45 protein-coding genes are annotated in these 57,547 nt (G+C 48.4%); 20 read left to right on the top strand and 25 right to left on the bottom strand.

What is annotated here, in order from left to right; genetic code table 11:
• Positions 1-184: 184 nt before the first annotated feature.
• The 4 genes from cspE to BZG80_RS08465 all read right to left on the bottom strand — a co-directional run bounded on the left by cspE (position 185) and on the right by BZG80_RS08465 (position 4,916).
• Entirely contained in the window at positions 185-397 is a 213-nt protein-coding gene (gene cspE, locus BZG80_RS08480; RefSeq protein WP_077460844.1) for a transcription antiterminator/RNA stability regulator CspE, read from the bottom strand.
• A 278-nt stretch (positions 398-675) separates the two neighbouring features.
• Positions 676-2,670 (bottom strand): transketolase, encoded by a 1,995-nt coding sequence (gene tkt / locus BZG80_RS08475; RefSeq protein ID WP_077660598.1) that lies wholly within the window; start codon positions 2,668-2,670, stop codon positions 676-678.
• A gap of 98 nt (positions 2,671-2,768) precedes the next feature.
• Entirely contained in the window at positions 2,769-3,719 is a 951-nt protein-coding gene (tal, locus tag BZG80_RS08470) for a transaldolase (RefSeq protein ID WP_021023784.1), read from the bottom strand.
• 180 nt (positions 3,720-3,899) lie between these two features.
• The gene (locus tag BZG80_RS08465; protein WP_077460847.1) at positions 3,900-4,916 is read right to left on the bottom strand and encodes a sugar-binding transcriptional regulator; all 1,017 of its coding nucleotides are present in this window, start codon (positions 4,914-4,916) and stop codon (positions 3,900-3,902) included.
• A 346-nt stretch (positions 4,917-5,262) separates the two neighbouring features.
• Here BZG80_RS08465 and BZG80_RS08460 point away from each other — a divergent pair, with 346 nt between their 5' ends.
• Entirely contained in the window at positions 5,263-7,836 is a 2,574-nt protein-coding gene (locus tag BZG80_RS08460; RefSeq protein WP_077679126.1) for an EAL domain-containing protein, read from the top strand.
• A 226-nt stretch (positions 7,837-8,062) separates the two neighbouring features.
• Here the strand turns inward: BZG80_RS08460 and murQ are convergent, their stop codons facing one another.
• Positions 8,063-8,986 (bottom strand): N-acetylmuramic acid 6-phosphate etherase, encoded by a 924-nt coding sequence (gene murQ / locus BZG80_RS08455; RefSeq protein ID WP_077677356.1) that lies wholly within the window; start codon positions 8,984-8,986, stop codon positions 8,063-8,065.
• A 9-nt stretch (positions 8,987-8,995) separates the two neighbouring features.
• On the bottom strand, positions 8,996-10,108 hold the full coding sequence (locus BZG80_RS08450; RefSeq protein ID WP_077679125.1) for an anhydro-N-acetylmuramic acid kinase: 1,113 nt from the start codon (positions 10,106-10,108) through the stop codon (positions 8,996-8,998).
• A 143-nt stretch (positions 10,109-10,251) separates the two neighbouring features.
• Between BZG80_RS08450 and nagZ the strand changes: the two genes are divergently transcribed.
• Positions 10,252-11,256, top strand: coding sequence for a beta-N-acetylhexosaminidase (gene nagZ / locus BZG80_RS08445; protein ID WP_021023779.1), 1,005 nt, complete (start codon positions 10,252-10,254; stop codon positions 11,254-11,256).
• An 84-nt stretch (positions 11,257-11,340) separates the two neighbouring features.
• Here the strand turns inward: nagZ and BZG80_RS15885 are convergent, their stop codons facing one another.
• The 5 genes from BZG80_RS15885 to BZG80_RS08425 form a co-directional block, all read right to left on the bottom strand.
• Positions 11,341-11,517, bottom strand: a complete 177-nt coding sequence (locus tag BZG80_RS15885; RefSeq protein ID WP_158011535.1) for a hypothetical protein — start codon at positions 11,515-11,517, stop codon at positions 11,341-11,343.
• 140 nt (positions 11,518-11,657) lie between these two features.
• Positions 11,658-12,512: an HTH-type transcriptional regulator HdfR gene (gene hdfR, locus BZG80_RS08440; protein WP_077679124.1), complete on the bottom strand. Its 855-nt coding sequence runs from the start codon at positions 12,510-12,512 to the stop codon at positions 11,658-11,660.
• Between the two features lie 121 nt (positions 12,513-12,633).
• Complete coding sequence (locus BZG80_RS08435) at positions 12,634-14,100, bottom strand: lactate dehydrogenase (RefSeq protein WP_028569712.1); 1,467 nt, start codon at positions 14,098-14,100, stop codon at positions 12,634-12,636.
• 18 nt (positions 14,101-14,118) lie between these two features.
• The gene (deoD, locus tag BZG80_RS08430) at positions 14,119-14,829 is read right to left on the bottom strand and encodes a purine-nucleoside phosphorylase (protein ID WP_077460852.1); all 711 of its coding nucleotides are present in this window, start codon (positions 14,827-14,829) and stop codon (positions 14,119-14,121) included.
• Between the two features lie 22 nt (positions 14,830-14,851).
• Complete coding sequence (locus BZG80_RS08425) at positions 14,852-15,022, bottom strand: XapX domain-containing protein (RefSeq protein ID WP_021023774.1); 171 nt, start codon at positions 15,020-15,022, stop codon at positions 14,852-14,854.
• Positions 15,023-15,503: 481 nt separating this feature from the next.
• On the opposite strand from BZG80_RS08425, the gene BZG80_RS08420 reads away from it, so the two are divergent.
• From BZG80_RS08420 to BZG80_RS08405, 4 genes are all read left to right on the top strand, one after another.
• Complete coding sequence (locus BZG80_RS08420; protein WP_021023773.1) at positions 15,504-16,418, top strand: siderophore ABC transporter substrate-binding protein; 915 nt, start codon at positions 15,504-15,506, stop codon at positions 16,416-16,418.
• 136 nt (positions 16,419-16,554) lie between these two features.
• Complete coding sequence (locus tag BZG80_RS08415) at positions 16,555-17,475, top strand: ABC transporter permease (protein ID WP_025744503.1); 921 nt, start codon at positions 16,555-16,557, stop codon at positions 17,473-17,475.
• On the top strand, positions 17,468-18,415 hold the full coding sequence (locus tag BZG80_RS08410) for an iron chelate uptake ABC transporter family permease subunit (RefSeq protein WP_021023771.1): 948 nt from the start codon (positions 17,468-17,470) through the stop codon (positions 18,413-18,415). The genes BZG80_RS08415 and BZG80_RS08410 overlap by 8 nt, the downstream gene beginning before the upstream one ends.
• 5 nt (positions 18,416-18,420) lie before the next feature.
• The gene (locus BZG80_RS08405; protein ID WP_077460853.1) at positions 18,421-19,209 is read left to right on the top strand and encodes an iron ABC transporter ATP-binding protein; all 789 of its coding nucleotides are present in this window, start codon (positions 18,421-18,423) and stop codon (positions 19,207-19,209) included.
• Positions 19,210-19,247: 38 nt separating this feature from the next.
• Here BZG80_RS08405 and yddG read toward each other — a convergent pair whose 3' ends face one another.
• Together yddG and BZG80_RS08395 are read right to left on the bottom strand one after the other, a co-directional pair.
• Positions 19,248-20,162 carry an aromatic amino acid DMT transporter YddG gene (yddG, locus tag BZG80_RS08400; protein WP_077460854.1) on the bottom strand — a complete coding sequence of 305 codons (915 nt, stop codon included), beginning with the start codon at positions 20,160-20,162 and terminating at the stop codon, positions 19,248-19,250.
• Between the two features lie 56 nt (positions 20,163-20,218).
• Positions 20,219-23,962: an EAL domain-containing protein gene (locus BZG80_RS08395; RefSeq protein ID WP_077679123.1), complete on the bottom strand. Its 3,744-nt coding sequence runs from the start codon at positions 23,960-23,962 to the stop codon at positions 20,219-20,221.
• A 338-nt stretch (positions 23,963-24,300) separates the two neighbouring features.
• Here BZG80_RS08395 and BZG80_RS08390 point away from each other — a divergent pair, with 338 nt between their 5' ends.
• Positions 24,301-25,896, top strand: coding sequence for a methyl-accepting chemotaxis protein (locus BZG80_RS08390; RefSeq protein ID WP_077679122.1), 1,596 nt, complete (start codon positions 24,301-24,303; stop codon positions 25,894-25,896).
• Positions 25,897-25,912: 16 nt separating this feature from the next.
• Complete coding sequence (locus tag BZG80_RS08385) at positions 25,913-26,659, top strand: SDR family oxidoreductase (protein WP_021023766.1); 747 nt, start codon at positions 25,913-25,915, stop codon at positions 26,657-26,659.
• 92 nt (positions 26,660-26,751) lie between these two features.
• On the opposite strand, the gene BZG80_RS08380 is transcribed toward BZG80_RS08385, so the two are convergent.
• Positions 26,752-27,261 (bottom strand): outer membrane beta-barrel protein, encoded by a 510-nt coding sequence (locus BZG80_RS08380; RefSeq protein WP_021023765.1) that lies wholly within the window; start codon positions 27,259-27,261, stop codon positions 26,752-26,754.
• A 220-nt stretch (positions 27,262-27,481) separates the two neighbouring features.
• Here BZG80_RS08380 and BZG80_RS08375 point away from each other — a divergent pair, with 220 nt between their 5' ends.
• The 4 genes from BZG80_RS08375 to BZG80_RS08360 all read left to right on the top strand — a co-directional run bounded on the left by BZG80_RS08375 (position 27,482) and on the right by BZG80_RS08360 (position 31,859).
• Positions 27,482-28,069: a nucleoside triphosphate pyrophosphohydrolase family protein gene (locus BZG80_RS08375; RefSeq protein ID WP_021023764.1), complete on the top strand. Its 588-nt coding sequence runs from the start codon at positions 27,482-27,484 to the stop codon at positions 28,067-28,069.
• Positions 28,070-28,417: 348 nt separating this feature from the next.
• Positions 28,418-29,191: an enoyl-ACP reductase FabI gene (gene fabI / locus BZG80_RS08370; RefSeq protein ID WP_021023763.1), complete on the top strand. Its 774-nt coding sequence runs from the start codon at positions 28,418-28,420 to the stop codon at positions 29,189-29,191.
• Positions 29,192-29,234: 43 nt separating this feature from the next.
• Positions 29,235-30,656, top strand: coding sequence for a bifunctional enoyl-CoA hydratase/phosphate acetyltransferase (locus tag BZG80_RS08365; RefSeq protein ID WP_077669872.1), 1,422 nt, complete (start codon positions 29,235-29,237; stop codon positions 30,654-30,656).
• Between the two features lie 3 nt (positions 30,657-30,659).
• Positions 30,660-31,859, top strand: coding sequence for an acetate/propionate family kinase (locus BZG80_RS08360; protein WP_077679121.1), 1,200 nt, complete (start codon positions 30,660-30,662; stop codon positions 31,857-31,859).
• 13 nt (positions 31,860-31,872) lie between these two features.
• Here the strand turns inward: BZG80_RS08360 and BZG80_RS08355 are convergent, their stop codons facing one another.
• Positions 31,873-32,637, bottom strand: coding sequence for a substrate-binding periplasmic protein (locus tag BZG80_RS08355; protein ID WP_077679120.1), 765 nt, complete (start codon positions 32,635-32,637; stop codon positions 31,873-31,875).
• A gap of 169 nt (positions 32,638-32,806) precedes the next feature.
• Between BZG80_RS08355 and BZG80_RS08350 the strand changes: the two genes are divergently transcribed.
• On the top strand, positions 32,807-33,496 hold the full coding sequence (locus tag BZG80_RS08350; protein WP_077660611.1) for a hypothetical protein: 690 nt from the start codon (positions 32,807-32,809) through the stop codon (positions 33,494-33,496).
• A gap of 17 nt (positions 33,497-33,513) precedes the next feature.
• Here the strand turns inward: BZG80_RS08350 and BZG80_RS08345 are convergent, their stop codons facing one another.
• Positions 33,514-34,221 carry an SDR family oxidoreductase gene (locus tag BZG80_RS08345; protein ID WP_077668994.1) on the bottom strand — a complete coding sequence of 236 codons (708 nt, stop codon included), beginning with the start codon at positions 34,219-34,221 and terminating at the stop codon, positions 33,514-33,516.
• Positions 34,222-34,255: 34 nt separating this feature from the next.
• Positions 34,256-34,987, bottom strand: coding sequence for a 3-oxoacyl-ACP reductase FabG (gene fabG / locus BZG80_RS08340; protein WP_021023758.1), 732 nt, complete (start codon positions 34,985-34,987; stop codon positions 34,256-34,258).
• A gap of 207 nt (positions 34,988-35,194) precedes the next feature.
• Between fabG and BZG80_RS08335 the strand changes: the two genes are divergently transcribed.
• From BZG80_RS08335 to BZG80_RS08320, 4 genes are all read left to right on the top strand, one after another.
• Positions 35,195-35,539: a hypothetical protein gene (locus BZG80_RS08335; protein WP_021023757.1), complete on the top strand. Its 345-nt coding sequence runs from the start codon at positions 35,195-35,197 to the stop codon at positions 35,537-35,539.
• Positions 35,540-35,954: 415 nt separating this feature from the next.
• Positions 35,955-37,040 carry a 4-hydroxyphenylpyruvate dioxygenase gene (hppD, locus tag BZG80_RS08330; protein ID WP_077460864.1) on the top strand — a complete coding sequence of 362 codons (1,086 nt, stop codon included), beginning with the start codon at positions 35,955-35,957 and terminating at the stop codon, positions 37,038-37,040.
• Between the two features lie 144 nt (positions 37,041-37,184).
• Positions 37,185-39,455 (top strand): response regulator, encoded by a 2,271-nt coding sequence (locus BZG80_RS08325; protein ID WP_077576139.1) that lies wholly within the window; start codon positions 37,185-37,187, stop codon positions 39,453-39,455.
• Positions 39,456-39,616: 161 nt separating this feature from the next.
• Positions 39,617-40,624, top strand: coding sequence for a sphingomyelin phosphodiesterase (locus BZG80_RS08320; protein ID WP_025744874.1), 1,008 nt, complete (start codon positions 39,617-39,619; stop codon positions 40,622-40,624).
• 78 nt (positions 40,625-40,702) lie between these two features.
• Here the strand turns inward: BZG80_RS08320 and BZG80_RS08315 are convergent, their stop codons facing one another.
• The 4 genes from BZG80_RS08315 to BZG80_RS08300 form a co-directional block, all read right to left on the bottom strand.
• Complete coding sequence (locus tag BZG80_RS08315) at positions 40,703-41,899, bottom strand: MFS transporter (RefSeq protein WP_077679119.1); 1,197 nt, start codon at positions 41,897-41,899, stop codon at positions 40,703-40,705.
• Complete coding sequence (locus BZG80_RS08310; protein ID WP_236719499.1) at positions 41,899-43,218, bottom strand: lysine N(6)-hydroxylase/L-ornithine N(5)-oxygenase family protein; 1,320 nt, start codon at positions 43,216-43,218, stop codon at positions 41,899-41,901. Before BZG80_RS08310 ends, BZG80_RS08315 begins: the two co-directional genes overlap by 1 nt.
• Positions 43,219-43,228: 10 nt before the next feature.
• Positions 43,229-45,895 (bottom strand): GNAT family N-acetyltransferase, encoded by a 2,667-nt coding sequence (locus BZG80_RS08305; RefSeq protein ID WP_077679118.1) that lies wholly within the window; start codon positions 45,893-45,895, stop codon positions 43,229-43,231.
• Between the two features lie 111 nt (positions 45,896-46,006).
• The gene (locus tag BZG80_RS08300; RefSeq protein ID WP_077679117.1) at positions 46,007-48,169 is read right to left on the bottom strand and encodes a TonB-dependent receptor; all 2,163 of its coding nucleotides are present in this window, start codon (positions 48,167-48,169) and stop codon (positions 46,007-46,009) included.
• A gap of 203 nt (positions 48,170-48,372) precedes the next feature.
• On the opposite strand from BZG80_RS08300, the gene BZG80_RS08295 reads away from it, so the two are divergent.
• Positions 48,373-50,088 carry an IucA/IucC family protein gene (locus BZG80_RS08295; protein WP_077679116.1) on the top strand — a complete coding sequence of 572 codons (1,716 nt, stop codon included), beginning with the start codon at positions 48,373-48,375 and terminating at the stop codon, positions 50,086-50,088.
• Between the two features lie 48 nt (positions 50,089-50,136).
• Here BZG80_RS08295 and BZG80_RS08290 read toward each other — a convergent pair whose 3' ends face one another.
• Entirely contained in the window at positions 50,137-50,442 is a 306-nt protein-coding gene (locus BZG80_RS08290; protein ID WP_077460870.1) for a DUF496 family protein, read from the bottom strand.
• Positions 50,443-50,724: 282 nt separating this feature from the next.
• Complete coding sequence (locus tag BZG80_RS08285; protein ID WP_025744876.1) at positions 50,725-51,654, bottom strand: chemotaxis protein CheV; 930 nt, start codon at positions 51,652-51,654, stop codon at positions 50,725-50,727.
• A 415-nt stretch (positions 51,655-52,069) separates the two neighbouring features.
• On the opposite strand from BZG80_RS08285, the gene BZG80_RS08280 reads away from it, so the two are divergent.
• Both BZG80_RS08280 and BZG80_RS08275 read left to right on the top strand, forming a co-directional pair.
• Entirely contained in the window at positions 52,070-53,014 is a 945-nt protein-coding gene (locus BZG80_RS08280) for a chemotaxis protein CheV (RefSeq protein WP_077460871.1), read from the top strand.
• A gap of 492 nt (positions 53,015-53,506) precedes the next feature.
• On the top strand, positions 53,507-54,865 hold the full coding sequence (locus BZG80_RS08275; RefSeq protein WP_077576138.1) for a hypothetical protein: 1,359 nt from the start codon (positions 53,507-53,509) through the stop codon (positions 54,863-54,865).
• Here the strand turns inward: BZG80_RS08275 and BZG80_RS08270 are convergent, their stop codons facing one another.
• Both BZG80_RS08270 and BZG80_RS08265 read right to left on the bottom strand, forming a co-directional pair.
• Positions 54,866-56,785 (bottom strand): putative bifunctional diguanylate cyclase/phosphodiesterase, encoded by a 1,920-nt coding sequence (locus tag BZG80_RS08270; RefSeq protein WP_077679115.1) that lies wholly within the window; start codon positions 56,783-56,785, stop codon positions 54,866-54,868. It lies immediately after the preceding gene.
• Between the two features lie 89 nt (positions 56,786-56,874).
• Complete coding sequence (locus tag BZG80_RS08265; RefSeq protein WP_108744111.1) at positions 56,875-57,387, bottom strand: oxidoreductase; 513 nt, start codon at positions 57,385-57,387, stop codon at positions 56,875-56,877.
• Positions 57,388-57,547 lie beyond the last annotated feature (160 nt).

Here is a 57,547-nt window from a genome sequence, read left to right as displayed (position 1 = left end):
TTCCAGAGCTGACACCACAATACAGCAATCCACCCACATGTAAAGCCTTTATGATATTTAATTTTCAGGTGCTCTATGTTTGCGGGGAAAACAAAGCGATTTTTGCTTGTGATTCGGTAGGATAGCCAAATTGAGATGAAAAAAAAGGACGCCTAAGCGCCCCTTATCAATCAGGTCTGATTTCTTATGCGACAGAAACTTCAGAGGCCTGTGGGCCTTTTTGGCCTTGTTCAACGGTGAAGTTAACTTGTTGACCTTCAGTCAGGGTTTTAAAACCGTCACCAACGATAGCGCGGAAGTGGACAAACACGTCCTTTTCGCCATTTTCGCGGGTGATAAAACCAAACCCTTTTTCTTCGTTAAACCATTTGACGATACCAGTTGCTTGATTAGACATAATCATTCTCTCTTAAATTACAAAAATTAGGATAGCTTTGAACGGAGTCGATGACATGTCTAGAAGCGAAAGCGGGTAACGTTAGAAACTCTATAATACAGATAATAGTGCAGCTTATGTTGCCTTTTACTTGATGAATCATTGACGCTCCGTGTTCCAGAGCTGTGACCACCGTACAGCAATCTGTTCACTTGTAAAGCGATGATGTTCATTTGGACAAAAAAAGGCCAGTCATCGTTGACTGGCCTTAGCAGGGTTAACGTGCAATCAGTGTGCTGTTAAGACAGCAGCTCTTCTGCAGTGTTAACCACGTTTTCAACCGTGAAGCCGAACATTTTGAACAGCTCGTCAGCGGGCGCGGATTCACCGAAGGTGGTCATCCCGACGACGCGACCGTCTAGGCCAACGTACTTGTACCAGTAGTCAGCAATACCCGCTTCAATGGCAATACGAGCGGTGACGTCTGATGGCAATACCGACTCGCGATAAGCGGCGTCTTGCTTATCAAACAAGTCAGTGCTTGGCATAGAGACCACACGGACTTGTTTGCCTGCTTCGCTTAGCTGAGCAGCTGATTCAACAGCCAGCTCTACTTCAGAGCCAGTCGCAATAAAGATCAGGTCAGGTTTGCCTGCACAGTCTTTGAGGATATAACCGCCTTTGGCAACGTTCGCCAATTGGGTCTCGTCGCGCTCTTGCTGAGCCAGGCCTTGACGCGAGAAGATCAGCGCACTTGGGCCGTCTTTACGCTCTACCGCGGCTTTCCACGCTACTGCCGATTCGACTTGGTCACAAGGGCGCCAGGTGCTCATGTTCGGCGTTTGGCGCAGGTTAGCCATTTGCTCGACCGGCTGGTGAGTTGGGCCATCTTCACCCAAGCCAATTGAGTCGTGGGTGTAAACCTGAATGTTCTGCGTTTTCATCAGTGCCGCCATGCGCATGGCATTACGTGCATACTCCATGAAAATCAGGAAGGTCGCCCCGTAAGGAACAAACCCGCCGTGCAGGGCAATACCGTTGATGATGGCGGTCATCCCGAACTCGCGCACACCATAGTGCAGGTAGTTGCCGCTCGCGTCGTCTGCGGTGATCGCTTTCGAGCCTGACCACATGGTCAAGTTAGACGGTGCCAAGTCGGCTGAGCCACCGAGCAGTTCTGGTAGCAGTTTGCCGAACGCTTCTAAGACGTTTTGCGACGCTTTACGTGATGCGATCTTAGCTGGATTGGCTTGCAGATCCGCAATCAGTTTTTGAGTTTCGCTGTCCCAGTTGCTTGGCAGTTCACCGTTCATACGACGGGTAAACTCGGCGGCAAGCTCAGGGTATTGTGCTTGATATGCGGCAAACTGCTCGTTCCAAGCTGCTTCTTTAGCTGCGCCGGCTTCTTTGGCGTCCCACTGTGCATAGATGTCTTGTGGGATCTCGAAAGGCGCGTGTTCCCAACCTAGGAATTCACGTGCGGCTTGTACTTCGTCATCACCCAGCGGCGCGCCGTGACAATCGTGGCTGCCTGATTTATTTGGCGAGCCATAACCGATGGTGGTTTTGGTGCAGATCAGCGTCGGTTTGCCGGTTTCGGCTTTCGCAGCGCTCAATGCAGCTTGAATCGCATCCGCATCGTGGCCATCGACAGCGGGGATCACATGCCAACCGTAAGATTCAAAACGCTTAGCGGTGTCGTCAGAGAACCAACCCTCAACGTGACCGTCGATTGAGATGCCGTTGTCATCCCAGAATGCGATCAATTTACCGAGACCTAGCGTGCCCGCCAGTGAGCACGATTCGTGAGAGATGCCTTCCATCAAGCAGCCATCACCCAAGAATGCGTAGGTGTGGTGATCGACGATGTTGTGACCGTCACGGTTAAATTGTGCTGCCAGTGCTTTTTCAGCAACGGCCATACCGACGGCGTTGGTAATCCCTTGGCCGAGTGGGCCAGTGGTGGTTTCAATACCCGGTGCATAGCCATATTCAGGGTGGCCTGGGGTATTCGAGTGCAATTGACGGAATTGCTTCAGATCGTCGATAGCAAGATCGTAGCCAGTCAGGTGCAACAATGAATAGATCAGCATTGAGCCGTGGCCGTTTGAGAGCACAAAGCGATCACGGTTAGCCCAATCTGGGTTTTGCGGGTTATGATTCATGTGGTCACGCCACAATACTTCGGCGATATCGGCCATGCCCATTGGGGCGCCTGGGTGACCAGATTTGGCTTTTTGAACACCGTCCATCGCAAGGGCGCGGATGGCGTTGGCTAACATTTTGCGTTCCATGTGTTTACCTACAGGTTGAACAGGTGAAATAAGAGAAAACGATATCATAAAAGCGGCCTAAACCGCTTTTATTGTGTTAAATCACGCTTTGGGTTGGATCACAGTTGTTCGCGAATCATGTCTTCAAGTTTACCTTGATCGACCGCGAAGTTTCGGATGCCTTCAGCAAGTTTTTCGATGGCCATCGGATCTTGGTTGTGTTCCCACAAGAATTCCGCATGGGTCATTGCTGCTGGGCGTTTCTCGGTGGCGCCTGTGTCTTTTAGCTTCACAGGAATATCGCCTTCAGCATCGCTTAGCTCTTGCAACAATTGTGGGCTGATCGTGAGGCGGTCACAGCCGGCTAATTCTAGGATCTCACCGGCATTGCGGAAGCTTGCGCCCATCACAACGGTGTCGTAGCCGTGTGCTTTGTAGTAGTTATAAATGGTGGTAACGGACTTCACGCCTGGGTCTTCTGCAGGCTCAAAATCACGGCCTTCTTTGGCTTTGTACCAATCCATAATACGGCCAACAAACGGTGAAATCAGGTAAGCGCCGGCTTCTGCGCAGGCACGTGCTTGTGCGAACGAGAATAATAGCGTCAGGTTACAATTGATCCCTTCTTTTTCCAGGATTTCAGCGGCACGAATGCCTTCCCAGGTTGAAGCCAGTTTGATCAGGATACGATCGTTGCTGATCCCCGCTTCGTTGTACATGCTGATCAGCTTACGTGCTTTAGCAACGCTTGCGTCGGTGTCATAGGATAAACGGGCATCGACTTCTGTGGAGATGCGACCCGGAATGACATTAAGAATTTCTTTACCGATGTTCACTGCGAGGCGGTCACAGGTATCTGCGACTTGTTGGTCGGCATCACTGCTGTGTGATTTCGCATACGCAATCGCTTCATCAATCAATGGCGCATACTCTTTGATTTGCGCGGCTTTCAGGATCAGCGAAGGGTTGGTGGTTGCGTCTTGCGGTTGGTACTTTTTAATCGCTTCGATATCGCCTGTGTCTGCGACAACGGTGGTTAGGGCTCGGAGTTGGTCCAGTTTGTTGCTCATCTTCACTCACCTTCTTTACGTGGTAGGCCCAGACGCCGAGTTACGTGCTAACGCTTGATCTGAATATGAACAGATGCAACGCGTCTGAGCAAATGATGTGACGATCTTTGAGTTTTTTACGCCACTTGTCAATTGTATTGCGATATAAAGAGAGTTACGTCTCACTCTTTTGTCACGAATTTACTCATCCTGTTGAAATGTGAACACGCTTTCATCAGGTGCAGGCTCCGACATATTCAGCAGGGCCATTGCGCAGCTTGCACTGGTCGCGAGTACATCGATAACGCCCGTTCTCAGCGCACCGAGTATCGATAAGGCTTTGCGGCTCTCGCTCGCCATGGCAATAACACTCGGAATACGTGCCAAATCTGGCATCGCCAGTCCAACCACACGGCCACGCATCAGGTTATCCGTAGGTTGTCCGTCAAGTCGGAAGAAATCAAAACCGCCGATGTCTCCGACAATACCATGATTCACCCGTGCTTCAACAAACTCGCGTGCGGTAAAGCAACCCAATTTGACCATATGACTATTCTCATCCATATCGCCAATGCCGACCAGTGCAAACTCTGCTTTTCTGGCCTGGTTCAAGGTTTCACTGATATTCGGATGGGACACGAACACCTGTTGAATCGACTCATTATCCACATACGCTGGGGCGTATAGGGTTTCACTGCTCCCCCCAAACTTTTTGGCTAATCGTCGACAGATATGATCGGCATTAAACGCGTCACCGCTGCGGTGTGTGCCGCCTATTGCGCAAACAAACCGGGCTTGACGATGCGAGACAACCCCCGGGTGATCGGCGACCGCTGCGACATTTTGACCTTGGCCCACCGCAACCACCATGCCATCGTTAAGGTTACCGTCAAGATAAGAGGATACCAAGGTCGCGACTTGTGTACGTTGTTCTTCGGCGCTCGGTTGGTCGAGTGAAATTAAGGCGCGTTTAAGGTTAAACCTGGCCATCAATCGCTGTTCGAGCTGGGCACTGTGTACGGGATGGAATTTGACCGTGATTTCCACAATACCTTCTTCACGTGCTTTACGTAAAAGACGGCTTACTTTGGGGCGACTGATTTTATATTTGCGAGCAATTTCTTCCTGAGTCGCGCTTTGTTGATAGTACAAAATGGCGATTTCAGTTAATAAGTCGGTGTCTTCGTGATAGTGATCAGGGGGCGTTGATATGCTCATGCTCGATGGTCTCGCGACTGAACGGTACCTTAGGTTGCGTTTAAAGGCACGATGAATGCAATGCTTACCAGTATACGCCTGTTATACAAAACGAACAAATGTTCTGTCGCGATACCAATGTTCATAAGCTGTTACGGTGCTCGGTTATCGATTGGCGAGAATATCGTTGAAATCGCGAGCAAACGAGAATGCGTGGTGTGCTCTGTTTGAAAAAGTAGCCATTACTATCTAAGTTTATTAGTGCTCGTTCAAACAAAACTACTAGCGGCTGTGTAGAAGAGACTCGCGGCTACGTAGAAAAATAGCATGATGACGAGCTTGTCTTTGGCTAAGGGAGTGTGGCTTGATGCACGCACTACAATCACGACAACCCCTGATCTGGGGGGCGACATTGCTCGCATTACTCGCCTTGAGTACGTTCGGGGTGTGGATTGCTGATCTCAGTGAGGGTACGACCGAAGAGCAGCCTCTTCTTGACGTAAACTATAGTTACTTTGTTGACGAGACGAACGAGCTATCACTAGATTATGTGATGGCACATGCCCCTTTCATGTCGGTATCAGAGCCAACCCACATTCCATGGAAATTAGCTTACCAAACGTACTGGGTCAAAATCGGCTTTGACTATACGGGCCTCACTGAGCGGCCGATACATGTGATCACTGATAACCCTTCAATTGATTATCTTGACGCTTATCACGTCCTCGATGGTGAACAGATTCGCTCGCGTGTAAAAGCTGGCGATATCACACCAGAAAGACTGAACCGCTTGCCCTTGCCGTCCTCAGTGCCCGTGACCTTGCTCCCTGATCATGCTAATCAACTTTTGATCAAAGTAACGTCACGAGACATGGCAACCATGCCACTATGGGTGATGGATCATGGGCGCTATGACCATTTCGCCAAATCACTACATTTGGTATGGGGCGGATTTATGAGTTTTGCCATGCTGATGGCACTCTATAGCGCCGGTGTCTATGTATACAGTCGGCAGCGCGTGTACTTAATTTATGTGTTTGCAACTGTGTTGAGTGCGTTAGTGGTGAGTGTGAATCATGGCTTTAGTCGTTACTTTGTCCCTGATTTTGTCCAGATATTTATCAGTAATCACTTGGTGGCACTCACTGTTTGTTTATTAACGGTCGGGTTATGGTTTACCTATTTTTTCTTAGATTTTACGCGTAGTTCTATTCATCAACACGCGCGATCTCTATTTTTAATCACGACGGGTGGGCTGCTCGGTCTCGCATTACTGAGCTTTATTACGCCGGCTTATATGTCTGCCTCTTTGGTTCTCATTGCGCAAATCCCAGTCTACGGAGTGATTATTTATTACTTGTGGCAGCAATGGCAGCCGAGTAAGTACTGGTTGTTTCTATTTATTTTGTGTTGGCTACCCGCAATGGCTGGCGGACTGACATTCTACGCACTGATGCTGAATTACATTGAGTACACTCTGGTGTCAAGTTATGTCTTGATGCTCGCGCTTGCGCTAACCATGATTCTATTTTCTCTGGCGCTTGCCGAGCGGTTTCGTTTTCAAAGGATGCAGGAAATGCGAGCGCTGACTCATGATACCTTGAGTTGCCTTCCTAATAACAACGTATTGCACATGGTGATCAGCGACCTCATTAGCCGCAACAACAATTTCAATTTGTGCTGTTTATCGATTGATAACTATAACAATTTATTGCCTTACCTAGATGAAAGTGCACGCGATGAATATATCAATGCGATTGCTGCACGTATGAATGACACCTTAGCGGTTCAGCCGGTACAAGCGATCAAAACGGACAGTGATATGCCCAGCCACCGCCTGGGCTGCCTAAAAGAAGGGGTGTTTGCTTTTTTAATTGAGGATGTGGATCGCAAGACGTGTGACCAGGTGCTAACTGCTGTAGTTGATAGCTTAAATGGTGATTTATGCGTGGGATCCTTTGTTACGCAAGTCAATGTGCGTATCGGTGTTTGTCACTATCCAACCGATGGTGAGCATCCAGGATTACTTATTAGCCGAGCGTTAAATGCCATTGACCAGCACCGTCCTTTTGTTGGCAGCTATGCGCACTTTAATTCTCATGAGCAGCGACACCATCAGCTACATGTCTCGCTCGTCACGGATTTAAGAGATGCGATTGAGAATGATGGGTTGGAGCTCTATCACCAACCGCAAATTGATTTACGCACAGGCTCTATCCATGGCTCAGAGGTGCTGGCACGTTGGACGCACCCAGAGTATGGCCAGATATCGCCTGAGGTGTTTGTACGAATGGCCGAGGATGTCGGGATTATTAATAGTCTTACCCTTTGGGTGATTAAGCGTGCTTTTCAGCAGCAAGCGCAGCTTATTAACCGTGGCCACTGTCGTCGGCTTTCGGTCAACATTAGTGCGTCTGATATCTATATCCCTGATTTAGCCAATCGTGTGGTTGAACTGGCTCGAGAGTATCATATACCCACGAATTTAATTTCACTCGAACTGACCGAATCGATCATGGTGGAAGATTACAATTGGCTCAAGCAGTTGATTGCAGATCTATCGGCAAACGGTATTGAAGTCTCTATCGATGATTACGGGACAGGGTATTCGTCTTTGTACTTTCTATCTCAATTGCCTTTTACTGAGCTTAAGATTGACCGCAGCTTTGTGCGAGATCTTCCCAAAAGTAGCCGCCACCAAAGTATTGTTCGTGCAACCACCGATATGGCGCGATCGTTAGGGGTGATGGTGGTTGCCGAAGGGGTTGAGAGTGAAGAAGCCGAGAGCTTGCTTCGGCGTTATGGTGTGGACGTTTCGCAGGGCTACTACTATTCACGCCCCTTACCGTTTAGCCAATACCAAGCGTACGTGGAACGTATGGACAGTGCGCAGCCGAGTACAGTGATACGCGAACGAAATCGGCGCTCTTCATCTGGATAGGTGGATCTCAAAAAGTGTAAACCGTTCGCGAGGCTGTCGTTTACTAGCGCTGTCATTTGCAAGCGCTGTTGTTCGTAAGAGCTGTCGTTCGCAAAGCTATCGTTTGTAAGAGCTATCGTTTGTAAGCGCTATTGTTTGTAAGCGCTATTGTTTGTAAGCGCTATTGTTTGTAAGAACTATCGTTTGTATGAGCTATCGTTCGCAAGAGCGACGGATATTATGAGGATCAGCGTTGTGGCGTCATCGCGAGTGCATCGCGTAAATGTCCTTTAGCTTGCTCAATATGCTTTCTTGCTAAATGCGGATCCTGCCCGGTTAACACCATAAAAATGGCTACCTTAACCTCACCGTCGGCATGGGACAGAGCCTGAACCGCGGTCGCTTCATCACAACCTGTCGCTTCCATCACGATCAGGGTTGAGCGTGTCACCAGTTTTTGATTGGTGGCTTTTACATCGACCATTAAGTTTTGATAACACTTACCGATTTTGACCATGGCGGCAGTGGTTAATAGGTTCAGTACTAACTTTTGCGCGGTGCCAGACTTCATACGGGTTGAGCCGGTAAGCGCTTCTGGGCCGACCTCGGGCGTTATCGCGATATCAGCATGCGAATTGATCGTGGCGTTGGGGTTACATGATAAGGCGATGGTGACAGCACCTTGTTGCTTAGCAAATTCAAGCGCGCCAACCACATACGGCGTTCGGCCACTGGCGGCAATACCGACGACAACATCTTTCGAACTGAGGTGTTGGGCGTCTAGATCCGCGACACCTGCCTTTGGATCATCTTCCGCTCCCTCTTGGGCGATAAACATCGCTTTTTCGCCTCCGGCAATAAGGCCAATTACCTGTTCATGTCCGACCCCGAAAGTAGGCGGGCACTCAACGGCATCTAATACACCCAGGCGTCCACTGGTGCCCGCGCCAATATAGATAAGCCGGCCTCCCGCGTTAAACCCGGCTACGATGTGGTCGACAGCGTCAGCGATAGCGGGAAGTTGTGATTGGACTGCAAGTGCGACGCCTTGGTCTTCGGCATTAATCATGGTCACCAAGCCAAGTGTATCTTGCTGATCGAGTCCGTAAGTGTTGGGATTACGCGTTTCGGATAATAAATGCTTGAGTTGCTCGACGCTGGGGGCTGTCATTGATGTTCCTTAATAGGGTAGATAGATGGCACCTAAGCAACACGCTTGGCTGGCGCCGGTCACGGCAGGGACGTTGCCAGGCTGGTGGTTGAGTGTTTGTTTAGCAAGCCATGCAAAGGCAATGGCTTCCATATCGTCACAACGGATCCCGACTTCATCGGTTTGAGCGATTGCCCAGTTGGGCATGGCTTGTTGCAGCGCGAGCATTAACGTTTGATTATGTGCTCCCCCACCACAAACAAAGATGCGTCCGCGCTTTAGCGGTCGTATGGCCATGGCGATACTCTCAACGGTGAGTGCCAAAAGTGTTGCTTGTACCTGATCGGGGGAGAGCGAAAACGCGAGCAACTGACGGTCGAGCCAGTCGAGGTTAAAATATTCTCGACCTGTGCTTTTGGGCGCAGGGCGAGAAAAGTAAGCATCCGACAGTAGCCGGTGGAGCAGGGGCTGATAAGGCGCACAGCTTGCCGCCCATTCACCATCTCGATCATAGGCTTGATGGCGATGTCGTTGTGTCCACGCATCCATTAGCATGTTACCGGGTCCGGTGTCGTAGCCATATAACGGGCGATCAGGGCATATCATTGAGACATTGGCGATGCCGCCGATATTGACCACCGCAGTCGGTTGTTCGCTATCGGAAAAGTAATCGTTATGAAATGCGGGCACCAGTGGTGCACCTTGGCCACCATACGCCATATCTTTGCGACGAAAATCGGCAACAGTGGTAATACCGGTTCGAGCGGCAATCACATTGGCGTCGCCAAGTTGCATGGTAAACGGGTAATCCCCACTTGGCTGGTGATACACCGTTTGTCCATGACAGCCTATCGCGGCGACATGCTTAGGCAATAAGGCGGCGTGTTCGAGCAAGGTATTAATCGCCGCGGCATAACATTCGCCTAAGCGACGATCGAGCTCACCGAGGGTTGTCACTGACACAGGCTGACCTCGGCTTAACGTAATCACCGTGGCTTTGATGTCTTGCGGTATCGGATCACTGTGTCGCGCAATTGACTCGACTTGACCGGCTTGGTTAAACCTGACAGCGACGGCATCGATATTATCTAAACTGGTTCCTGACATGACACCAATATAGATATCGGCTCCAGAGTATGACATGTGGCTGTTCCTTGCATAATGACGACGGTACGATAGCAGTAATGCGCAATGGGTATACACAAACAGCGAGTATAAACAGATTGCGATATCTCGCAAAGTGCTTGATTATTCGTCTGTGATAAACGCAGGATGAAGGAGACATAATGGGACCCGTTTGGCTCGATGTGCACGCAGAGCAAATCGATAATGAAGAGAAAGAAATTCTCGCGCATCCGAGCGTCGGTGGCGTGATTTTGTTTGCCCGCAACTATTACGATTCCGCGCAGCTTCGCGCACTGACACAGTCTATTCGTGCGGCGGCAGGCCGAGATATCTTAATTGGGGTGGATCAAGAAGGTGGACGCGTTCAACGCTTTCGAGAAGCGTTTACGCCGATCCCGGCCGCACAGTCTTATCATGCACTTGGTGCAGCCACAGAGATGGCTGAGCAAGCCGGATGGTTGATGGCCGCCGAGTTAATTGCGCATGGGATTGATTTGAGCTTTGCACCTGTGCTTGATCGCGGCTTTGCGTGTGCCGCCATTAAAGATCGCGCGTTCGGTGAAGAACAACAGGTGGTGACGCAATACGCCAGCGCCTTTTCAATGGGTATGCGCCGTGCCGGCATGGCAACGACCGGGAAGCATTTTCCGGGGCATGGTGCTGTGTTAGAAGACTCTCATTTAGTCACCCCTGAAGATCCGCGTGATATTCTGCAGTCGTCTGATTTCGCTATTTTTAAAGCGTTTATTGAACAAGGCTTATTGGATGCGGTTATGCCTGCGCATGTGGTCTATCCGCAGCATGATACACAGCCTGCCAGTGGCTCACGCTATTGGCTAACTCATATTTTGCGTCAGCAACTCGGATTTAAAGGGATTATCTTCTCGGATGACTTAAGCATGGGTGGGGCGCATGTGTTTGGTGATGCCCCTTCTCGTGCTAAGGCAGCACTGGATGCAGGGTGTGATATGACGCTGATCTGCAATGATCGCGCAAGTGCGGTGTCGGTTTTAGATGCATTACCGATTCAATCCGTGCCAATGGCAGATGCACTCCGGGTACGGACGCCGATTGATTGGCAGACACTTAAGCAAAATCCATTGTGGCAAACGACGCATGCCGTATTAACGGCGTTCGATACCCATTGGCGAACGATGCAAGCCTAACACCGTCTCGGTGATAAGTGGCAACAAAAAGGCAACGCCGACGCATTGCCTTTTTTAATTTTGACGACAAACGTATCAACGCAGTTAGCGGTCATCACCGAAGTAGCTGTCCTCTTGCTGAGGTCGGTGCGCGCGTTTGCTTTGACGTTTTTTGCCTTTTTTGCCGTGTGACATATCGTCATCAAAATCGTCGTGGTGGCGAGATTTAAACTTCTCTTTTTGTTGAGAGCCGTGTGTTAACCATTGATCCCACTGTGCCATGGTGGTGCTTTCCTAACGCTTGTTGATTTTTAAGGCTACGTGTAGCCGGATGATTAGGCAGTATGTTGTTGCCTAACAATTTTAAGATAGCCGAAAAATGCCCCACCGACTAGTGAAATTCGCCGCAAACGACCGTTTTTTTAACCGGCGTAAAGCTGACCGTTTGATTCTATTAACTGACTGATTAAATTGCTTTTATCGTTGTTCGTCAGCCAGATAAGGTGAAGAGGATGGGTAAGCGCTTGTACTTTATCAACTAAATGAAGTCGTTTGCTGTCTAGGTACTGTTGAATCGCCAAGGAAGGCAGAAATGCGATGCCGCCATGTGTGAGCAAATAGTTTAACGCTAGGTGGCACGACTGGGTGTGTAACACCGGTGGGCGCTGTAACTGCGCTATTTGGCTTTGTGCACTCGCAAATTGTGTGCCCCAGTCAAGATAGATAAGCGGTAGCTCATCACTCTTATCCAGATGAAGATGAGCGACGTGGCTGACCAACTGTAATTGATAATTGCCAAGGTGATGAGACTGCAGCCCTTCAAGTTTTGGTAACTCTGACGTTAGGCCCGCGTCGATGCGCTTCTCAATTACATGGCGAGCGAGTAATTGCCTTGGCGTTGATTCAGCACGGAGTAGCCAGTCGGTATGGTCTGCACCTATCTGATTTATCCATGCGCTTACGCCATCAAGCTCCCATAACATCGGTGACGCCCCAAATGTTAATTGGCTACTGGCGGCTTGTATGGCACTGACATCGTGTTGCGCACGTTGCCAAGTTTGCAGCATAGTTTCTGCATAGGGAAATAAACGCTCACCTGCTTCTGTGAGGCGAACATTATTGCGCTGACGAATAAACAGTGCGGTACCTAACTGGGTTTCGAGTTGGCGAATACGAAAGCTGACTGCGGATTGGGTCAGATAAAGATTATCCGCCGCATGACCGAAATGGCGGGTCTTGCTGACTTCAATAAATGTACGCAGCAGTTGAATATCCAATACTTATACCCTCGTGACTGGATTTTTAGTATCGAGATAAATAACGCGAAACAGCGATATCGTCAAGGGAGACGACGCGGGCGTTAGGTTGAACTATCGATAACAATCGGGCGGTGAGACGTTAAAGCATGAGGTCCGCGAGTGTGAGCGGGCGATCGGTTAATCCAAGACGCTGAGCAGGCGTGACGTGGGCGTGATCTTGCCAACACAAATTGTGCCAGGCACGGTAAATATCAAGTAACGGCAGTAACCCTCCAGGGCGTAACCGGCGTCGTGGCTCATTAACCAACAGTGCAAATTGCTGATGGAAGTGTTGTTGATATTTCTTCATCGCATCACAGCTTGCATGGGTTAACCAATAGGCTTCTCTGCCCTTATTTTGCCCATGATCGCAAATGGCTTTGCTCCCTGCACCGCTGCGCGTAAACGCCCAGCGATCGCGCCACCAACTGAGTAACACAATATCAATTTTTTCTGGCTCTGAGCCGGGTTGCCAATAAGGATCTTGCTCGACGTAAACATGGCTTACCCGTTTGTCACGAATATCGGCTTCGAAAACGGATAAACAAGCCGAGCGCAATAAGGGCTCCTGCGGAGAAAACACCACAATGTGTTGCCAATGATCAATAAAAGGCTTGAGGTTTAAATAATGGGCATAGGTGGTGTATTGAGGACGAATCAGGGTACCACGATTAGGGTAAATAAAGTGCAACGGCTGGGTGTAAGGGTCTTCCACATTTGAGCGTGAAAACACCTCTCGGTATTTTGCGTCAACGCGACCCAGTAAGCCGTCAGGGCGTGGTGTTGGCTCCGAGCGCTGGCCTGCATTGGTGGTCGCCATAAAGCGGCAAGCGTCTTGATACGGATCATGATGCTCGGTGAGATGGTCATGATCATACGAATGATAGTTGACATCTTGAAGCAAAATATAGCCGCTATGCGCCTCTCCGGTCGCTAGCCATTGTACGCCATTTTCGCTGTTAGGTTGCAGCGGTGCATGAACACTCGCGAGGTGGCCTGTTGAGGTATCAGATAAAAAGCGTGTGTCGTACGCGGCAAGTTTTTGTCGACAACGCGCAGCTATTTGATTCAGGTGATCATAAAAGGTCTTTGGGTTGAGAGAAAGCCGACGACAGATCTCTCGCACGGTATGGCCCGTGAAAAGGAAGGCCAGCAACTTTTGTTGCAGCTCACTCTTTTTGTTAATCCCAGACCAACGGTCGACAAAGGTACTTTGACAGCCTTTACACCGATAACGTTGTCTATCGCCGCTGTAGCCAAAGGCATGGTAACAGTGACGGTAGGTTAAGACTGGCTTACCTAAGTGCTCACAGGCGGGGTTGGTACAGGCACATAGTCCATCTGCATGGAGTTGACGTTGGGCTATCAACTCGGCATGAACTTGCTGGTTGTTGAGCAGAGGAGGAAACGCCCCGCATTCTCGGCATACTAGCGTTGGGCGTGCCGGATTAGAGCGCTGAACCAAATAATCTTGCTCATCCATTGACCCAAAGTTAGGACAGGTCAAGGTTTTACAAAAATTCAGCTGCAATTGACCGGCAGCGGGTGGCAGTTTACCGCTTGGCACGTTTCCTCCAACCCACATTTACAGGTTGATCGCGGTCTCGAGCGAGACAGTCATCATTTCATTAAACGACTTTTGACGCTCATCTGAGCTCAGTGCTTCACCACGAATAATGTGGTCAGACACGGTCAGAATGGTGAGAGCACGCGCGTTTAGCTCTGCAGCGACACCGTAGATACCCGCTGCTTCCATATCAACGGCAAGAATGCCAAGTTTGTCCATTTTGTTGAACAGATCGGCTTCTGGGCTGTAAAAGAGATCCGCAGAGAATACGTTACCAACGCGCACAGAGACGTTTTGTTTACGCGCTTCACCAACGGCAGTTTCCATAAGATGGAAATCACAAATAGCGGCGAAGTCATGATCGGCAAAACGGGTGCGGTTTACCTTTGAGTCGGTGGAAGCGCCTTGTGCAACGATCACGTCCATCAGTTTGACATCATCTTTTACTGCGCCACAGCTGCCGACGCGAATGACATTTTTAACACCGTAATCTTTGATCAGCTCATGGACGTAGATGGAGCACGATGGGATACCCATACCGTGACCCATTACCGATACTTTTTTGCCTTTGTAAGTGCCGGTGTAACCGAACATATTACGGACGTCAGTGACCAGTTCCGCGTTTTCTAGAAAGTTTTCGGCAATGTACTGCGCGCGCAGTGGATCACCTGGCATCAGGACTGTTTCAGCAAATGCGCCGTCTGCAGCGTTAATATGTGGGGTAGCCATAGTGTGCTCCAATTATCTAAAGTTAAGAGAAAAAGCGTTCGATCACGGCTTGATAAGCCATGCCGCCAAGGTAGATACCAACGATGCCCATGATCCCAGAAATCACCGGGGGAGCAGGCAATGGTAACTTGATCGCGCTGAAGAAAAAGCCAACAATGGCGCCAGCGACGACCGCAAGTAAAATTTCGTTCATTATAACCCTCAAACAACTCGTTAGATGCAGTTCAGCTCAATCCGGTACCGAATTTGCGACAGTCTTAGCTGTCTTTAATTATCGTTTCAGTCATACCGCTCGAGATGAGTCTAGTGTATGTAACCAGCGCATATATCCGCGCGATCTTGATCACAACTATATCCATGTTAACCCGTAAACTGGCCAATGATTACTAAATATGTTGATAGTGTCGGTGCAATCGCTTGCGTTGTAACCAAATAGGTCCGATTCGATGGTTTATTCGCGGATAAAAACGGGAAATAGACACAACACTGGCTGATATCTGTCTTTATTTTGCGCAAGATCAAAACAGTTTTAGTAACTGACGCCCTTATCGTGATGGTGTGTTGATCCGGCTTTATCAATAGAGTTATGAATATGAATAATTCTCACTTCTATTCGTGACTTGGCGTTTTAACTGCGTTAGCATGCTGCCATCAATTTTTGCGAGGAAAGGGCTATGCAAGCTTTTCGTTCATTTTTCCAATTCATTCTTTTAACCGTTTCTTTGGTATTAAGTGGTCACGCTGCTGCAAAAACCATCCACCATGCCATGGGCACCGTTGAGATTGACGGTGTGCCGCAGCGTGTGGTTGTGCTTGGGCAAGGCAGCCTCGATGTGCTTGACCGCCTGGGGGTTGAACCTGTAGGCGTGGTGAAATCATTGATGCCAGATTACTTAGCAAAAACTTACCAAGATGATAAGTATGTGGCGGTAGGGACCGTTAAAGAGCCTGATTATGAGGCAATCTTTACGGCAAAACCGGATTTGATCATCGCAGAGGCGCGTATGGCGTCGCTGATGAGTGAATTAGAAGAAATTGCGCCAACCATTATGTTCCAAGCCGATTATGACCATTATTGGCAGAGTGTTCAGCAAAACTGGCGCATGCTGGGTAATGTCTTCGACAAACAAGAAAAAGTGGAAGCCATTATCGACCAGGTAAATACCAAAATTGCACAAACACATGAAAAAGCGGTGGCAGATAACTTCAACGCGCTTATGGTGATGAGCAACGGCAGTAAAGTGGCGATGTTTGGTGAGAAAAGCCGCTTTGGTCTGGTTTTTGACGAGCTGGGACTAAAACCTGCGAAAAGTGATGACGTAGAAGTGGCTGGCTCTCACGGCAACCTGATTTCTTTTGAATACATTGCCGATGCCAATCCAGATGTGTTGCTGGTGCTTGATCGTGAGCAAGCGATTGGTGAGGGACAGGGAAAAGCTAAAGCGCGTTTCGATAACCCATTGGTAAATAAGACACCGGCGCACCAAAATCAACGTATCAGCTACTTAGATCCAACTGCTTGGTATATCACCATGGCTGGGATGACGGCGATGGATAAAATGATCGACGATGTCAATCGCGTACTTTAATCGTTTTTGATGACGCATCGCTTTCTGTATAGATTGCTTTTTTACAGATAAAAGTTGACCCGGGCTTCTCCCGGGTCTTTGTGGTTTCAGACCCAACGGTAGTCGTGTTGTGAAGTATCTTTCTATTCCTATCCTTATGGTGCTGGCGCTATTGTCGATATCTATCGGTGTCGCCCACGTTTCTTTGGATAGTTTGTGGGCCGGTGATTCAGAAGCCTGGACCATTTTTACCACCAGTCGTATTCCGCGCCTGCTGGCTATTTGTCTTGCCGGGGCTGGGCTGAGTGTGGCCGGCCTGATTATGCAGCAGATTTGTCAAAACCGCTTTGCCTCCCCAGATACCACGGGCACCATTGATTGCGCGCTGCTTGGCTATGTGGTTACGCTCGTGGTTTTTAGTGGTGCAAACCAATGGCTTGACCTGACCGTGATTGTCGGTACGGCGATGGCAGGTACTTGGCTATTTGTCCGTTTCTTACAGCGCCTCAAATTTAAAAATACCGTGCTTGTTCCTTTGATCGGGATTATGTACGGCAACGTGGTCTCGTCTCTTACTCAGTTCCTGGCTTACAAATACGATTTGATTCAAACCTTACAAGCGTGGACGGTGGCCAATTTTTCATCGGTGTTGGCGGGGAACTATGAAATCTTGTTTGTTGCCATGCCTGTATGTGCCGTGGCCTATGCCTATGCGAGCCAATTTAGCGCCGCCAGTATTGGAGAAAGCTTCGCCAAGAATATTGGTTTGGATTACCAAAAAGTGGTGCTGTTTGGTGTCATGGTGGTTGCCTTGTTGTCGTCGGCCGTGGTGATGATCGTCGGCGTGATCCCTTTTCTTGGCCTGATTGTGCCGAATGTCGTCTCATTGTTCATGGGCGATAACATTAAGCGTAATTTGCCTTGGACCGCCTTTTGGGGGGTGGTACTGGTCTTAAGTTGCGATATTTTAGGCCGCGTAATTATCTTCCCTTATGAAGTCCCTATTGCCATGATCATTTCGATTTTGGGTGGTGTGGTCTTTATCTACTTAGTGATGAGGGATAAAGCCAATGCGTGATGGACTCAAACTTTCTCTTGTTGCGGTGGGCGTTTTACTGGTCGCCGGTTATTTCTTAGGGCATGGCCTTACCGCGGATAATTATGCTTACTTTCTTTCTAGGCGTACGCCGAAGGTGCTTTCGATTGCGCTGGCAGCGATCGCAATATCGGCCTCTTCATTAGTGTTTCAAACCATCACCAATAATCGAATATTGACGCCCTCAATTCTTGGTTTTGATAGTTTGTACGTCTTATTGCAAACCCTGTTACTGGTGATCTTTGGTTCAACCAGTCTGTTTTTGGTGAATGCCTATTTAAACTTTGCGGTGAGTGTGGCATTGATGACGGTGACGGCGAGCGTGCTATTTACGCTGTATTTTCGTCGGCATCGCGCTAACGTCTATACCTTGCTGTTAATTGGTATCGTACTCGGGAGTGTGTTTGGCAGTGTTAGCCAGTTTTTCACCTTATTAGTTGACCCCAGTGAATTTGCGGTACTTCAAGATGCCATGTTTGCCAGTTTCAATAATGCGAATCGCGATCTGGTGTATATCAGTGTGCCGGTGTTAGGGCTGTGTTTGTTGGCGCTTTACCGCTATGCCAATCAGCTGGATGTTTGCTTACTGGGTGAAGATAATGCCACCAGTTTAGGCGTCGATATGCGCGGACTCACACTGAAGGTGATGGTGATCATCGCCATCATGATTGCGGTATCGACGGCTTTGGTCGGGCCTGTATTGTTCTTTGGTTTGATTGTGGTCAGCCTTGCTCGGCAAATGTTTGTGAGCTATCAGCATCGTTTTTTGATTCTTGCGACCAGTGTATTGGCAGTTTTTTTGTTGTTAACCGGTCAGTATGTTGTTGAGCAGTGGTTCGGGTTTGAAACCACTGTCAGTGTGATTATTAACTTTGTTGGTGGAAGCTATTTCTTGTACCTGCTAACGAAAAACAAGTTTTAACCATTATGATTGAATTAATTGGATTGTCGAAAGCCTACGGGCAAACCCAGGTGGTAAATCAGGCCAGTGCGTTGTTCCCACCGGGTAAAGTGACCGCGATAATTGGTCCAAATGGTGCGGGGAAAAGTACGCTGCTCTCTATGGCGAGTCGACTCACTGACAGTGATGCAGGTGAAGTCTTGATTGGCGATAAACCGCTCAGTGAATGGAGCAATGAGGCATTAGCAAAAAGGCTGGCGGTGTTGCGGCAGGCGAATAATGTCAATATGCGCTTTCGTGTTCGTGAGCTCGTGGCATTTGGTCGTTTTCCCCACTCTAAAGGGCGACTGACTGCAGATGATGATACGGTGATTGATGAAGCGTTAGCTCAATTAGGGTTAACGGAGTTACAAGACCGCTTTATTGATCAATTAAGTGGGGGCCAACGGCAGATGGCATTCATCGCGATGGTGGTGGCACAAAACACCGATTATATCTTTCTCGATGAACCGCTTAATAATCTCGATATTCGTCACTCGGTGGCGATCATGAAGACGGTCAGAGACCTGGCACATCGATATAACAAGGCCGTGGTGGTCGTGATGCACGATATTAACTTTAGCGCTTGTTATGCGGACAATATGGTCGCGATGAAAGATGGTGAAGTGGTATCGAGCGGTCCCGTTGATGAGGTGGTGACCAAGCCAGTGATGGAGCGTATTTACGAGATTGAGTTTGAGGTTGAACAAATCAATGGTCAGCGTATTTGCCTCTATTATGGCGCGGCAACACCGGCGTTAGCCTTGGCACAGTAAACTGTATCCAGCCGCAAGAGCGGCTGGATACATCGTCACTAGTGTGATTTAGCGGTACTCGAGGTCTTGTTGCTGGTGGTCGGCGCTCGCGTCAGCCACCAGCTTGCCAATGAGCCGAGTGTCACCATCGCCACGCCTTGCCAGAAGGAGAGCGTCAGCTCGGTCGACAAGAGAATCGCTGATAAAAACGTTGATAGGATCGGGATAAAATAAGACAAGGTTGCTAAGAACACCAAATTGCCCTTAAGAATACCAAGGTTCCACAGCCCGTAACCTCCTCCCATTGCCGCACCGGCCACGAGCACATAAACTGCCTCCGACCAAGAACCGGAAAGCGCAGGCGCATCAGAGAGTGCAAAACCGACCCAGAGTGTGATGGCCGTTGCTATAAAGAACCACGTGATGCCGTTTTTTCCCTGCGCACTCATGCGGGTCAGATTACAATATATGGCCCAAATGATGGCGCCACTGAAAGCCAGGATATAGCTCAATGGGTTTGAGTGAATATTGGCGACTAAATGATGCCAAGAAACCCCCTGTTTGCCGCCTACTGTCCAGATAACGCCTAAAAATGCGATCATTAAGGCAGGATAAAGCCAAAGGCTGACTTTTTGGCGAGTAATAAGCACGGAAAAGAAGACGGTTAAGCACGGCCACAAATAGTTAATGACGCCCATTTCGATCGCTTGTGTGCGCGTATTAGCCCATGCTAGGGATAACGACAAGCATAATTCGTAGACCACGAATAACACGCCGCCGACAATTAAGTAGCGACGTGGAAAATCGCTGAGTTTGGGCGTACCGACAAAAACCACTAAGCAGAGCGCCGCGATAGTATAAATGGCGGCAGCGCCACCTACAGGGCCAAGTAATTCGGTCACGTGGCGGATCAATGCGACATTGCTGCTCCACAGTAGGATTGCACCACACCCTGCAAGCGTGTATTGATTCATAACAGGCAGTCCAAGCAAAAAGCTTAAATTGCCTATCTTTTCGGCGTCTCGCAACCCTATTCAGCATCTTTTTGTTTGTTCGATACTTTGTTGGCAAGCAAGGTATCAAGTGGCGTGGGATAGTCGATTAAAAACCCTTGCACATAATGAATGCCGATCTCTTGTACGCGCGCGAGTTTTTCTTCATCAGACACCCACTCCGCGACAGTTTTATACCCCATGGTGTCACAGATACTGACGATAGATTCGAGGATCACTCGGTCAATGTCGTTTTCGTTATCGGTGAGGTTGGCAACGAACTGGCCATCCACTTTCACGACATCAACGTTAAAGAGTTTCAAGTAATGGAAAGAACATAGGCCGGCGCCAAAATCATCTAGTGCGATGTGAGCCCCATAGGCGCGTAACTCATCGATAAATGAAACGGCGGTATTTAAGTGGCTAATTAAGGCTGACTCTGTGATCTCGAAGCACAAGCGCTCAGCGGGAAAGACGGATGAGGCTAACAGGGCTTTCAAATGTGTTTGGAACTTGGGATCGCTGATTGAGTGCGCGGAGAGGTTGAGATTAAATTTAAGGCCAGAGTCGGCCAATTCTTGGGCGCGAGTATTGAGCACATAGTTGGCCACCCACGCATCAATGTCACGAATGTAACCAAAGGTCTCTGCGGCGGGGATAAATTGCCCCGGATTCATGATATTGCCATCCGTGTCAATCATCCGCACTAATAGTTCATACCAGTGTTCAATGGTTGGTCCTTTCGCGGGAGCGACTTGTTGACCATACAGGGTAAATCGATCCTCAGCCAATGCGCGGGTAATTTTTCCGACCATTTGCATATCGTTGTGGCGGCCTTGGGCGAAGCCTGATATATCGTTATAGTCGACGATTTGTCCACGGCCCGCTGACTTCGCTTCATACATGGCAACGTCAGCGCGGCTCATTAAGTCGGACAGAGTTAAGGCGTCATCACCGATATTGACTAAGCCGACACTGGCACTGATGGCGAAAATCCGCTCTTCATAAGAAAAAGATAGATTCTCGAGCCGACTGATTAAATCGGCAATTGTCTGTTTGGCATCCCGCATATTGCAGTGTGTGAGGAGGACTGCAAATTCGTCGCCGCCGAGTCGTGCAACGGTGTCATCACTGCGAATGTTATCAGCCAATGCTTGAGACACTTGGCAGAGAACATCGTCGCCCGCATGGTGGCCGACAGAATCGTTGATGATTTTGAACAGGTCGAGATCGACAAAGGCAAGTACCGACGGGGTATCGTCATGGTGTTGTGTAAGGTGCCTTTCCATGATGGTTTCAAAGGCCCGGCGGTTCGGTAAATGTGTCAGTGGATCGTGGTTAGCGTTGTAGTCGAGTTGCGCCATTAACGCATGTTCTTCAGACACATCACGTAAAATATACACATAGCCTTGATGACTGGTTAACGGCGATACTGCCAAGGAGACATAGACGCGCTCCCCATTGGCTAACACAAGCTGGTAGGCATCTTTTATCTGTGTTTCAAAAAAGGTCGCGGTTTGATTTTCATGTAAACTCGAAAGCAGCACGCGCTGTTGTTGACGATACAGTTGGAAAATGTCGTCGATGGTTTGTCCAAGGGGCCGATCCTCACCATTGAGAGTCAGTCGCTGTGCCGTATGGTTGAGATAGGCTAAATGACCTTGGTCGTCGGTGGTGATTACGGCATCGTTGATGGAATTCATCACTACGTTTAATTGTTCGCGCTCCTGGGCAAGGGTTTGGTTGAGTTCATTTATTTCAGTATTGTCCCAGTTGGCGCCAATCAATCGTATGGTATTGCCGCTATCATCGATTTGTACACTGGCAAGGGCACGCAGGTAACGCGTTCGACCGTGAGTATCGAGAATCCGGAATTGGGTATCGATACGTTGTTGATATTTGAGGGCTTTGCCGAGTATACGCTTGACCCTATCGGCATCATCTGGATGGAGGCGATGTTGCCAAGTGGCCAATGTTTCTTTACCGTCAGAGACGGGTATATCGTAGAGCGCATACATCTGCGCATCCCATTCGAGCGTGTCGTCTGCGACGTTGTACTCCCAAATACCAATGTTAGCCGCTTTGGTCGCGGCTTCAAGGCGGCGGCGTAAGGTATCGGTTTGTTGGTTGGCTAGGTGCTGTTCGGTGACATCGATTACCGTACTTAGCACGGTTTCTGTCTCTTCACCGGTTTGTCGCGCCGACGCTTGCCGTAGATATCGGTAATCTCCCTGATCATTTTGAAAGCGAAATACTTCGATCATACGATCAGTACGCCCTTCAACCAGCAGGCGCATGGCTTGCTCCCAGCCGTGTAAATCGTCTGGATGGATTCGGGCGGTCCAGGCTTGGTAGGTTTGGATGCTTTTTGCACTGATCCCCAATAGTGGCGCTGACCAACCTGAAAACAGAATAACGCCAGTATGAACGTTCAATTCAAATACGGCGAGTTTGTTGATATCTAAAGCAAAACGCCAACGTTCTAGCCAGCGTTTTTGCTCTCTCTGTGCCGCTTTCAGTGCATTAATGTCTTCGACTTGGCTGATGAGATGCGTCACATGGCCGGCATGTTTGTCACGGACCGCAGTGACAGAGAGCCTTCCCCATACTTGCTCCCCATCCGCGCGCAGGAAGCGCTTCTCCAGCCGTTTATTATCGGTATGACCCATGATCAGTTCATTAAAATAGTCTTTTAATGCCGCTTGATCTTGCTCGCGGGTAAAAATAGAAACATGGGAGCCAAGCAATACACGCGGTTCACAGGCAAAAAACTGCGCAAGGCTCGCGTTAGCGTCTTGAACGATGCCGCGAGGGTCGAGTATGGCCATACCAATAAGGGAGTTATGCATCGCTTGGGTTAATAACGCATGTTGCTCCAGATGATGCTTTTGATGACGTCGATAGCTATATGCGAATTGTGTCATTATCACCCCGACCATCATGGCGGCACCAGCCATCGCCATGCGAGACAGTGAGGCTTTTTGATCCGCTTCTACTTGAAATGTCAGTGCACCGAGGGCGGATAAAATGTCAAAGCTTAGTAATGTTAACGCGATACAGCCTAAACCAATCAGACGACTTTGCAGTGTTGCCGCCAACAAAAACAGCGCTGTGAGCGCCAAAAACGGGTGAGGTGAAAGATATAACAACAGGCTGATTGTACTGATCGCGGCCAAGCACAGGGCTATCAAGGCGATCCAAAACGTGCTCGATTTCGCAAGTCGATCATTAGGTCGTTCGCTGAGGTTCTCTTTGACGACTAACAAGAGAGGAAATAGGGCGACAAAACCGACAAATTCGCTAATAAACCACCGAAGTACTAAGTAATCGAACGGTTGATGGGTTCCTATTGACTGAACACTGGCACCGAGTGTCGCACCAAATAGAGGGCTGATGATAAGTGTGGGCGCTAAACCTCGAATAAAGGGCCACATACTCTCGAACGGGTTACCGTAACGTTTGTACGTTAATCGGTAAATGGTGCAACCTAATCCGGCGGTTGCAGTGTTGACAGCCGCCATGCTGGCACTGAGTGAAGCGGGAATCCCCATCATGGTATCGGCATAAAAGACGCCGGTGAAAAAGCCTGCGGCTGCGACAAGCCTCACGTAGCCTGAAAAGCAGCTAAACCCGAATGCGCCGGCAGCCGATACGTACCAAATCACGGCGAATTGTTCGCTTTCTGGCAGCACCGCTAATGAGAACCATACCAGCGAAAAGCTCATCGTGACTAAAATAAAAAAGGCCTGAATCGATTGGCGAATTCGTCGATGGGGGATCATGGTTCTCTCATTAATAACAATAATCTAGGGAGAGCTTAGCGCATTTTGCGTGGGATTTAATCACGTTTGTGGTAATTATCATACAAAGACACTCTCGATGTTTATGAGTCGCATTTATTTTTGTATCGCAACTGCGTCGCAACAGTTAATCCCCAAGATGTTAGACATACGGCTTTAGTCTAAATTTGATCGTGTTCACCGCGATGACCCAAAAAATATGGCATCTGTAATGGACCAAGGCTGAAAGTCTCTCGGTATTAGCAGGTGTCTGTAACCGTTAGGTTTTTAGCGTACTGAGTGTGCTAATCCGTTCCAAAGATAAGGATTATAGGTGGAAAATGACAAGGATCGTAGTGGATAACAAAATGGGATTTTGGGTCGCATTTGGCGTCGTTTGTGCGCTGTCTATATTTGGAGGATGGGTTGTAGTATCGGCGCAATTTACATGGGTTGTGTTGATATTGGCCTGTCAAGCTGTGGGCATAGGTCTTGCCGTAAAGCTCTATCTGTTCCCGCGACACGAGCAAGAATCTGCAGTTGAAAACGCTACACTAGACATTCCTACTGAAACCGTTGGACGATTAGCAACGCGTGCCACAATGAACGCGATGACGGCCGCAGAAGTCTCGCATCGCTCTGACATTTTAACGGCTCGTTTGACAGAGCAGTTTTCTGCGGTGGTAGAGATTACCGATAAAGCGCAACATATTGAGCAAACTCTTTCGCGTGCTTGCCAAGTCGAGACTGAATCGGTTGAGCAAGTGACTCGTATGCGGGATCTTAGTCAGCAGGGTGTAAATGAACTGACCGCATCCATTGCTGAGATGCGAGATATTAACCAAAAAACCGCCGAAACGGTTGCGCGAATTGAAGCTCTGGACGCCAACGTCAATAAAGTCAGTGCCGTCGCACAAGTTATTGATGATATCGCCGAACAAACAAACTTGCTGGCATTAAATGCCGCAATAGAAGCCGCTCGAGCTGGTGAGCAGGGGCGTGGTTTTGCGGTGGTGGCTGATGAAGTACGACAGCTTGCGCAGCGGACTTCACAGAGCACAAGTGAAGTCGCGACAATCATAAAACACATTATGGCAGAGTCGAGTAATGTGATGGCACATATTCAAGCCTTGTCATCCGATGTCGAGTCAGGCACTGAAAATGTTGAGCGTGTCGGGTACATTTTAACCGAGCTTTCTTCGGGAGCCGATCAGGTTGAAGAAGCGGTAAAAGAGATAGCCCATGGGTCATCACAGAATAGCGCCAGTTTAGAGCAAATTGCATCCGCGCTGGTACAGGTCCGATCTGGACTTGAAATCAGTGATGAGCAAGTCACGGTCTTGAGTGAAGAAGCCGAGGGATTAATGGATACCGCAGAAAAAACCAATGCGGTTTTTGCTGAGCTCTCCGATGCTAGCCCTCATCAGCGTTTTTTCAAAGCGGCGAGTGTATGTCGAGATCGGATTGAAGCGGCTTTTGAACAGGCCCTTGCGAAGGGCGAGATTAGTCCTTCCGATTTGTTTGACCGCCACTATCAACCCATTGCCAATACGCATCCACAAAAATACACCACCCGTTTCGATACGTTTTGTGATCGATTATTACCGCCGATTCAAGAGCCTATTTTGGACATCGATGACAATATTGTTTACGTGATAGCCAATGACACGAACGGTTATGTTCCCACGCATAATCAACGTTTTTGTCAGCCATTAACCGGTGATTATGCGCAAGATATCACCGGTAACCGGACTAAACGCTTATTTGATGACCGTACAGGTAGGCGTTGTGGGCAACATACTGATACCATGCTGCTGCAAACCTATAAGCGCGATACCGGTGAAGTCATGCATGACCTTTCTGTCCCGCTCTTTGTTGCAGGTAAACATTGGGGCGCAGTGAGAATGGGATACTACCCACCGGTATCAGCAGAATGAGCGAAAAGGAGTAGCAATGAATCCAGTTGCGATTGTAACCGGGGCAAGTGGCGGCATTGGCCGCGAGACGGCGAAGTTATTGGCACAGCGTGGTTATGCCATTTGCATCAACTATTTGAGCAACAGTGAATCTGCTTTTGCGCTTGTTGATGAACTTCAAGCGATTGGAGTAAACGCGATCGCCGTTCAGGCCGATGTGTCGAGTGAAGAAGGTGTCAAGCGGTTGTTCAGTGAAGCGGATAACCGCTTAGGGAATATCACCGCATTGGTGAATAATGCCGGTATCATGTTGCCGCAATCGTCTGTCAGCGGTATGGATGCGGAGCGGATCAACGCGATGTTTCAAGCCAATGTTACCAGTGCCTTTTTGTGCTGCCGAGAGGCGGTGCATCGCATGGCGCAATCTCGTGGTGGTAACGGCGGCGCTATCGTTAATGTTTCCTCCGCAGCGGTTAAAACCGGATCACCCAATGAATACGTTGATTATGCCGCGACCAAAGCCGCATTAGACACACTGACTATGGGGCTAGCGAAAGAAGTGGGCCGTGAAGGGATTCGTGTCAACGCAGTGCGCCCAGGTCCAATTGATACCAATATGCATGCGGCAGGAGGAGAGCCTGATCGTGTCGCGCGTGTGGCTGATAATATCCCGCTTGGTCGTGGGGGGTCGACGCTGGAAGTAGCAGAAATGATTGCTTGGCTGCTGTCAGATAATGCATCTTATTCGACGGGTAGTTTATTTGATGTTGCTGGTGGCATGTAGTCTGCCGTATTTCGATGATACCACCGCGCGTTATGTCGCGCGGTGGTAATCTATATCGTAACGACCGTTGTTTGGCACCCTGCTATGAGCGGTTAAAAGCCGATACTGGTACCGACACTCACGGAGCTCGTTTCGGCATCGCCGCGATCGGCATAGGTGAGCTCAAAGTTCATTTTAGGTCCGACGGTCGGTTGTAACTCAAAGCCAACCGTTCCGCTGGCGCCCCAACCGATGTCTTTATCCGTCCCAAATTCGGTTTGATAGTAGTTTCCCCCACCACGCAGGTAGACACTGCCGATCGTCATAGGGAAGTTAACTTGTACGCCAACGGGAATATAGGTGGACGTCAACGTTGTTTCTGTACCATTGGCGTTATCAAAGTCGGCACTGGTTTCACCATACCCTGAATACAGGCTGGTATAATCGGTCAGCCGCCACGTGCCATTCACTTCCCAGGTGTGACCTGTCTCTGTTTGAGATCCGTATTTAACATCGGTAACACTGGCGCTAGCGCCGATACTGAGTGGCGATGTTTGGGCCTGTGCTGCTGTGGCGAGTAACATGCCCGCACAAAGCGTAGCAAGCGATAAGCGTTTGGTCATAATAACAATCCTTTTGGCCGAGATTCGCCTGACGTGTTTTCTCATTATAAAACGGTAACGGCGAGCAGACACCAAGCTTGAGTAATATTTGCGCTGTAGCGCTAGGTCATATTAAAGAATCTGCGCAATTGATTTTAACTCCCCGCCAGCAGTGCTATTGTATTGCCCCTTGTGTACCAGCATGACGCCATGCGTGTTTGTTTCTCAAAGGGCTTTAAACATGAAATTTGCAGTTCTCGATCAAGCGATTTACGACCACCTTTACCGTGATATTGAAGCCTTTCGAATCACGTTTGACTTGCCTTGTAACGATCCAACCTCATTAGACGACAAAGCAGATGATCTTCATACGGCATTGGCGGTTGAGGAGATGACCGAACTGGCTGAGGCTGACTCACTGGTTGAACAAGTTGATGCTATCGTCGACAGTGTTTATGTCCTCATGGGACGCGCCGTACAGATGGGGTCGCGCGGGTATCGTGATCAACTTGAAGTCAGTTATATGGTTGATATTTTATTGCAAATTGCTAATCGACTCGGGATCGATTTCATAACCTGTTGGGACGAAGTGCATAGCAGTAATATGAGTAAAGTTTGCCGCGATGCGCAGGCGTTCGCGGACACCCAAGCCTACTATGAGAAAAAAGGCATTGAGGTTGTGGCAAGCCCCAAAGATGACGGGATTATTGCCAAATGTGCAACAGATGTGACGGTTGACGGTAAATTGATTCGTCAAGGCAAGGTCATGAAGTCCGTGTACTATCGCCCAGCAGATCTTGCAAAATGTGTAATGGCCGAATTGGCTTAAATTCACGCGATATACGCTAGCATAACGCCGCTTTTTCTATAAAAAGCGGCGTTTTTTCGTCATGGGCTCAGAGCTCATTTATCACACGCCTACTTAAATTGAGTAAAAGCTCTCCATTGAGCCTATTGTGCAGGCTTGTCATTAAAGTTTTGCAAAAGTGTCTTGTTTTCTTACAAAGATTGCTTCTCATTTCATCTATAATTTTGCCTTTAGTCCTGATTTGGGTCTAAGTTAAAAGCTTGTGAGTCCTCTAAAGTAGGCAGCACATTTTTTAGTGTAACTGCTCTATGTGTTGAACGCCTCACGTGGAGCGGCTCACGCTTTCGTTATAAATCTAGGGAGAACATCGTGGAACATCCTTTCTCACTTGAAGGTAAAGTCGGCATTGTGGCGGGCCTGGCGAATGAAAATAGCATTGCCTTTGGCTGCGCCCAAGCGTTACACCAAGCAGGCGCAGACGTACTGGTGACGTATGGGTCACCTAAGGCAGAGCGCTTTGTCACCCCCCTGAAGCCGTCAATGGGGGATCCTGAAATGATGTTGTGTGATGTGCAAGATGACCACCAATTGGATGCGCTATTTGCGCGTGCCAAAGAAAAATGGGGGCGGATTGATTTTGTTGTTCACTCGATCGCGTTTGCGCCGTTAGATGATTTACACGGTCGGGTGGTGGATTGCTCTCGAGAAGGCTTTTCGCTCGCGATGGATATTTCCTGCCATTCGTTCATTCGCATGGCTAAGCGGGCAGAGCCTCTTATGTCAGCTGGGGGCACACTATTTAACATGTCGTACTATGGCGCAGAAAAAGCCGTGGATAATTACAACTTGATGGGACCGGTTAAAGCCGCGCTCGAATCGACCACGCGCTATCTCGCCGCTGAACTTGGGCCGCAAGGTATCCGTGTTCATGCCATTTCTCCAGGCCCAATTCGTACGCGTGCCGCCTCTGGATTAAAAGAATTTGAAGCGTTGGCGGTAGACGGTGAAACGCGATCGCCGTTACGTCGACTGGCAACGGTACAGGATGTGGGGAATGCGGTTGTTTACCTTACCGCTGATGCAGGGTGTGTACTGACAGGGCTAACGCACTACGTCGACGCCGGTCATCATCTTCGTTTTTAAATCAGCGTATTTTTCGACGTTATAGACGATTAAGGAGCTTACTATGACAGGGACACATAACGAGGAGGTCATCGAGAATAAGACGTACGATGAAATTTCAATCGGTGATGAGGCGTTTTTAGAAAAACGTTTAACCATGGAGGACATTAAGCTTTTTGCGATAATGTCCGGTGATGTCAATCCTGCTCATGTGGATGATGACTTTGCCAAAAGCAGCCGTTTCCAAGAGATTATTGCCCATGGCATGTGGGGCGGCGCATTGATATCAACGGTGCTCGGTACCAAGTTACCCGGGCCTGGGACGGTTTATTTAGGCCAAACGTTAGCCTTTAAAGCACCGGTCATGCTTGGCGACGTACTTCGAGTAATCGTACGCGTCGACCAAATGGACGATAAACGCCATCATATTGTGTTTGCCTGTCGCTGCGAAAATCAACGCGGCGATACCGTCATCGAAGGCGAAGCACGCGTATTAGCCCCCACTAAAAAAGTAAGCCGTCAACGGACAGTCATGCCAGAAGTGCGCTTGTCTGAGCGCGGGCAGTTACACGCGATTCTTACCGCAGCGGATCATCCTGATCCCATGCATACGGCGGTTGTCCACCCCGTTGATGACAGTTCTATTCGTGGCGCGGTTGCGTCGGCAAAACAGCAACTAATCATTCCAACGCTGGTGGGGCCAAGAGATAAAATTCTCGCCGCTGCAGACACCGCCGAAGTGGATATTCAGGACTTCGAAATTGTCGATACTCCGCATAGTCACGCGGCTGCAGAGCGCGCCGTGCAAATGGCACGAGCGGGTCAAATTGAAGCATTAATGAAAGGCGCGTTGCATACTGACGAACTGTTGCACGAGGTTGTCAAACGTGAGGGAGGATTGCGTACTGAACGTTGTTTAAGCCATGTAATGGCATTCGATGTTCCGACCTATCCAAGACCGTTATTTATTACCGATGCTGCGATCAATATTTACCCAGGGCTCGCGCAAAAGCGCGATATCATTCAAAACGCGATTGAGCTGGCGCATGCGATCGGGAACGCCCATCCGCGAGTGGCCATATTGTCAGCCGTTGAAACGATTAATCCGAAGTTGAATGCGACGATTGATGCTGCCGCGCTGTGCAAAATGGCTGAACGTGGTCAGATCACGGGTGGGATCCTTGATGGCCCACTGGCCTTTGATAGTGCCGTTTCTGAGGACTCGCGTGCAACAAAAGGTATTGAGTCGCCAGTGGCAGGGCGTGCTGATATCTTGATGGCTCCCGATCTAGAAGCGGCCAATATGCTGATGAAACAACTCAGCTATCTTGCCGATGCCAAAGGCGCTGGTGTCGTGGTGGGCGCAAGAGTGCCCATTATGTTAACCAGTCGAGCCGATGATGCTTTAACGCGAATAGCGTCAAGCGCGCTAGCGTTATTACTGGCGGACTATCAACGAAAATCGCTCGATAAGTCGCGTGTCTAGTGGATGATGAAAAATATACTCGTAATCAATAGTGGTTCGTCGAGCCTAAAGTTTGCGTTGTTCGACGCTGGCGCAATGTCTAATTCTGACAACACGGATCAGCAAGTCTGTGTATTTCGGGGGCAGTTCTCTGGACTAGGGACAGAACGAACCGCGGTGATCATGCATGCCGGGAATCATGCCTATGCCACTGCTCCGGCTGAGGCCAACGATCATCAGGCGGCTATTATATCGTTACTCGATTGGTTAGGGCAGCATAATGTGCTCGAACGCCTCATTGCGGTCGGACATCGTGTGGTTCATGGGGGGATGCACTATGATTGTGCCACCCGCCTGGACCCGGATAAAGTGACGCTACTGGACGCATTGACGTCTTTGGCGCCATTGCATCAACCTTATAGCCTCGCACCCATTCGAGCGCTAGACGAGCGATTGCCAGGTACGCCTCAAATTGCCTGCTTCGATACCGCCTTTCATGCGAAACAGCCTTTAGAGGCTCGCCAATTTGCGTTGCCTTATGCGATGTACGATCGCGGCTTTCAACGGTACGGTTTTCATGGGCTTTCCTATGATTATATTTGCCGTTGCTTACCTTCCATGATTCCTAATTATGATCCCCAAGCACGTGTGATTGTGGCCCACTTGGGTAACGGTGCCAGCTTATGTGCGATCCAAGCAGGACAGAGTATTGCATCGACCATGGGGTTTACAGCGCTAGAAGGGTTACCCATGGGGACGCGCTGTGGCGCAATTGATGCCGGATTGGTTTTACACCTCATCGGTGAAGAAGGAATGACGGTCGCTGAGGTAAGCAAACTCCTTTATAAGGAGTCTGGCCTGTTAGGCTTGTCTGGGATCAGCAGTGATATGCAAACATTATTACGTAGTGATAAACCCAGAGCCCAGCAGGCGATCGACCATTATTGTTATCGTATCGCCCGAGAGATCGGGAGTTTGATTGCCGCCTTGGGAGGACTCGATCATTTGGTGTTTACGGCGGGTGTTGGCGAGCATGCAGCACCCGTACGAGACAGTGTCGTGCACCAATGTGGTTGGCTTGGCATCAGGTTAGATGCATCGGCGAATCAACTGAACCAAATCTGTATCTCAGCCGCTGACAGTGAGGTGGGCGTTTGGGTGATCCCGACCGATGAAGAACGCGTGATCGCGATGGATTGCGTAGCGATGATCGATATGGAATAGCCACGAACAATCGTTAGTCAGTGCGACTAGCTTTGCGGCTATGGTTATCTATAATCTCTGTTATCTCTCCCGATGCGACCAGTTGTTTCAACGCATCGGTAAGCTGTTTTTTTAAATGCGAATTTGATGACGTTTTGCTTAGGACAATGTAACTTTCAAGGGCTTCGGAGTAGGTCAAAGGCTGCTTTTCAAGCACATCGTTTTGATCGAACTTCGCCACCATGTAGTCAATTTGATGACTTTCGCCAATCACCACACTTGCACGTTGATTGATTAATTGTTTAATCGCAAAGTCTATTTGACTAACAGGGCGTTTAGTAATATTCGAGTCGTTATCAAAATCGGATGTAAAGCTGGCGCCTCGTTCGAGTGACACTGAGTAAGAGTACAAATCAGATTGATGTTTAATCGATATCATACTGCCTTTGTGAGTATAGAAAGCGTATATGAGATTGGTTCGATAAGGCGGCGAAAGATAATAAAGATAGCGCTCTCTAGAGGCTCGCTTCAGTACATTTGTCGCGATATCTGCTTTACCCGTTTCTAACAAACGCAGACATCGTTTCCATGCACATTGAACGGTTTCTACATCAACAGCGATCTTGTTCGCTAAAGCATTAACCACATCAACATCAATACCTTGGTAGGGATACTCACTGGTATCACTCCATGGTGGCCAATGCGGTATTGCATATATAATGGTTTTATTTTCAGTGGCATAAGTGCATGCACTAAATGCGATGGTGATAAAAAATGCATGAATGAGACAGCGTCGCATAAGGCTCTTCCGAGTGACCACTTTTGAAGAGTGTAGCAGGGGCTACAGAGACTGCGATTCTGATTGTTCGTAAAAAATGTGATATTCCATACAAAGTTATCTCTTTCAGTCCACGACTGGGCGTGAAATGCGTATCCTTAGCGCCGACAAAGGATGTAAGGATAACACTATGATGCGCGGGTTTTGGGTGGGGTTATTGATACTCAGCCTAACAGGATGTGCACAAAAGCTGGGACGGCCGTTTGATATAAAAAATCTTGCGAAATCAGATATGGATTTGATTACCGATATTCATATCGCCGAAATTCGTCAGATCACCGAGCGACTACTGATCAAGCTCTATAAACGTAATCCCAGAGAGCTAAAAAAAGTGCCCGGAATGACCATCGACCAACGCGTTCACCAGCTAATGGCTGAGCAGCGTCCCCAGAATGGATTCCGTGAGCTGGGTGGAATGGACGGCATTGCATTGTTGCCGCTGGCATTTTCTACTGAGTTCGAGGGTGATCGTGTATTCGCACTGATGGCCGGTGTCACTGGGATGATAAGCGCTAGCTATAATCACCAGACTGAGTTCTTCTTACTCGATGATATTGATCAGCAAAAGCTTTATAACTGTGCACGTAACCTTGAAAAAATTGCGTGGCTGTTAAATAACCGTCGTGATGATCAAGGTCATTTGCTGCTGCTCAGTAACGGCATGAATGCAAATGGTGTCCCCAATTATAGTTATGAGCGCTTACTGAGTCAGATGATCTTGATCCAAGATATGATGGCACTGATGGTGGCGGACAGTACCAATCGTAATATCAATCAAGTGGTACACAGTATGGCCTCTATGACCTTTTTCCCGATTTGAACGCCACCGCTACCGGCCTACCACGCAATGGTGTTGCCTTGATAATCGAAAAAGTGTCCGCTTTGGCTGTCGGTGAGTGTATCGAGAACTTGCTTGAGCCCTTGCGCCGAGATGTCGGCGGTAATCAGCGCATTAGGACCGCCCATTTGGGTTTGTACCCAGCCAGGGTGTAGGGCGACGGTGCGAATCCCTTTTGGTCGTAAATCAATTGATAAGCTTTTGACGACTGCGTTTAGAGCGGCTTTGGAGCTTCTGTAGATATAACCCCCTCCTGATTGATTATCGCTCATACTCCCCACCTTTGATGAGATGAAGGCGAAAATAGGAGTATGTCCGCTATTGTTGGCAAGCGTGAGATGTGGGATAAACGACTCAGCCATGACTAGTGGCGCAATGGTATTGACCGCTAACACCTCTCGCCACGCCTCTGTGTCCGTTTCTCCTAGCTGATAGCCTTTGGGACCATATTGACCGGCATTATTGATCAGTAAGTGAATGGGCGTGTCACTGAGGTTTGATGCAAGTTGTTGCACTGCGGCGTGGTCTGTCACGTCCAACGCCTGTGTTGTCAGTGAGGCATAGTGATTTTTTAGCGTCATTAAATGCGGCGCGGAACCCGGAAAGCGGCAACAAGCAATAACACGCCAGCCATGTTCAAGATACCGCTCGGTAAGGGCTAAACCGATTCCGCGATTCGCGCCAGTGATAAGAAGTGTCGGGGTCATAAAACGCTCAATGTTGTGGATGAATATCACGTCATTATATGACTAATCCACCATCAACTTTAAGTGTTTGACCTGTGATAAAGCTCGCGTTGTCGCTGGCAAGAAAACTGATCGCATTCGCGATGTCTTGTGCGGTACCCATTCGCCCGAGTGGTGTCTTCCCTTTCATCATGTCGATGACTTTATCTGGTAAGTTGGCGGTCATAGGCGTTTCGATAAATCCAGGTGCGACACAGTTGGCGCGAATTTGTGCGCCATGACGAGCGAGCTCTTTTGACCAGGTTTTTGTCATTGCGATGACACCTCCTTTTGAAGCGGCATAGTTGGTTTGGCCAATATTGCCATCGGTACCGACCACTGACGATAAACTGACAATCGCGCCATGCTCTTGAGCGAGCATCAGCGGTGTTATCGCCTGTGTCATGGTAAATACCCCTTTAAGATTCACATCAATGACAGCATCCCAATCCTCTTCGCTCATTTTGGTTAGCAAATTATCACGCGTAATCCCTGCGTTGTTAACGAGCACATCGATGACTGCGTTGTGTTGGTGCAGCGTCTGCACCCAGCTGGCGACAGCGTCTCTGTGGCAGACATCGAGCGCCACGGGTTTTATTACGGCATGGTTTTGCCAGTCTTGCATGTTATCTACAGTCCGGTCTAGCGCGTAAACGGTGTGTGCTCCCTGTTCGACAAATGTCTCGACGATGGAACGGCCAATACCTTGAGCGGCTCCCGTAATGACACAGTGTTTACCGGTCAGCATAGTTTTTCTCCTTGTTGTATTGATCAATAGGTTCTTGGGCGGTTGGTCATCTAAGCCTTTGCTTCTTCTCGCAACGTTGCGCCACTGAAAGATCAACGTGCAACAACTGGGCCAAAGGCAAGCGTCTTAAGCATACATTGTGATATCAATCTGAGGAGAAATAGGCTAAAATTTAATCAAGATGTCACCTTGTTTAAGAGAGGACCTATGCCGACGTCAATCAACTCGCAACCTTTGTCGCAGCAATATATGCAGCGTCAACGTGACCGTCAGGATGATCAGGTCAACGGCGGTCTCAATAACTCGATGAGTGTGCAAGAACGCGCTGAAGTCATCCGTAAAGAGCGGGAAGAGCAAAAAGAGACTGCCGCATCGAGTGAGCAGCGCGAGGATAAACGCGACTATCAAGCTTTAATTGATCGTGTTGCTGAGCAAGAGGCGCAAAAGACAAAAGCGAACGCGTACAATCAGCAGCAACAGGCATTGATGGACCAAGTTCAAAAAACGGTTACCCCCAACGCACAGCAAACCAGCTATAGCTTGAAGGTTTAAAGCTTGAAGATTTAAACCTTGATGGCAGACGATGTTCAACAGGATCCTACCTGTAGACAGCTGGTTTCCCGACATCCTGCTCATCGGAAGCCATTATCAATCGGTCACGCCTCTCTTACCTACTTGGTTGGCCGTCGCTCTTCGTAGCGTCGGTGCGTTTATCTGAAATGTCCCGCCCTTTCTCCTGTTTTTGTTTCTTTAATGTAAACAAAGTGTATAGAGATCATTGAGTCTCTTTACATGCCATTTTGTTTTATAACATTGATAAAAAACAACTTTTTGAGGCTTTCCCTTTCCTGTTCAGTAAGTATTACAGTATTGGTTAACACTATTGTAACGACCTGAGCGTGCTGGATTACTAGTGCTTACTTTGGCGTCATGCTATTCCTACTGGCATCAACAAGGAGGAACCATTATGACATCCACACTGCAAAAACCGGTAAAAACCATTAACCCATTAGGGACAGATGGGTTTGAATTTGTGGAATATACCGCCCCCGATCAAGCCGGTATTGATGCGTTGAAAAGTCTATTCTCATTGATGGGTTTTGCTGAAATTGCCAAGCACAAACACAAGCATGTTTGGCTGTATCGCCAAGGCGATACCAACTTTATTGTTAATGGCGAACCCGAGTCTCAGGCACAAAGCTTTGCAGAGCATCATGGCGCGAGCGTGAATGCGATGGCATTCCGTGTGCAAGATGCTGTTCATGCAATTGCTTACGCGGCAAAACAAGGTGCCAAAGTGGTTGAGCCCAATATCGGTCCGATGGAGCTTAGCATCCCGGCGGTATATGGCATTGGCGACTCGTTACTCTACTTTGTTGATCGTTACGGTGATCAGAGTATTTACGAGGTTGACTTCGACTTCTATCCTGATTGGCAAGCGCGCCTTAAAGAAGCCGATGCAGGATTGAAGGTTATCGATCACCTGACGCACAATGTCGATATTGGCAACATGGATGTATGGGCTGATTTCTATGATCGTATCGCCAATTTCAAAGAGATCCGCTTTTTCGACATCGAAGGCAAAAAAACAGGGCTAAAATCTCGTGCATTGACTGCTCCGTGCGGAAAAATCCGTATCCCGATTAACGAATCCAGTGATGATAAGTCACAAATTGCCGAGTACCTAAAAGCGTACAATGGTGAGGGTATTCAGCACATTGCAATGACGACAGAGAATATCTATCAAACAGTACGCACGCTGCGAGATCGGGGAATGGCGTTTATGGATACGCCAGAGACCTATTATGAGCAAGTGAATCAGCGTGTTAGCGGTCACGAAGAAAATATTGATGAGCTCCGTGATACTCGTGTTCTGATTGATGGTGACGCGGATACTGGCATCTTGCTACAGATTTTTACCAATACAGTTATTGGTCCTGTTTTCTTTGAAATTATCCAGCGTAAAGGCAATCAAGGCTTTGGTGAGGGTAACTTTAAGGCTCTGTTCGAATCGATTGAGCTTGATCAAATACGTCGCGGCGTGTTGGATTGATCGCTCAGAAAATAAAACCCTTCGCGCTCTTTAACCGGAGCGCCTTTTTGTCTACCTTTCCTTGTATCTAGCCGGATATTTTTCGCCCCAACGACGAACGGGCTCTATGCTTATAGGGCAAGCTCTTCTATTAAATAGGTGATTATGAAAGCAGGCAAAGCCATTTTACGCCATTCCTTATCAGTATCGTTGATGACGAAGCTGGCGCTATGCTGGGTAATACTCATCGCCTTATTCGCATCACTATTACTTTTTGCCGATTATCAATCCCATAAATCACAGGTCCAGCGCGTGTTACAAGATGTTGGCAGCCGTGATGTCCGCACCATGACTGATCACCTATGGCGAGTAGAAACACAAGCATTTGAACAACAAATTGAACAACTTATTGCACAACCAGAAATCGATTACATACACGTTTATGATGCTGACAGCACACAAATTGAACGTGGTGTAGAGCCAACTCAACAATCGATCCAGATGAGTTGGCCATTAATTGCCAAAAAAGAAGGCAATGAATATGTACTTGGCCAGCTTGATGTGGCCTCGAACTATACCGCATTACGTGCTTATCTAGGAGAGAGTGCGAAGTGGGCGTTTCTAGGTTGGTTGGGGGTTTCAGGGCTGGGCGTGATAGCGTCAATGTGGATAGTGCAACGGTATCTCACCGCACCATTATCGGCTCTGCACCAACAGGTGAATCAATGGGACAACGGCTTACCAAATCAAATCAGTGTCCCACCAGAATGTCGCGGTTGGTGGGGGTTTGAGGCGCGCTACAATGCTATGGTCACTCAATTTCGCCAAACGCTATCGCGGGTTGAGAACGAGAAGCTGGATGCCGAAAAGGCCAGCCACAAAAAAAGCGAGTTTCTGGCCAACATGAGCCATGAAATCCGTACGCCAATGAACGGCATTATCGGGATGGCATCGCTGCTGAAAAGTACGCGTTTGAATGATGAACAACAAGAGTTCGTTGAAATGCTAGAAACCTCCTCGATGTCGTTACTGGATGTGATTAACGATATCTTGGACTTCTCTAAAATAGAGGCAGGTAAGTTAGAGTTAGAACCATTAGAGCTCAATGTATTTGAGTTGGGTAAAGATCTGGAAAACTTGTTCACGTTGAGAGCTAAAGAGAAACACTTACAGTTTGGCTGTGAGATTGACCCAGAGATATCGCCCTTGCTGGTTGGTGACACACCGCGATTACGCCAAGTGATGATCAACCTAGTCGGGAATGCGATTAAATTCACTGAACAAGGCGAAGTCGCCGTTTCGATTACCAAAGTTCTTGATGAGGGAAACGCTTGTGTACTTCGTTTTCAAGTGAAAGATACTGGACCTGGTGTTCCGATTGAAGCGCAAAATCGTATCTTTGGTAAGTTTGAGCAAGGCGACGCTTCAGCAGCAACCGCAGGTGGTACTGGGTTAGGCCTCGCGATTTCTCAGCAAATTGTCAACCTGATGGGGGGGCGAATCACCCTAGAAAGTGAAGTGGATGTGGGTAGCCTATTCTCGTTCTCGGCGCGCTTTGAATGTGCAGATGTGCCGCTTGCGACGCCCGTAGAGGCGTATTTATTCGCGGGCGCGCCAATGCTACTGGTTGATGACAGTCGTCTTAATATGCGGATTACAACCGCGCAACTGAGTAATCTCGGCTGTCAAGTGACCTGTTGTATGCATCCCGATGATGCGTTGCCGCTTATTAAAGAACGGCTTGATAGCCAATCTCCATTTAAAGTCGTTTTGCTTGATAAGATCATGCCCAAAATGGATGGCTTTAGTCTCGCCGAGCAAATTGTCACTGAATTGGGTGAGAGAAGCCCAGCCATTATCATGCTGACGGCTGCGCCTGATGTGATTGATAGACCGCGCATCGAGCGATCAGGCATTGAAGGTTATCTTGGACGCCCTTATCAATTTAATGATTTAAAAGCTAATTTAGTTCGGATCCTTCAACAAAGACAGCCCACGCTGGGTATTGTGCGTTCAACAGGAAAGGGGACATCACTGGCAGGGCTACATGTTCTCGTGGTTGAGGATTCCAAAGTTAATCAACGCGTTACAGAAGCTATGCTGACGCAGTTAGGCATCAATGTGCGATCAGCGGATAACGGCGAGCAAGCGTTAGCCCTTTGGAGCAGTCAGCCTTTTGACGCCATTTTCATGGACTGCCAAATGCCGGTCATGGACGGCTATGAGGCGGCAGCACTGATCAGGCGTAAAGCGTCTCGCACGGACCGAATCCCCATTATTGCATTAACTGCCAACGCAACAGCAGAAGATAAAGAAGCATGCTTAGCGGCTGGCATGGATGATTATATTGCTAAGCCTGTTCGACAACACGAACTAGCAACCATGCTAAGAAAGCATACGTTTACCACAGACACACAACTATTGACCAAAGAGTAAGCGAAATAGTCAGCGCTGTTACGCAAGTGTGATCTTAGTTACAAACATATCATAAAATACGAAGGATTCTTGGTGTGGTCTAACCTCTTTTCGTTAGGGTTCTAATCTTTGAGTGGGCTTGGCCCCAAACATAATTAGAAAGCAAAACGCAAAGAGGAAATATGAACAGAAAAAAACTGTTTTCAGGGGTAGCGGCTTTATTGCTAAGTGTCGGCGCTCATGCTGGCGAACTTAACGTGATGGCTTATAACATCATGCAATTGAGCAACCTACAAGATTGGGATCAAGCAGAACGAGCGGCTCGTTTACCGACTGCGATTGCCGACATGGATACCCAGCCCGACATCATTTTGGTTAGCGAAGCCTTCAACGCTGAAGCAGAGCAAGCAATGAACCAACTTGCCAACCTATATCCTTACCAAACGCCCAATGTGGGGCAAGATTGCAGTGGTGAGGGTTGGGATGCATTAACAGGAGATTGCTCTAACTCTCCTTTCGTCGTCCGGGGTGGCGTCACCATTATTTCCAAGTATCCGATTTTGACCCAGCAAGCGCACATTTATAATAACAGTTTACGGGGCAGCTGGGACTATCAAGCAAATAAGGGGTTTGCGTACGCTAAGATCGATAAAAATGGCGAGATCTTCCATTTGATAGGTACGCACTTACAAGCCACGCATGATGGCATGTCTGATGAAGAACACGAGGTTCGTTTAGGGCAACTTGGCGAGATCAAACAATTTATTAGCAACAAAGACATACCGACTGACGAACCCGTGATTGTCGGCGGAGATATGAATGTGGAATGGAGCCGTCAAGATGAAATTAAGGATATGAAAGCGGCACTTAATGGTGCACTGCGCTTCTCTGAGCCTGAAGTGACCTCTTTCTCCGCTGAACATAACTGGTTTACTAAAGCAAACGCGTATCACTTTGAGTATGATCTGAATTACAACACGACGTTAGATTATATTTTATGGAGTCGCGATCATGGCAAGCCTGTTAACCAGCCGCAAATGCAGGTTGTGCGCTTAAAAGCGAAGGATAGCTGGTACTGGGATTACTTAGAAGGTGAGTGGCCACAAGAAGCAGGACAAACCTATCATGATGGTTACTACAATGAGCTTTCTGATCACTATCCGGTAATGATTCAGTTTAAATATCAATAGTGTGATTGAGTGATCTCATTCAGTTTTTGCCGGAAAACGGCAAAAACTCGCTGGAAAAAACGGTGAGCCTTAGTTGGTTCACTGTTTATATGCTGCATTTAATATGCCCAGTAGCACCATGGTTGCAAGGCTGACGCAAGTGATGATGGGAAGAGGTGGATAATTAAGTGTTAATGTCGCTAATAGTGACGCGAATCCATATCCGAGCGTATGCGCCATAGCGATATAACCACTGACTTTCCCCGGTTCATTGTCGAGCCTTTGCATCGCTTGGCTAGTATAGGCAGGGATCAGCAACGCACAGGCCCCTGATATTACGAGCATAGCAACGATTAATGCGCCCAGGGTAGGGAGTAAAAGTAAGCTATAACCTGCAACTAAGCTGATTGCGCCGATGCCCAGCATGTGGTCGATGCTTAGACGCTGTTTTTTTACCACCAACACTTGTACGGTGAGCGTTGCAATGCCGCTTAAGGTAAGCAAATAGCTCATCATCTGGCTAATTTTACTGGCAGACCATTCGGTGATGGTATGGAGTATCGGCGTGAGGTTGTATTGCAATAGGGCAATTGCTGCACACACGGCGAGTCCATATCCCATATAGGGCCAAATAGCTTTTGGCGCCAGCCACTGACTGACAGGCGAGCTTGATGTATCTTTCTGGCCCTCACGGTGAGGCATGAGGCTGATAACCAATGTGGCGATTAATGGCAGTAATAACATCAGCACAAGTGAGGCATACGGGCTGACGATTAAAACCGCCGAGGCGATTAATGGGCCGGCCAAGCGACCGAGACTTAAACCAATACTGATTGAGGTGATCGCCTGCATGCGGCGTGCCTCGCCAGCGAGTAACACGGCCCAATGCTGATTGGCGGGAACCATGCCCGCCACGGTTAAGCCATACACGACTCTTGCCATCAGCGCTAATGCTAACCAAGGCCATTGGTTGAGGCTGTTTTGCGCGCCCAGCGTGGCGATCAGTAACAGGACAAAGCTAATAGCCATGCCGATTAAGGCTTGAAGAACCACAAATTTGGGGCCGTACTGATCGCTTATACGTCCCCAAAAAGGCGCAGCAGGGAGAAAGAGTACACTACCCACCGCTATGATCACCGCCCAGGTTGACAATGAAAATCCGCCTTGTGCCACTAACAGTGGCAGCGAGACCAACAGCCCGTTTTGTCCAATGCCCATCAGAGCAGCAATAGACGTTAAGGTGATAGACTGCCATTTAGCGGTCTGTGTCGCGGGCTTTGTTTGTGTGTACGCCATTACCAGCCTGCTACCTTTTGCATCTGAGCTGACTGTGTGGAGGACTCAGTCAGCGTCCAGTCGAGTAAGCCGTGATGATGCGTAATGTCGTATAGGGGCGTGTCGCTAATCGCATTAATAATGGTTGCTGCCCGCCAGGCCGCGAGACTCAATTGTGGCTCAATAATACCGTGACAATGGGTGCCGACATTCATCATATATAAAGCGAGTGAACTGCCTTCACGCATTTTTACTCGGTAGTGAGCATTCACATTCGGTCGTCCCTCGTCATCAAGGTCGAGGTGGTCGCTTAAAGTATCGAGGCACTGAGGGAGTGCGCGAGAAAAACCAGTACACAAGATCACCACCTCTGCATCGAGTGCTGTGGTTACTCCGGTCAAGGTAGCTGTGGTCGCTAACTGGTAACCTGCTTGGTGTGATTGCATCCCAGTAAGCGTTTGTCCTGGAAGCAGTCGCCACCATTGCGGTGACCGGCGCACATATTTATCGTGATACAGGCGTTGATACAGTCCTTGCAAGCAGTCGTCGGTAATCCCATCACTGGCAAGCTTTTGTTGCGCAAGCTGAGTGTGTTTGATCTTGGGGTCGAGGCTATGAAACTGCTCTGCGTAATCAGGGATAAAATACTGATCAGTAAAAGGGTTCTCATCTAATCCTTGCAGGTTAGGACGGCGAGAAATCCAATCAATATGCGCTACTTTACCAAATTCACCATCAAAGAGATGCTGGAAGACATCGGCACCGGTTTGACCACCACCAACAATGGCAACTTTTTTACCCCTTAAGTCCGGTTGTCGGAGGGCAAGTTCACTGGCATGAAAGACCCGCTCACCCACAAATGGCGCAGCACAGTCAGGCATAAACGGTTGGGTACCGGTGCCAACGATCAAATGATCGCAGCTCAATTGTCCGTGTGGCGTACTCACCGCGAAGCCTGAGCCGTGAGGCATGATATTCAGTACTGGCGTATCGAATTGGGTGTTGGGAAGCTGATGAGCCACCCAAGCCATATAATCAGAAAACTCTAACCGCGATACCGTCTGTTCGCCCCGCGCCGTAAAAGGATAAAATTTTTTGGTCTTAACCAGGTAATTAATAAAGGTGTAAGGGCTCGTTGGGTCGACGGCCGTCACCATGTCTTTTAGGTATGAGGTTTGCATTTTCGCATCATCCAGCAATAAGCCGGGATGCCACGCAAACCGTGGCTTTTGCTCAACAAACAAATTCGAAATGGACTGACTGTGGGGAGCCAGCAGCGCCGCCGCACTGAGATTAAAGGGGCCAAGCCCTACACCTAAAATAGAATAATGCCTTGTCATAACTGCATCCTTATTGCGCATAACGTGCGAAAAAGTCGTTACGCTCACATTGCATCAGTGCAGCGCGCTTATGGGGAAAATCGAATTCTTTTTGTTTTTTCATGCCCACACCGCGAGCAATTCGGGCTACGCGCCAATTTGTTGCATTAGGCTCACCCATTACGTTTCGGGTACGAGGCTCGGCTAAGAAACAGTAATGGATAATAGATTGCGCCCAGGTATTAAAGTATTGGCGACCCAAAAAGTCGGAATTACCGACTAACATATGCATACCACGATCGAAAGCATCGACATCGTAGTAAGGTCCAAGCCGGTCTTCCGCGACCCAATAAATTTCAAAGTAGCCGAAAGGCTTTCCATCAAACTCGCCAATCACGGGGAGCAAGTGCGCATCGTGATGGGCCTTTTGCAGATATTGACGATGAAACTCGAGCGAGCCCTCTAACTCCCAAATCGGGGCAATATCCGGATGGTTGTGCCAGGCGTGAAAGCAAGCAAGATCGCGTTTCGTTTCTGCTGGACGTAGCGTTAGTGTGCGCTTGAGGTGATAAAAGTAGCGACGATAGAACACGCCTTGTGGTTTCTCAGGTCGCGTTGGGTGGGTTAAACCGTTCTCTGCGGTTTGGTATACCTCATTGGAGGGTGACTGAGCTTGGTGCCAAATCGGGCAGTGTTGTTTAAACTGCGACAGTGTCAGTGGTGTGCAGGGGGCGACGACGGATTGCAGAGCGTGAGGATAATCACTGGCATACAGTGCTTGGCACTGATGCTGATAAAAGGCGTGCTCAACCGCCGCCCACCAGAGTGATTCATCATTGCAATAGCGCGTGGTTAGCGTCGCAGTGTCATTGTCCGGTTTGTGCAGCACGAAGGTCGCTTTGGCTTGACCATGTTCCATCACGTCGATGAGGTGATAAGACGCGTCGAGCGAGTGGCTGCGAAGCCCCACGGTGCGATCAAGATTGACCGGTTTAAATACGCATGAGCCCAGTGCGTTATCACCATAAAATGGGTTATCGATATCCGTGTAAATTTGGCTGGGATCGGCCAGTGTCGCTTCATTGTGATCGGCGAGGAAAGTGTGGAAGTTCCGTTTCCAGTGCAGGGTCGGCGAGTCGAGAAGATAGTCATACAGGCGGCTATCCACAGGATGGCTCGCTCGCCAAGTTGCGAAAGCTTGACGGCACACCTGCCACAAACGCTGCTCGGTGACACCGGTGGCTTCGCTGATCGCGGAAAGTGTATTGATTAGTGTATTACCAATCAGGTAGTAGCTCAGATACGGATCAACCTTGTCGGCTGGCACGTAACAGCTTGGTAACCCTTCACTGAATGCATCGGGGAACAGCGCAGGGGCAGGGTCGGTGACCCAAATACCTTGGCAGTCTCTGTACATCATGGCGCTAGGCAAACCGTGCGCGGTACGCAGCAAGATATTTTGCTGATGGGCCAGTAACAAGATGCCATAATCGCTGCGTGCCAAACACAGGGGATACAGAATATGGTCCAAGAAGGCGGCTAACCAATGATGTGCGGCGTCGTGCTGTGTCCATTGATGATGTTGTGCGGCTTGCGCGATCAGCGCGCCAATTTGGCTGCCTTGCCCATGTGGCTGGTTGATACTGGCGAGCAGGTGGACATCTTGATCGGCTTGGTGGGCGAAAATATTGTCGCGCAAGCTCACCAAAGGCAGTGATAAAGGCTCACCTTGCTTGGACAAAATGGTGCACCAGACCGGCTCTTCGATAAAGGTCGTCGTGGCGGCTCGCTGCTGCAGCGTTTGTCCGGGGGCTGCGTTGAGCATTTTACTCAGTAAGGCACCACGCTTGGCTTCAGTGGCGGTTAATAGCCGTACCGAGTTAGTGAGCTTGACAGGTAGAGAGACTTTTAACATCCACTGATGGTCGGGATGATAGATGGCGCGTGACGATGAGGTCGCCAGCCAGCCGCTACTGGTCAAGGCTAAATCAATCACGCTGTTTTTGAGTGCACGTGCGTCATCACTGTCACGCCATGCTTGCGCTTGTAAAGGATGCATGGGCAAGGGAAGCCAGCCTTGCGGCAAATTGGCCGCATAGGTTAAGCCCACGCTATCGACAAACAAGGATTGCAAGGTGTCGAGTACATCATGGTTGCCCCCTTCACCTGTCCATTGCCCCGGCGCAACCGCAAACCATTCAATCGCAAATGACTGCGCAAATTCGGGTAGATACGTCTCTTGCTGTTCGGGCGTCAGTGGTTCATTGCTCTTGGGGGCAGGGTGCATGCTATGACCGCCGGTCAGAGACTGCTCCGATTCGATAAAGCGCTGTGGCCAGCGGTCAGCGAACCTGTGTTGCCAATATGCTTCAGCTCGCTGCACATAGGTGTCAGATTGGCTAACACGTGATGCAAAGCGATCGAGACGCTCGCCACTGACCTCAGGCACTGATTGCGCGATACGGCAAACCGCATCGGCAAAGGTAGTAGGGACAGTTTCACCGTCGCTACCACGCCACAGTATGTCACCTTGATAACGATGACGGCCGGCTGCTGAGGTGTAGGTGAGCGGTAATAATAATTCGCCGTGTTCACACGGGAAACTGGCGTGGTCAGGCTGACCTTTTATCACACGTGTGTGCGGGTGCTCGACAAACAACGCATTGAAAAACGCATTCAAACTCAGGGGGTGTGTCATCTCAACTCCTTACAGACACAGGCTTACTGGGGCAATGTTGTTATGCAAATATGGGCTAAAAAATTGGGATAAAAGGCGCCCAACGAGGGCTGGGCGCGAAAAGGAATACAATTAAAACGTGGCGCTGTAGCTCAAGCTAAAGGTACGCCCCACACCGGCGTAGTCAAACATGTCGGCGCTAGCGAGGCCGCTATAGACTTTCTGAGCTTTTTGGCTCCAAATCGTTTGATAGTCTTTATCAAACAGATTTTGGATGCCGAAATTAATTTGGCCGACTGGCAACGTGTAGTAACCATTGAGGCCGACAAGCTCATAGCCCTCAAGGCGGTCGCCATCTTCATCTGACAGCTCGCCAACGTGTTGGAGGTTGAGCTCTGTGCCCCAATCGAAGTTATCGTAACCCACTGCCGCCATCGCGGTAGAAGGGCTCGCATTGTAGATACTCAGCTCATCCCAATGGCCATCATTCTTGATTTCGCTCTGCACTAAGTGGCCCTGTGCACGGCTATACCAAGTGTCAGTGAGGTAGTATTTGATTTGCCCTTCGAGGCCATAAATACGCTGTTTGTCACTATCTAAGGTGACATCGAGATCGCTGTTGTATTTGTACGACTTGTCCGAAATTGAGTAGTACGCGGCGACTTGCGCGTTGTAGTCTTGTTGCTGGGTTCGCCAGCCTAGCTCAAAGGAGTTGGTTTTTACGCCGTCCAATTCTGTGTTTTGAACACTCACGCTATTGGTGAGGGTGCCGCCTGAATATTTGCCTTTGCCGTAGAATTTGCCTGGGTCCGGCATATTAAAGCCTTGACTAAAGTTGGCCCAAACTTGTTGGTTGTCGGTCAGGTCGTACTTGAGTCCCGCATTCGCGAGCCAAATGTCCTTGTCTGTGGTGCCGCCCGGGATGGCATCAGCATTGGGTAATAAACCGAGGAGTATATAGGCTTGCTGGGTAAAGCCGATAAAGTCACTGCCTTTGTACTTGGTGTACTGGTAGCGCAATCCGGCAAAGGCATTTAACTTATCGTTAACGGCCCAGTCTGCTTGAGCAAACACACCGGCATTTTGGGTATCAAAGTCAGGATAACGACCGATCGTGCCTTTTTTCTCAAACTCTAAACCATGGCTTGTTGCACTGGTTGTTGAATCATAGACGTATTGCTTGGCGCGAAATTCTTCCTTGCTGTAATCCAACCCATAGTTCAGCGTTAAGTTATCCCAGTTTTTCTCCAGTAAGACTTTTAGGCCGTAAACATCGTTGCTTTGCTCTGAGCCGCTAAATAGACCGTTACGCGGAAACGGGAAATAGCCGAAGGTTTCTTCTCGATAATAGGCTTGCGCGAGCAAAGCATGATTTAGCACATTGGTATGGCTATATTGGGTGTTGAGCATCAAACGTTCAGTGAATGGTTGCTCATCCAGTTTGAGCCCTTTACGACGCTCAACGTCACTTTTTAGATCGGTCGTATCTTCAAACCAGATCCCGTAATCACTGTCTTGTTGACTGTCATAGTATTGAGCAGTTAGGGAAAGGTGCTGTTCGTCGTCAGGGCGGTAATCCAAGCTACCCATTACATCAATGCTGTCATTGAATTGGGTATCGGTTTGGGTCACATCGGGCAGGATAGGATCGCCATTGCCGTCGTAGGCCGCGCCTTTGCCTTCATACGCCATGGATAAGCGCCCTTGCAAGGTATCACTGCCACCGGATACCGCGACCGCGGCTTTTTTGGTCAGGTCGTCGCTGTTGTTGAACCCAGTGGTGACGCCGGTATGAACCTCAAGTTGCGCATCACCCGCTTCACCTCGTTTGGTGATGATATTGATAATACCGCCGGTTGCGCCCGCGCCATAAATGGAGGTCGCGCCTGACAGTACCTCAACACGCGCGACATTAAAGGGGTCGATACTATCCAATTGGCGGCTGATGGTACGTGCAGCATTCAATGCGACACCATCAATCATGATTTGCGCGCTGCGGCCACGTAAATTCTGTGAGGCGTTGGTACGTGCGTTGGTGCTGCCAAAGTCAAAGCTTGGGATCAGCTTCCCGAGCGCGCCTTTTAATGACTCACCGCCTTGAATTTCACGGGTTAATTCTTCATTGGTGATTACCCAGTTGGTGCTGGCGGAATCGGCAATGGTCGTTTGAATCTTACTACCGGTCACAATGATGGTTTCGGTATTGGCCGCAGAAGGGGCGGCATGGGCGAGATGGGCACTGATCACTAACGCCAGAGGCGAGAGCGAAAAGCCGACTGCTTTTATGGTGTTCATAATTATCCTTATTCGTCACAACACTGCAGGGTTGGTGAGGCTGCATCCCTGCAGTACTACTGAATCACTACCTTTTCCTATCATCAAATGATAATGGATATCATTATGATTATTGATCTTTGCTCCTTATGTCAATACATTGATAACCGAATTGCCACATTTCACTTAAATTGGTGAAAAATAACGCATAAAGGACATAGGAAATGCAGGGGAATTATTGGCAAACAGCCAATCAGAAGTTGCTCGCAAAAACCATCAGAGAGCTTCATTTTGAAAACGCGATTACCGTCTCTCATACCGAAGGGCGCGACTATCAACTCACTCTCCCTAATGCGAACTGGTCGTTTTCAGCCACCATGAGCCTATGGGGCATGGTGATTGTGGATATCGGCAGTGTGTCACGTGGGGATAATCATCAGCCCGAGCTCATCGCGCTAATAATAGATTTACAGCCAGAGATTAAGATGACGCCACTCCACCTCGGTGGGCTGATTGAAGAGTTACAAGAAACCCTCAGCGCCGAACAGCAACATCTTGCAATGTTAGATGTTATGCCAGCCGATGAGCTGGTCGCGTTATCTGAATCGGCTCGCCAGGCCTATTTGGATGCACACCCTAAGTTTCTTGCCAACAAAGGCCGGTTAGGCTGGGGACAGCAAGAGAGCCAGCAGTATGCACCTGAATACGGTAACGTTTTTGCCTTGCATTATATCGCTGTACATCGAGACTGCGCACAACATGGTTTTTGTGAGGGGTTGGATCAGGCAAGTTTGCTCATCGATACACTATCGCCAGCTGCTTATGACGCGCTTATGTCGCGCTTGCCGGCGGATAAGCATGATTACCTTATCATGATGGTTCATCCTTGGCAGATGCAGCGTTATATCTACAGCCAATACGCTTCTTCAATTGCTTCTGGAAAGATAATTGATTTAGGTACGCGTCCTGAGCAGTGGCTAGCGCAACAGTCTATTCGTACCTTGAGTCGTGCGGATGAACAAGGCAAGTACGACGTAAAAACAGCGTTAACCATTCTCAACACCTCTTGCTATCGCGGCGTGCCCGGCAGCTTTATTGCGCACGGCCCCGTGCTGTCAAAATGGCTCTCAGAGTGTGTGAGTCAGGACGATCTACTGTCCCGTCTTGGCATGCACGTGCAACAAGAAGTGGCAGGGATATATTGCCCACAGCCTTATCAGGCGCAGATAGACAGTTGCTACAAATACCATGAGATGTTGGGATGTGTTTGGCGTGAACGTGCGGAAAGCTTGCTGCTATCGAATCAGCGACCTATGAGTTTGGCGACGTTGATGCAAGCCGGAGGCGATGGGATAAGTTGTGTGGAAGCGCTGATTACGCGCACCGCGTTAACGCCTAACGAATGGTTGCAGCGTTTGTTTGATCACGTTGTTGTGCCCCTTTATCACTTGCTGTGTCAATACGGGATTGGTCTCGTCGCCCATGGGCAAAACATAACGGTAGTGCTTGAGGGTGACGTCCCTGTAGGTTGTATGATCAAAGATTTTCATGGTGACCTACGCTTTGTCGATCAGCCATTTCCGGAGCTAAATAGCTTGGATAAAGATGTACGAGGTAATATTAAACACTTGCCACCACACTATCTAGTTCACGACCTGTACACCGGACATTTCGTGACGACGTTACGCTTTATCTCGCCATGGTTTGTCTCACTTGGCGTTAGTGAAACTCAGTTTTATCGCCAGTTAGGTGATACGCTTCGGGCTTATCAACACGCGCATCCGGCGCTTAGCGCCCGTTTTGCGCTGTTTGATGTGTTGAGTGAGACCAAAGAGAAAGTGTGTATCAATCGGGTCAGATTCAACATTGGTTACGATGATAGCAATGAACGGCCGTTGCCAATGTTTGGTGAGCCTATCGCTAACCCTCTCGCCATTTAAAAAAACCCGCCTTTTGGCGGGTTTCTTTTAGTCGGTTAAGCAACGGAATTACTTCCCACTCTTGCTTTGCTTGGTGAGCTCTTTGATGGTGCGGCTGATTTCACGGCGTTGCTTAGAAATCTCCGCGTTTTTGATGATGTGGTCATCGACGCGGTCTTCATAATCACCTTTCATGTTCTTGATGATTTCGACGATATCTTCGTACGACATTTCTGGTTGGATGTAATCCAACAAGTTTTCGAGTAAGACAACACGTTTTTGGTTGTCTCGGATTTTTTTGTCGTTGTCTTGGATTTCGCGTTTTAGCTTGTTCTTTTGTCGTGAGTGCTTAACGATCTCGTATACGCTGGTCATCATAGTCGCCTTCTATTTTTTGAAGTATGAAAAAATTAAACCACAAGCGCGGCAGCAAACCCAGCCTTTTTCCGCTTGAGGTGGAGAGTTTTTGGTCACTTGAGTCGCCGAGAGGGCGATAGAAGAGTCAGTATGAACCTTGATACTAAGATACCCTGAGGCGAACACCTTTTCGACCATCCTACATCTCGATGAACTTGTTTGATGGTGGCAAAGATAACAGGCTGACATTGACAGTGTTATGACACATATCAATCCCAGCCATGGCCCGTCCGATGACCGTCAATAGTCGGTTGGGCTACCTTCTAACTTGACCGATGAACCCGATGTTTTCATCATGGCGCCGCGCAACATCGCTTGTACCAGCTCGGTGGCGTCAAACTTTGTGAGTGCTTCATGGGCGCCCACTTGTTTAGCACGATCAACGCTAATGTCACTGGACAATGAGGTATGCAGGATTAAGTATGCTTCTGCCAATTTATCATCATTACGGATTTCAAACGCCAGCTCGTAGCCATCGATGCCTGGCATTTCAATATCACTGACAATGATGTCAAACGGCTTGCCGGCTGATGCGGCGTTTTTCATCATTTGCAGCGCTTCTAGGCCGTTATTCGTCACAAAATAGGGGATGTTAATACTATCCAATGCCTCAGAAAGCTGTCTTCTGGCGGTTAAGGAGTCATCGACTAGCAGGATATTCATCGGCTTGAGTTTTTCACGATCCACATCGGCTAAGATAGGATGGAGCTTGTCGGGATCGGATGGGAAAATATGCTCCATGATGTATTCCACATCAAGGAGCTGTACGAGTTTATCGTCGATGTGCATAACACCGGTTAAGAACGCGCGCGTTCCTAAGGTTTCGGGCGGCTCGGAAATAGAGCGCCAATCACATTCGCTGATTTTATCGATTCCACGTACCAAAAAACCCATCACGCGGCGTTGGCAATCCGTGACGATGATATAACAAGACGCCCACTCGGACTTGGCAACAGGCTTGTAGCCAATAGCTTTCGCCATATCAATCACGGGGGTGGCGATGCCACGGAAGCTGGTGGTCCCTATCACCGTTGGATGGGAGCCGGGCAAATCCGTGAGCGGCTGAAAAGGAATGATCTCCCGCACTTTTAGCGTACCAATCGCGAAAGATTGGGTGGCGGTGAGGCGGAACATCAACATGCCTTGTGCTTGATTAGCTTTGCTCTTCATAGCATCACTCTGCGTGTAATCGTCAATCGTTTAGTTATGGTAACAGCCTTAGCATTGTTCACCTATTCTTATACAAGGATAGGGGCTGATTCGGGAAAAGATACCTAATCCATCCGTATTGTCTCATATTTGAAACTTATTGATAGTCTCATTTAAACGTGGTGTCAGCCACGCTTTTTCCTCGCACCTTTTGTTAAAATGTGGGACTAAAACGGGTAAGCTGTAAGGCGAAAGGTATGCCTAATATGAGCAAATAGGTTGCCTGTCGCCATATCTTACCTAAAATAAGACTAGACTTTTTTTTGTCTCGGTGCCCAGAGCACAATAGAAAAGTCGTGAACAGCGGCACGTCGATAAGCAAATATACGTGTCCGGATACATGCGAATGAGCAGTAACACGACGGTTGAGTGAACTATGACCAATATTTTAGATTCGGTAGATTCGCGGACACGGCTGGTGGGTGAGAACCGCCTTGAGCTGTTAATGTTTTATCTAGGTTCTAGCCAACCTTTTGCCATCAACGTTTTTAAAGTCCGCGAAGTTATCAAGGTGCCTAAGCTCAACCAAATGCCGGGCTCGCATCCTAATATTCGTGGCGTGGCGATGATCCGAGGTAAATCGATCCCAGTGATTGACTTACGCCAGTCGATTGGTATGGGAACCATCGGGATGTCTGATGAGTGCAACGTCATCGTGACGGAATACAATCGCACTATTCAAGCCTTCTTGGTGGGTCAAGTGATTAATATCAAGAATATGGGCTGGGATGAAATCATGGAGCCGCCGGCAAGCTCAGGCCGTAATAACTACCTGACCGCGATTACTCGCCAAGACTTTGATGGACAAACTCGTTTGGTTGAGATTGTCGATGTAGAAAAAGTCTTGGCAGAAATTGTCGCCTATGAAGTTGGTGTGTCGGAAGATGTGCTTGATCCGCAAATTACGCCTTACATGGCTGGACAGCGTGTATTGGTCGTGGATGACTCATCGACGGCACGAGCGCAGGTTAGTGAAACACTGTCGCAGTTTGGCGTCGAGTGCATCATCAAGAAAAACGGTGCTGAAGCATTGAATTTGCTGAAGAGCTGGTGCGATGAAGGCAAAAATGTCAGTGACGAAATTTTGCTGATGATCACCGATGCAGAAATGCCAGAAATGGATGGCTACAAACTGACGCACGAAGTGCGTTCTGATAGCCGAATGAGTGACTTGTACATTGCACTAAATACCTCGTTGAGTGGCAGTTTTAACGAAGCAATGGTTGAGAAGGTAGGGTGTAATCGGTTTATCTCCAAATTCCAACCTGATCTTCTAGTGAATGTGGTACAGGAGCGCTTACGTCAGGTTGTGGCAAGTTAAATAGCCTTGGCGTCTGAGAATACATAAGCGGGCAGTGGCTCGCTTTTTTTGTATGACATTGTGAGGATCTGGCCACGACCATTATTCGTGGGTCGCTAAAACGCATACTAGATATGGTGTTGGTTGAACTACATTTAGCGTTCGGGGCATAAAGTTATCTACCGTATCTGTGGATAACCTCGTTAATTTCTTTGTAAGTAATGGTAACACGTCAGGTAAGAGCGGGAAGGAAACCTAATTTATACGGTTTGGCTAAAATTTAACCATATTGTTTTGAGCGGTGATAACGTTTCTAAACAGGATCTGCGTTTTTAAACAGAGCCTAAGTTTTTAAATAGAGCCTAAGTTTTCAAACAGAATCTTAGCAAATATGCGATACTCGCGAGGCGAAGCGCCTGTTTCGTTGAAAGATCTTGCTTGGTTGAAACATAGCGCGGTCGCGTAACAGGGTTGGCGCGGCATAAACAGGGTGGCGTTCACAGGAGAGTAGTCGTGATCACGGTAGACAAACATGAAGGGCTGTCAGTCAGGATAGCGGTGCTTAATGAAGAAGTGAGTGCGCAAGAGGTGGCATTCTACCTTTTCGTGCCTGGCGAACTGAAGTTTGGTAAACATGTGCTGTCTGAAGACGATTTTTACTACCGCGTGCTTGCTAATAGTCGTACTTATTTCACGTCCCGCTATCACTTACCGCTCGTTCATGCCCGTCTAGCCAGTCGCGATAAACTTCCTACTGAGCAATATCGCGTCAGCTTGAGTCTTTATGCCTATCAATACGCCTTGTCACTGGAAAAAGCGACGCATGACTTTTTTGAGTCCGTATCAGGGCTTGATGACGCTGATGCTCTTGAGCAGTTAGAAGATACCATTGAAATGGCGGTTGAAATTTTGCGTCGTTTACGCCGCTATAAACCGCAAGATACCAAACTGCTCAAGTACTATCATAACATTGATAATTACTTGTCATGGTTGACGGAACAGCGTTTCCTCTCGCTACTTGCGCATATGCCACGTGGGAACGTGTATAAAACGGTCCGTCAACAATTGATTGAGCTATGTCAGGCTGAAGAGGCGCATCGACTGGTTAATCGCTATAACTCGGATAAAGCGGTGCGCGATCCAACGCGTATGGTCAATAAGATGCGTTTAGCACGCCGATTGATTGAATTTCCTGTCACGATTCGACAAATTCCACAGGCTTTGGGCAAAAATCTGAATAAGCTTGCTAAGGCTTCAGCGACCGCGTTTGTGATGCTCTTTGTGACCACGGTGATTATTCATGCTCGTCAGTATCTGGGAGAAATCACGTTGTCTTTTGTGCTTGCAATGGCAGGGATCTATGCATTACGTGAGATCTTTAAAGATGATTTGCGTGAAGCGCTTTGGCGGTGGATCCGTAGAGGTCGCCCCAAATGGCGTAAGCGCTTTATTGATCCGACGTCGAATAGGCAAATTGGACGACAGCTTGAATGGCTTGATTACCTTGACTATAACACCTTACCTGATGAGGTGAAAAAGCTACGCCGTGGTAAATTGCGTCAGCGAGAAGAAGCGGTTGTACGACTTAAGGTAAAAACACAACTAGAAACGACCCGTTTTTTATCGGGATACGACACCACCAGAGATGTATGGAAATTTGACTTTCGCTCTTTTTCTCGGTTAATGGACCGCGGTAGCCAACGCTTGTATCGCCTTAATGAAGGACAAGTGCTAAAAGATTCGGTGGAAAAACGGCATCAATTTAATCTGATCAGCTGCCAACGGATTAAAGGTCAGTCAACCGTTTATCAGCGCTGGAAAATCACAGTAAATAGGTCAAAAGTTGTTGATATTGAAGAGGTTTTTGATTGATTACTTGGAAAGTAATACGTTCTTCTGGTTCAGGTAGTCAATACAAAATGCATAAAAGTCTATTGCTGATAGGGGTTTGGCGAAAAAATAACCCTGAAACTCATCGACCCCCATTTGCTGAAGGCTGGTTAACTGCTCCCTAGTTTCAACTCCCTCGGCGACCACATGAATACCAAGTTGGTGGGCCATGTGGCAAATGGTATCAACGAGCACTTGCTGTCGTGTTATATCTGCCATGCCAGTGACAAATGAGCGATCGACTTTGACTTTGTCGAAGCTTAAATGATTGAGCACTGCCATGGACGACCAGCCGGTTCCAAAGTCGTCAAGCGCGATACGGATCCCGACATCACGAAGCTGGTTCATCAAAAGACTGAATCGACCGATATCATCAATGGTCATTGTTTCTGTGACTTCAAAAATGAGTTGTTTGCGTTGTTCTGGGTGTTTGGCGAAAATCGTTATTACATCAGCAATTAAAGACTCATTGAAAAATGAATCGGAAAGGTTAACGGCGATATCAATATGCGTATTGATACTTTGCCATTCTGTATTGAGCGCGAGATGAACTTGTTGCAGTATCCACGTACCTAAGCGCTGCCCGAGCCCTGACTCTTCGGCGACATTTACGATAAGTTCCGGGTTAATTGGCCCGTATTCAGGGTGATGCCAGCGAACTAAAGCCTCGCAACCTAATCGATTTGGATCTGCCGATACAATAGGCTGGAAAGCGACATAAAGCGCATCTTGGTATGGGTCTATCAAGTGCGCCTTTAATTCATCGCGGAGCCTACGACGTTGTTGCGCTTCTTGTTCATACTCCGTTTTAAAGGTGTCAATACTGTCTTTCGTGACAGGCGCTTGTTTAGCTCTCATTAAGGCAAGGTCAGCGTTATTAAGCAACTCATTGGCTAACTGCCAGTGACTGTTTCCCGAGTGGGCATCAACATCAAGACTTTTTGCGATACCTATTGCCAAGGACAATCGATGGCCTGGATAAATACTGTCAATAGCACGACGTAGTGAGTCACATAATGGTTGGGTGAAAAAGCTGAGATGACGACCATCCGAGTAAGCAAGCACTGCAAACTCATTGCTACTGACACGCGCACATGGATACCCATAAGGCAAACAAATGCTGTTTAACTGACTGGCAAGTTTTGTTAATGCCTTATCCCCTTGCTCATACCCCATCAAATCGTTGATGTCTTTAAAACGACGGATATCTATCAACAGTAAGGTATGTATACGGTTTTGCTGGACCGCTTTATACAGGCAGTCCAGAAGATAGTTTCGGTTGGGTAAGCCGGTGAGGCGATCCTGCCACGCCAATTCTTGTTGCTTGCTGCTATTGCGATACAGGCGAAACGCGAAAAAAATCAATACTAATGTGAGTATGAACATTGCAGCGTACATCACTTTGATTTTTTCATCGAGAAATGCGCGCTGTTCGATGGAGGCTGGACCCGTAAAGTTATTCACCATCAAGTTACGAATTTGGGGAAGCACAATGTCTATTTCATTGAGCAAATTTTGAAGCCGTTCTCGATCACCGTTTAACACAGCCTGCTCATGCCGTTGAATGAGTCGAAAAGCGCGCTCCACAATAGGTTGGGCATTGAAAGCGCGTCGCATTGCCGCTGTTTCTCGACTACTTAAAAATGTATCGTACCGACTCCATAAGATGTCATAGGTAAGAAGCAGTGATCGTCTTGGGCTTGAATCCTCGACAAGATAGAGTGCCAAGTCATTTCGAAACTCGAGGGTCTCTAATTCCATTTGGGCAAGTGCCCAGGCAGACAGCTGGGTATGAAGTGTTTGTTTCGTATAAGCTTGATGAAATTGATAAAGCGCCGTCGCGGTCAAGAGTAGAGCCGTGAAGACAAACATAACAAAAGCAATAAGAGGGCGCTTTACCATTCGACTTTGTACCTCATCAACTCTCTATCTCAAGTGGTGTTATCGGCTGTTTTTCGCCGCATTGTGCTTTTTAATATAGGCGCTGGACGCTACTCTTTTAACACTTCAACACGATTGACTTGCCATGCCATTCGGCTGTGTAGTACTTCATTTTCAAGTTGGCTAAAGGCCGAGAGTGGATAGATAACCCAAATGGGACCTTTGTCTCGAACCCGCATCCAGTCGCCATTCTTTTTAATCGCGAAGATGGGATTATATTTTTTGATATCGTCTCTCGGAATTGTCGCCCAATAATCATTCAGCGCATAGGCTTTGAGGCTATGTGCGGGCTTATTCACCGTTTCTAACAGTTTTTGGGCAGAGACACCAAGAAAAACCTGTTCTCCTTCGGTCCATGGCGTTTGTGTTTTGATCGTGCGATCCGCCAGCTGAATGAGTTGTTCACGGGTTAGCGTTTGTTTTGCTGCGTCACCGGATATCGTCAGCATTGGCGTAGCTTCAACACGTGATGCTAGCAATGCCAAGAATACTGTCGCTATCAAAAGAAAGTGTGTGCTGCGCTTTTTATGCGACTGTGTCATTGCACTCTCGATGGTTACCATGTTGTTCCTTCCTTGTGCTGTTATTTTTTAAACCTAGCTTGAGCGGGTAACTTCCTCAAGAAAGTACGGATAAATCGCTAACATGTCCTCAGTTATTATATAGAACGTAATAGAATATAATTCTGTTAAAGTTTTTATTTGTGCGGGCATTATCATGTCA

Source organism: Salinivibrio sp. MA440 (genome assembly GCF_001996265.1).
GTDB lineage: Bacteria > Pseudomonadota > Gammaproteobacteria > Enterobacterales > Vibrionaceae > Salinivibrio > Salinivibrio costicola.
This window is presented reverse-complemented; position numbering and strand designations above follow the sequence as displayed.

Bases quoted from the DNA above. Each gene is read 5' to 3' on its own strand.
- murQ (WP_077677356.1), bottom strand. From the start codon at position 8,986: ATGACAGCCCCCAGCGTCGAGCAACTCAAGCATTTATTATCCGAAACG.
- cspE (WP_077460844.1), bottom strand. From the start codon at position 397: ATGTCTAATCAAGCAACTGGTATCGTCAAATGGTTTAACGAAGAAAAA.
- BZG80_RS08335 (WP_021023757.1), top strand. From the start codon at position 35,195: ATGCCGACGTCAATCAACTCGCAACCTTTGTCGCAGCAATATATGCAG.
- BZG80_RS08410 (WP_021023771.1), top strand. From the start codon at position 17,468: ATGCGTGATGGACTCAAACTTTCTCTTGTTGCGGTGGGCGTTTTACTG.
- BZG80_RS08325 (WP_077576139.1), top strand. From the start codon at position 37,185: ATGAAAGCAGGCAAAGCCATTTTACGCCATTCCTTATCAGTATCGTTG.
- BZG80_RS08405 (WP_077460853.1), top strand. From the start codon at position 18,421: ATGATTGAATTAATTGGATTGTCGAAAGCCTACGGGCAAACCCAGGTG.
- BZG80_RS08390 (WP_077679122.1), top strand. From the start codon at position 24,301: ATGACAAGGATCGTAGTGGATAACAAAATGGGATTTTGGGTCGCATTT.
- BZG80_RS08360 (WP_077679121.1), top strand. From the start codon at position 30,660: ATGATGAAAAATATACTCGTAATCAATAGTGGTTCGTCGAGCCTAAAG.
- tal (WP_021023784.1), bottom strand. From the start codon at position 3,719: ATGAGCAACAAACTGGACCAACTCCGAGCCCTAACCACCGTTGTCGCA.
- BZG80_RS08420 (WP_021023773.1), top strand. From the start codon at position 15,504: ATGCAAGCTTTTCGTTCATTTTTCCAATTCATTCTTTTAACCGTTTCT.
- BZG80_RS08350 (WP_077660611.1), top strand. From the start codon at position 32,807: ATGATGCGCGGGTTTTGGGTGGGGTTATTGATACTCAGCCTAACAGGA.
- BZG80_RS15885 (WP_158011535.1), bottom strand. From the start codon at position 11,517: ATGGCACAGTGGGATCAATGGTTAACACACGGCTCTCAACAAAAAGAG.
- BZG80_RS08280 (WP_077460871.1), top strand. From the start codon at position 52,070: ATGACCAATATTTTAGATTCGGTAGATTCGCGGACACGGCTGGTGGGT.
- BZG80_RS08320 (WP_025744874.1), top strand. From the start codon at position 39,617: ATGAACAGAAAAAAACTGTTTTCAGGGGTAGCGGCTTTATTGCTAAGT.
- BZG80_RS08345 (WP_077668994.1), bottom strand. From the start codon at position 34,221: ATGACCCCGACACTTCTTATCACTGGCGCGAATCGCGGAATCGGTTTA.
- BZG80_RS08465 (WP_077460847.1), bottom strand. From the start codon at position 4,916: ATGAGCATATCAACGCCCCCTGATCACTATCACGAAGACACCGACTTA.
- deoD (WP_077460852.1), bottom strand. From the start codon at position 14,829: ATGGCTACCCCACATATTAACGCTGCAGACGGCGCATTTGCTGAAACA.
- BZG80_RS08365 (WP_077669872.1), top strand. From the start codon at position 29,235: ATGACAGGGACACATAACGAGGAGGTCATCGAGAATAAGACGTACGAT.
- BZG80_RS08395 (WP_077679123.1), bottom strand. From the start codon at position 23,962: ATGATCCCCCATCGACGAATTCGCCAATCGATTCAGGCCTTTTTTATT.
- BZG80_RS08265 (WP_108744111.1), bottom strand. From the start codon at position 57,387: ATGGTAACCATCGAGAGTGCAATGACACAGTCGCATAAAAAGCGCAGC.
- BZG80_RS08315 (WP_077679119.1), bottom strand. From the start codon at position 41,899: ATGGCGTACACACAAACAAAGCCCGCGACACAGACCGCTAAATGGCAG.
- nagZ (WP_021023779.1), top strand. From the start codon at position 10,252: ATGGGACCCGTTTGGCTCGATGTGCACGCAGAGCAAATCGATAATGAA.
- BZG80_RS08425 (WP_021023774.1), bottom strand. From the start codon at position 15,022: ATGAACGAAATTTTACTTGCGGTCGTCGCTGGCGCCATTGTTGGCTTT.
- BZG80_RS08305 (WP_077679118.1), bottom strand. From the start codon at position 45,895: ATGACACACCCCCTGAGTTTGAATGCGTTTTTCAATGCGTTGTTTGTC.
- BZG80_RS08355 (WP_077679120.1), bottom strand. From the start codon at position 32,637: ATGCGACGCTGTCTCATTCATGCATTTTTTATCACCATCGCATTTAGT.
- tkt (WP_077660598.1), bottom strand. From the start codon at position 2,670: ATGGAACGCAAAATGTTAGCCAACGCCATCCGCGCCCTTGCGATGGAC.
- hppD (WP_077460864.1), top strand. From the start codon at position 35,955: ATGACATCCACACTGCAAAAACCGGTAAAAACCATTAACCCATTAGGG.
- fabG (WP_021023758.1), bottom strand. From the start codon at position 34,987: ATGCTGACCGGTAAACACTGTGTCATTACGGGAGCCGCTCAAGGTATT.
- BZG80_RS08380 (WP_021023765.1), bottom strand. From the start codon at position 27,261: ATGACCAAACGCTTATCGCTTGCTACGCTTTGTGCGGGCATGTTACTC.
- BZG80_RS08450 (WP_077679125.1), bottom strand. From the start codon at position 10,108: ATGTCATACTCTGGAGCCGATATCTATATTGGTGTCATGTCAGGAACC.
- BZG80_RS08300 (WP_077679117.1), bottom strand. From the start codon at position 48,169: ATGAACACCATAAAAGCAGTCGGCTTTTCGCTCTCGCCTCTGGCGTTA.
- BZG80_RS08270 (WP_077679115.1), bottom strand. From the start codon at position 56,785: ATGGTAAAGCGCCCTCTTATTGCTTTTGTTATGTTTGTCTTCACGGCT.
- BZG80_RS08290 (WP_077460870.1), bottom strand. From the start codon at position 50,442: ATGACCAGCGTATACGAGATCGTTAAGCACTCACGACAAAAGAACAAG.
- BZG80_RS08460 (WP_077679126.1), top strand. From the start codon at position 5,263: ATGCACGCACTACAATCACGACAACCCCTGATCTGGGGGGCGACATTG.
- BZG80_RS08385 (WP_021023766.1), top strand. From the start codon at position 25,913: ATGAATCCAGTTGCGATTGTAACCGGGGCAAGTGGCGGCATTGGCCGC.
- BZG80_RS08295 (WP_077679116.1), top strand. From the start codon at position 48,373: ATGCAGGGGAATTATTGGCAAACAGCCAATCAGAAGTTGCTCGCAAAA.
- yddG (WP_077460854.1), bottom strand. From the start codon at position 20,162: ATGAATCAATACACGCTTGCAGGGTGTGGTGCAATCCTACTGTGGAGC.
- BZG80_RS08310 (WP_236719499.1), bottom strand. From the start codon at position 43,218: ATGACAAGGCATTATTCTATTTTAGGTGTAGGGCTTGGCCCCTTTAAT.
- BZG80_RS08375 (WP_021023764.1), top strand. From the start codon at position 27,482: ATGAAATTTGCAGTTCTCGATCAAGCGATTTACGACCACCTTTACCGT.
- BZG80_RS08415 (WP_025744503.1), top strand. From the start codon at position 16,555: ATGGTGCTGGCGCTATTGTCGATATCTATCGGTGTCGCCCACGTTTCT.
- BZG80_RS08285 (WP_025744876.1), bottom strand. From the start codon at position 51,654: ATGAAGAGCAAAGCTAATCAAGCACAAGGCATGTTGATGTTCCGCCTC.